A 56,622-nucleotide genomic window follows, 5' to 3' on the forward strand; every position below is an offset into this window, starting at 1 on the left:
TCGGGCCGATGAACCTTTGCTGCCGGCATCGGCTGKCCCGAAAACCGGAAACCACTTTTCGGGCCGATGAACCTTTGCTGCCGGCATCGGCTGGCCCGAAAACCGGAAACCACTTTTCGGGCCGATGAACCTTTGCTGCCGGCATCGGCTGGCCCGAAAACCGGAAACCACTTTTCGGGCCGATGCCTTAGATAAACAGCGGATCGGTCGAGAACGGCGCGGGCGCCGGGCCGAACAGAAAATCATCCTGGTTGAGAAAAACCTCCTGCCCAAAGCTCTCGAAGAGCGTGATCTGCCCGCGCTCCGAGGTGATCGTCGTCTGGAAGTCCTCGTTGACGATCGAGAGGTCGGCGAATTGCAGGCCGCTGCCGCGCAGGTCGAACAGGTCCGAGCCGTCCTGGAAGCCGGAGACCGTGTCGCCGAAGAAACTGCCCTCCGTGCTCCAGCGCCCGGTTCCGCTGTAGACGAAGAGGTCCTGTGCATTGTCGAGATCGAAGCCGAACTCGTCGCKGCCGGCCTCCATCTGGTCGTCGGCCACACCGCTGACCAGCCGATCGGAGCCACCTCCCCCGTTCATGCCCGAGCCGACCGCGCCGGCATGCAGTTCGTCATTGCCGGCATCGCCCTGCAGGCTGTTGTCGAAATTGCTGAAGGAGCTGTCGCTGCCGAAGAGGACGTCGTCGCCCTCGCCGCCCGAGGCGACGCCGCCGCCGTCACTGGTCGCGAGCGTCAACCGGTCGTTGCCCGCCTCGCCGAACAGATTGTCGAAGCCGCCCGGGCCGCCATCGAGGATATCGTCGCCGGCGCCGCCATGGATCTCGTCGCTGCCGCCAAGCCCGGTGACCTGGTCATTGCCGCCAGCGGCGAAGATCCGGTCATCGTCCCGCGTGCCAGTAATGACATCATCGCCATTCGTGCCGGCGATGACGAAGTCGGTGTTGGTGAAATCGCCGGTCGTGAAGCTCTGCAGGCCGGCAAACTCGACCGTGAAATCATCGGCATCGAGCAGGCCGTCATCATTGGTGTCGGCCACCAGGAACGTATTGCCGGCACGCTGGATATAACCCAGCTGCGTCAGCTCATCGCCGCCGCCCGGCAGGGCCGCTCCGATCCGTGGATTGGCCTCGATCTGGCCGACCCAGGCGAAATCGCCGCCGGAGAGCTGGAGCACATCGCCGTCGGCCAGTCCGGCACGCTGGAAATCGGCAACGAAATCGCGCACCGAGAAGCTCGAATCCGGCTGGAAGGCGCCGGCGTTGAAGTTGAACTGGTMGTTGCCGCCGCCGCCCTCGATCCGGTCGGCGCCTTCTTCGCCTTCCAGCTCGTCGGCGCCCGCGCCACCGCTCAACTGATCGCTGCCCCGGCCACCGAACAATTCGTCGGCGCCGGCGTCCCCGAACATCGCATCGGCGCCGTCGCCGCCGAACATGTCGTCGTCGCCGATGCCGCCCGAAAGCGTGTCGGCCCCATCATCGCCGTCGACATTGTCGTCGCCGGCACCGCCGGACACCGTATCGTTGCCGTCGCCACCCGCCAGCCCGCCGTCATCACCCGCGCCGCCATCGATCGTGTCATTGCCGGCATCGCCTGTCAGGAAGTCGCGGCCTTCGCCGCCATTGATCGTGTCGGCGCCATTGCCGCCCTGGATGAAATCGTTGCCGTCCCCGCCCGTCAGCGTGTCAGCGCCGTTGCCACCTTCGATGTTATCGTCGCCGCCGCGGCCATTAATCGTGTCGTTGCCGCCAAGCCCCAGGATCGTGTCGTTCCCCTGGGTGCCGTTCAGCGTATCCGCGCCATTGCCGCCGGCGATCACAAAATGCGTGCTGCCGAAATCCGACTGGACGAGATTGAGCTGGCCGTTGAGGCGGATCGTGAGATCGCCCGCGTCATAGCTGCCATTGTCGTTGCTGTCGGCGAGCACAAAGGTGTTGCCGCCGTTGAACGCATAGGAGATGGCCGCCAGCCCATCGCCGCTGGTCCCGATCGCGCTGCCGAGCGTGGGCATGGCGTTGAGCTGCCCGCCGAAGCTGAAACGCGTCGCGGGGCTGAAGGCGTCGAACTCCAGCGTGTCGCCAATGGCGTTTCCGGCGCCCTGGAAATCGGTGACGATATCGGTCAGGGCCGCGGTCGAGGTTCCGCCGAACGGGTCCCATTCGAACCGGTCATTGCCGCCGCCTCCGGTCAGCATGTCGGCGCCTGCGATCTCGAAATTGGAGTCGCCCGCCAGCGTGTCATTGCCGGCGCCGCCCTGCAGCACGTCGGCGCAGCCTCCGCCGGCCAGCTGATCGTCACCGCCGCCGCCGTCGAGCGTATCATTGCCGCCGAAGCCGAGGATGAAATCGGCGCCCGCCAAACCACGGATGAGGTCGGCGTCTTCCGTTCCGAAGAGCGTGTCGTCTCCCGTTGTGCCGTCGATATTGGCCATGATCCTGCTCCGAATTGGTGGAAATGCCCCTAGGAGCCCACGGACTTTTCTTGGCGGGCGGACGCTGATGCTCGGATCTGGGCGAGTCCGTCCTCCGCCGTCTCGTCACGATCAAGCGGGCGAGGTTCGGCCCCGCTTGGGAGTGGCGCTGTCTATCAGCAGCCCTCGCGCGCGAAGCTGACAGGTCCTGTCAGCGAAATGTCAGTTTGGCGGATGTAGGATGGACCATTGACCGCGAAGAACGGCGGGTATGGCCGAATTGCGACCGGGTTGAGGGTGACGCGATGGTTGAGGGTGGTGAACCGGCCATAAGGCCCTGGCGACATCAGGTCCTGGTCGTTGCCGAGGGTGACGATTTCCTCTGCAGGCTCGAGGAGATGGACGCTTGGCTCGAGCGCTGGAAGATCACGTACCGCGCCGTCTCGGTGAAGCGGGACAAGGGCGCCATACGGGTCTGCTTTCGTGAGGCGAGCCTCGCCCACGCCTTCCATGAGACGCTTGGCGGCGAGCTCGTTCCGCCTGACGCGCTCGCCGCCGCCCTGGCGGCCGATCCCTTCGCCGAGACAGGAAGGCCGCGGCTGATGAGAGCGCCCGAAGCGTGATCAACGTCGCGTCGGGCCTGGGCTCCTCTGCCCGGCTCCGCGCTGCAAATCCGCGCGCCGCATGACTGCGCGGCGCGGAGGGCCGATGTCGGTTCTCGCAATCCTGCCGTCCGTCAGCACCGCGCCGCTCAATAGCCCAGCGCGCGGAGCAGGACGATCCGGAACGGATGCGTGAACGCGTAGAACACGAGAATGATCGCGATCATGGCCCCGATCCAGATATGCCTGCCGGATCGGGGCATCTTATCCAGGACTGTGCCGGCGCTGTCCCGTCACCGGGTCAGCGGCGCCAACACGGCTGCTGCGAGGATCACGACGATCGCTGTCCGGAACAGAACCCAGTGACAACGGGTCATCGTCAGGTCAGATCTTGATTGCGCATTCATGGGCAAACTCCCTCACGCACTCAACGACGGGGCGGAGGCTCGCGCCGTTGCCGGCAAAGGACAAGCAGAAACGCATGAATTCGACCTTTTGAGGCGCAAGTATTCGGCAGCAGTTGCTTAAGCGCCACACCCGAAACGCGGCACCGAAATGCAATCGTAGGTCGATTTCTTGACGCTCCCTACCCCGAATGCCAGCGCGCGCCGCGAATACTGGAATGACAGCCAGACGGCTGGCGGCGGGCTTCAGGGAAGCCGGGTCAGAACCGGTGTCACGACCCAACGGTCCCTGGGCAGCCTCGGGGCGACCTCCCCTGGGCCCTTCCAACGCAAACTGGCCCCGCCCGCCAAGGGCCACCAGTAGCCGCAACGATCAGGAGACGACCTTATCCGCCAGATGCGATCCCACCCCCGCGCTCACACCCATAAAGGTCGAAAACTGTAAAGTATCACCCCAAGATTCGACATGGAACATAATGAGATACGGCAAGGCCAAAGCCATCATAAATGCGGAACCAAACAGCACCCTGAAACTCTTCTCATGAGCTATGGCAAGTTCTCTAAACCTGCTCCCATAAGCCAGGACAAGCGCTCGTAACTTAGCAAAATTCACGATGCCCCCATTTCCTGTCCGCAGAACGCTCCGAGCGCTCCATTGGTGATATCGAGGGGTTGCATCTGATCTGTCGCATCGCGCGACTTGGCGGGCCCGGCTGATCAGCCGGACGATTTCGCCGGGCATTACGGAGATGGCCTTGGCGGCATCCGCGGATCGGCTCACCCCGCATGACCCGGCGCAGTCTTCTGCGCCCCTTGCCTGCCATGACCCGAGCCTCCTGCCCGCATAATGCTTCGGCCTGGACGCTGAATCGCAAGCTGCAGCTCATTCCTGCAGAATGCGCCCATGGGTTGCAATATCGACCAAAGGCGAGCCGCGCGCCTTTCCGACGAGGGGGTTGATGCGGCGGGGTTTGCGGCCACCTGTGCTAGGATCGGCATCGCCAGGGGCCGTGGTTTCCCCGGGGGCGATACCGACGAGCACGAGGGCCATCATGTCCGGGCTTGATCCGTCGCATATCATGCAGGTCGGGATGGGGTTCTTTGCCTCGAAGACGCTGCTTTCCGCCGTCGAGCTGGGGCTTTTCACGACGCTCGCCAAACAGCCGATGACGGCTGGCGAGATCGCCGCTTCCTTGCAGCTCAGTCCGCGCGCCATCCCGGATTTTCCCGATGCGCTGGTCGCGCTCCGATTTCTCGACCGTGACGGCGACGGCCCCGGGGCGCGCTATGCGAATACGCCCGACAGCGCCTTCTTCCTGGACCGGAACAGCCCGGCCTATATCGGCGGCATCCTGGAAATGGCGAATGCGCGCCTCTTCCGCTTCTGGGGAGACCTCACCGAGGCTCTGAAAACCGGCAAGCCGCAGAACGAGACCAGGCATTCCGGAGAATCCGTCTTCGCCACGCTCTATGCCGACCCGGCGCGGCTCGAGCAGTTCATGAACGCGATGTCCGGGATCTCGGCCGGCAATTTCAAACTGTTTGCGGAGGCTTTCGACTTCTCAAGATTCAGCAGCCTTTGCGATGTCGGCGGCGCGACCGGGCAGCTCTCCTGCATGGTCGCGGCCGCGCATCCGCATATGCGCTGCACCAGCTTCGATCTCCCGAAGGTCGTGCCGATCGCCCTGCGCCGGATCGAACAGGCGGGCCTGAGCGACCGGGTCGCGGCGGTGGGGGGCGACTTCTTCGCCGATGCTCTGCCCAGGGCCGATGTCATCACCATGGGGATGATCCTGCATGACTGGAACCTGGAGAAGAAGAAGGCGCTGATCCGCAAAGCCTATGACGCCCTGCCGCCGGGCGGCGCCTTCGTGGTGATCGAGGCCCTCATCGACAATGCGAGGCGCGAAAATGCCTTCGGCCTGACGATGTCCCTCAACATGCTGATCGAGTTCGGCGATGCCTTCGACTATTCCGCTGCCGACTTCGAGGGCTGGTGCCGCGAGGTCGGTTTCCGGAGGTTCGAGACCATGGCGCTGGCCGGCCCGTCGAGCGCCGCGATCGCCTATAAATAGCGGGATTGCCGATCGCGCTCGTCGCGAGGTGCCGTCTGCAGGGAGGACGCCCCAGCTCCGCCGGATCGGGTGACCCGGCGGGACCGGTCAGGGCGCGGGATCGGCTACGCTGCCTTGCGGTTGATCCCGGATTCGGCGAGCTTGCTGAGCTTCTTGTCGGCCGCGAATTCCTCGTCGAGATTCTGCTGCAGCAGGGTGGCGCAGTCGTTGCGGCCAAGCTGCTTGGCCCAGGCCGTCAAGGTGCCGTAGCGCGTGATCTCGTAGTGTTCGACGGCTTGCGCGCAGGCGATGATCGCGGCATCGACCACCTGCTTGTCGGCGACCTCACCCAGAACCTCGTCGGCTTCCTCGAGGATGCCGTCGATCGCCGGGCAATCCACGCCCTTCGCCTCCGCGCCATGTTGCTTGAAGACCTGTTCCAGCCGCTTGATATGACCTTCGGTTTCGCCGCGATGCGCGGTCAGCCCCTGCTTCAGCTGCGGGTCCGTGGCCTTGTCGATCATCTTCGGCAGCGACTTGTGGATCTGCTTCTCCGCGTAATAGATATCTTGAAGCGTGTGGACAAAGAGATCGTCCATCGTCTTGATGTCCTTGGAAAAAAGTCCCATTCCGTCCTCCTAGTTCTGATCCCCGCCGACGCCGGTTGATCGGGCGCGCTTGCTGCCTGACCAACGTATTGGCCGCCGGCCTGTTCCACGCCGCCGGGGCTTTTGGCCATGGCGAAGGAACCCGGCTGTCAGGGTCTTGGCTGAGCTGCTCGCCAGCCATGCCGCTTCGACAGGTTGTCAGCGATTGGGGGGAAGCCGTCCTGCGACGGGACGTTGTGGCCGCTCCGCCGCTGCGGAGCAGCGCCTCGCCGCGTCGCGAAAACCTCGTTCATTCATGGAGAAGGCAACAAAAAAGGAGCGTCGCCGCTCCTTGCCATTCCAACGCTATAGCGTGCCTGGGGGCTTGCGGCAAGACGCCGGTCACCCCCTATGAACGCTGCCCTCGACCTGAACCATGGGGAAAGGGAATAGCGAAATGCGTATCCTATTATCGACTTACGGGTCGCGCGGCGACGTTGAACCGATCGTGGCCCTGGCGGTGGAGTTGCGGGCACTCGGCCTCGAGGTGCGGTTATGCGCGCCGCCGGACGCGGAGTTCGCAACGCTGCTGGCCCGTGCCGGCATCCCGTTGGTACCCTTCCGCAAATCGTGGCGCGCATGGGCGGAGCAACCCTCGACCGCGGAGGAGCGGGTCGTGAGCGTCGACGCCTTCGTGGCCGGGTTCATCGCAGCGACCTATGACACCCTCGCCGAGGCAGCCGAGGGCTGTGACATGCTCGTCGCGAGCGGCATGTTGCATTTCGTCGCGCGGTCGGTGTCCGAGACGGTCGCCGTCCCTCACCGGTTCGCGATCTTCTGTCCGAGTTTGCTGGACGCCCAGGGCTGGCACGCGCAGGTCGGCGCGCCGATCAACGCCCATCGGGCGTCGATCGGCCTGCCGCCGGTGGAGGACCTCCCGGCCTTCCTGTTCACCGGTCGGCCCTTGGTGGCAGCGGACCCGACCCTGTGTCCCGAAGTGACGCCCGGAGCGCTTCCTGTCATCCGAACCGCGGCATGGATATTGCCGGACGAAAGACCACTCCCGGCGAATCTGGTGGCGTTCCTGGATGCCGGCGCAGCGCCCGTCTATGTCGGCTTTGGCAGCATGCGCGTCCCCAACGACAGCGCCCGTGTCGCCATAGAGGCGATCCGCGCGCAGGGCCGCCGTGCTCTCGTCGCCCGGGGCTGGGCCGACCTGGGCTTGATCGACGACGGCGCCGACTGCCTTGCCATCGGCGAGGTGAACCAGCAGGCCCTGTTCGGTCGCGTGGCCGCCATTGTCCATCATGGCGGGGCGGGTACGACGACGACGGCGTCCCGGGCCGGCACGCCTCAGGTCGTTGTCCCCCAAGCGGTGGACCAGTTTCACTGGGCTGCCAGGGTGACCGAACTCGGCATCGGAGCTGCGCACGATGGCCCGACTCCGACCTTCGCGTCGCTGTCGGCGGGGCTCGGTACAGCCCTGAGGCCTGAAACCGGTGCCAGAGCAGCCACCCTGGCGGGCGCGATCCGCACCGACGGGGCGGCGTCAGCCGCGAGGCTGCTGGTCGATGCGACATTCGACGGCTGGTGAAGCAGGCCGCCAGGGACAGGGCGCGCGTGCTTCTGGGAGGTGCCGGCCATTCGCTCATCTGAATGATGACCGGACCGCCGTTGTCGTGGAACCTCGCTTAGGGCCCGACGTTTCCTGCGCAGCCGGGCCCGACAACACGGAGGCCACCATGCGAGACGGTTACGGACGGAAGATCCCCACGACGGATGCGGCAGCCATCCTCCCCCACGGACGGGGCGAGCAGGGCAAGAACCAGGACAACCGGGGCGAGCGCATGCGCGATCGCGCCCCCTCCGGGCAGAGCCCCGAGAAGGCAGCCGAGCGCCCTCCTCCCGGCATTTGCGAAACCTGAGGTGATGACGATGACAGCCGAGAAGCATACCGACGCGCCGGTGCCCTATCGGACGGCGCAACGGCCGGGACAATCGGGCGCACCGGAACAGCGTCGCCCGGGCCCGAGCCCCTTGTCGAAGCATCAGACCGGGCCGCATGCCCCGTTCGAGGCCGATGAGCACGACAGCGCCGCCACGATCAGACATGGGGGCCAGCCTGAGCCGAAGAAGCCGGGCTGAGGCCTGGCCTGGGCCATGGCGGGGCTGGGCCCAGGGCTCAGTCCCGATAGATGCGTGGCGCGTCCTGGACGCTGGGCACGGTTCGGAACATCCTGACCCCGAAGCCGGCCACAAGCGCCAGTACGGTGAGCCAGATCAGGATGTCGAGAAAGCGCGAGCGCATGACAGGTTTCGCCCGGCATCGATGAGGACTGCAACTGCAACCCGGGCCGGCGCCATCCGGTTCCGCGCGACGTTGCAGAAAAGGTGATACGATCGTGTCCTCGACAGGCATACCCGGTGAGGTGTTGCTGAAGCTCGGATTTCCCGAAAACCGACTCCCTGAAGCATCGGCTTTTCGGGCCGATGCTAGTAGCCGCCGATGATCGGGAGGATCTCCCCGGTGATGTAGCTGGAGCAGTGCGGCGAGGCGAGGAAGACATAGGCCGGGGCGATTTCCTCCGGCTGGGCCGGGCGCTTCATCGGTGTCTGCGCCCCGAATGTCGCGACATCCTCGGCCGTCTTGTCGGATGGATTGAGCGGCGTCCAGACGGGACCGGGCGCGACCGCATTGACCCTGATCCCGCGCGGCACGAGATGGGCGGCGAGCGAGCGGGTAAAAGCATGGATGCCGCCCTTCGTCATGGAATAGTCGATCAGCGCCTCACTGCCCATCAGCCCGGTGACGGAGCCGGAATTCACGATGGCGCCGCCGACTTTCATATGGTCGAGGGCCGCCTGCGACATGTGGAAATAGCCGTAGAGATTGGTCTTCAGCGTCGTGTCGAAATGCTCTTCGCTCAGATCCTCGAAACGTGGGGAATGGACCTGGAAGGCGGCGTTGTTGACGAGCACATCGAGCTTGCCGAAGGTCTTGACGACCTTGGCCACCGCCTTCCGGCAGAAGCCTGAATCCCGGACATCGCCGGGGATGACGAGGCAGCGCCGCCCCTCGGCCTCGATCGCCTGCCCGGTCACCTTCGCGTCCCCGGCCTCGCCGAGATGCAGGATCGCGACATCGGCACCCTCGCGCGCGAAGAGCACGGCGACCGAGCGTCCGATCCCGGAATCGCCGCCCGTGATGATGGCGACCTTGCCCTCGAGTTTGCCCGAGCCCTTGTAATAGGGCGCATCATACATCGGGGCCGGATCGAGCACGGCCTCCGAACCCGGCTTGGCCTGATGCTGCTTCCTGAAGGGCGGCTCGGGATAACGTCGCGCCCCAGCCTGCATCGCGCCGGATTTCGCCTCTGCCGGCTTCGCATCCGACCGCGCCACCTGCCTCTGGATCCGGCGCTGCTGCTGGATCGCGGAATTTGTCGCGCTGTTCGGCTTTGCCGGGCTCCTGGGTTCCGCTTGTGGCTTGGTCTTGGTCTGAACCTTGCTGGATTTCGCCATCACGGCCTCCGTGCAATCGCATTCCGGAGTTGAACGGGCGCCGCGGGCCCGGGTTCCATTGCCGGTGCGGGATCGGCGCGCTCTGTTCGGGCGTCCGTCCTGATCGCCCTGCTCGCCACCGAGCTGCACGGTGACGCGTTCTCCCCCTGTCCTCCGAACACGCAGCCGCCTCAGCCTCTCCGTGAACTGCCCCTCATCCCTGTCAGCCCCTGTCTGTCGGTAGCGGCTCCTCTTCGTCCTGCCGTGCGACGAAACGGCCATTCGCGAGGCCAGGCGCGGAGCGCAGCAGTGCCAGCAAATGGAGCGTGGCGGGGCTGAGATAGCCGCCTCGGCGCAGGACCGCATAAATCGGATTGGCGACGTGCAGGTCCGCGACCGGAATCGTCGCGAGCGAGCCAAGCCGCCGCTCCTCGTCGATCGCGCTTTCTGGCAGCAACGCGATGCCGAGACCGGCCTCGACCAGCCGCTTCATCGCGTTCAGGCTGTCGATCGATGTCCAGCGGACCTCGCCGATGCCACGCGCCTGAAACTGCGCGAAGATGTTGTCCGCGAAGGTCTCGCGCTGATCATAGGCATTGCGGAACGCAAACCAGGGTTCATGGCACAGCGCCGCGAGCGATCCGAGCCGTTTGCCCGCGAAACGATGCTGGGCGGAACAGGCCACGACCATTGTCTCGGAGGCGATGTGCTCGCAGACGAGATCTGGTGCGATGTCGAGGAGATAGCGCAGCCCGATCATCGCTTCGCCGCGCCGGACCCGGTCGCTCACCTCAGCGCTGGTCGCGGTGCTGATCGAGAGATCGACCTTGGGATGATCGGCAGCGAAGCGCTTGAGAACCGCGGTGAGGTTCGTCCCGGCTAGCGTGCCCACTGCCACGATCGCGACACGGCCGGCGACCTCCGTGCGCAGCGCCTTGATCGCGCTTTCCGCGTCGCGCAGCGCCGCAAGCACGCGTTCGGCGTGCGGCAGCAGCGCGCGGCCGGCTTCGCTGAGCACCACGCCCCCGGACGCGCGCTCGAAGACCGGCACGCCGAGTTCGTCCTCGAGCAAGGCGATGCGCCGGCTGATCGCCGGCTGCGAACGGCCGAGTACCTCCGCGGCGCTGGAAAAACCATTGGCCTGATGGATGGTGACGAAAGTCAGAAGCGCTTCGTTGTCCAGGCCCATGAAAGACACGCCCATGCAAAAAACTGATCGGCCTTAGAGAAACTATGATTTCGACGGATGCCTGGGCAAGCGCTATCGAAGAGGAAGCAAAGATGGCGCCGCGGCGCGAACCGGACGGAGCAGCACCATGACGGCGAGGATTTCGGCGCCTGCAGCCCCTGCTCCCGCGTTATCTCAGTACCACTCCCCGGCCCATGTTCGCGCTGCGCCATCGCATCCCGATCCATACCCCTATTACGGCCGGCTCGCCCGCGAACGTCCCTTCTCCCGGGACGAGGCCAATGGCTGGTGGGTGGCGGCGAGCGCTGCCGCGGTCACCGAAGTCCTGACCAGCGCGATCTGTCTGACCCGCCCCTTGAGCGAGCCCATCCCTGCGGCGCTGCAGGGCGGCGCAGCAGCGGAGATCTTTGGCCGGCTCGTGCGCCTGCGGGATGACGAGGCGCGGGGCAGGCTGAAGGAGGCGGTCACGAACGCCGTGCGCGGCCTCGATCTCGGCGAGGTCGCGGCCCTGGCACACAGGCGTGCGGCCGAGCTCGACGACGAACTCGGGCCGAGGCTCGATGAAGCGACCACGACGCAGTTCATGTTCGCACTGCCCGTGCAGGTCATCGCGCTGCTGCTCGGCATTCCCCGCGAACGCTTCGGCGACGTCATGGGGTGGCTTGGCGCCTATGGGACCGCAGCCGCAGCTGCTGGAACCGGAATTCCCGCGCTGACGCCCGACTTGCTGACATCAGGACATCAAGGCGCGCAGGCGCTGTTTGACCTCGCCAGTGCCGTCGGGAAGGCCGACGCGCAGCGGGGCCCGTTATTCCAGGCGCTGCTGCGCGAAGCGACGCGTTTCGGCTGCGACGACGAAAGGGATGTGATCGCCAACGCCCTTGGCTACATGGTCCAGGGTTTCGCCGGAATGGCCTCGCTGATCGGGTTGACGCTGCTCGCACTGGCCCGGCGGCCGGAACTCCTCCGGCAGGTCGAGGCCGATCGGACATGCCTGCGGCCGCTCATCCAGGAGGTGGCGCGCTGCGATACCGTCACCAGCAGCACCTTCCGTTTCATGGCGCGCGACGGCAGGATTGCCGGACATAAGCTTCGTCAGGGCGATCTGATCATCGTGCTTCTGGCGGCCGCGAACCGCGATCCCGCGCTCAATCCCGAGCCGGATCGCTTCGATATCGCGCGCAGGGACCGCAGATCCCTGGAGTTCGGCGCCGGTCGCCATGTCTGCCCCGCGGACAAGGTCGCAGCTCTGATCGTCGAGATCGCGGTCGGGCATCTGCTGACGCGCGGCGTGCCGCTGGAGCGCCTGGAGGCCGGCCTGTCCTATGCCGCCTCGGGGCATGTCCGCACGCCCTTGTTCAAGCGCTGAGTGGCTGTCCGCGAAACGGAACCCCTGAAAGCCGATAGTCCATGCTGCGCCCATGCCAGGCGTCCAGCGGCGGCAACGCGGCACGCACAACATCTCTCGCCGGATCACGCCCTGACGTAACGGCGCTCTTGCCGGCTCGCATGAAGCTGCTAGCATCCGCGTAAGCTCTTCCTGCGCCTACCTTCCCCCGACATTCCAGTGAATCCGACGTTTCTGCGTTCCCTGAGCGAGATGCGGCCTAATGGACAAGAAGCTTACGCCACCTTCGCTCAAGGAAATCGTATCGCAATTGCGATATGACTGGTTCGGCAAGGATGTGCAGCAGACTCCGACCGTCAGCTATGTTTGGACCGCCGATCAATTCGGTCATTTCGGCCTCGGCTTCCAGATCACCTTCCTGTTCAGCTGGATACTCGCCGCCCTCTTCACCGATCTTCCGGCCTGGAAGACTGCGATCATCGCTGCCCTGCTCAATATGCTGCTCTGGATCGTCAAGGAGGTGCTCGACATCGTCCGCGAGCGCCGGCGCCAGGGCCCGCTCTTTCCGTTCAACCGCCGCGAGCTCTGGTGGAATGTCGCGACCGCGCTGTTCTTCATCGGCGCGGGCGCGATCGTCGCCGGCGCCTCGGGGCTCGGCGGCGTCCAGGCCATCGTCGCGCTGCTGGTCATGCTCGTGCCCGCCACGCTGCTGGTGCTCTGGTGGGTGAAGCGCAAGATGACCTTCCAGCAGGTCGGCCTGCCCTTCCTGTTCCGCCTGACCAATCTCTGCTCGACCATAGAAAGGCCGGATCCCGGCTACCGCGACGCGCTGATCGCCCTGTCGGAGCCGCCGACGAAGGGCGCGAACGCGCCGCGTTTTCCGCATGTGCTGCTCACCGGCACGGTCGGCTCGGGCAAGACCTGCCTCGCCTGCGGCATCGGCACCGAATACGCCTTCCGGCTCGGGATTGCGCGCTACACCACCCTGGTGAAGCTGTTCGAGGCCGCGGTCGAGCGCAAGGAAGACGCCGATTCCGGCCACCCGCCGCTCGAGGAACAGGATGGCCGCATCCTCTGGCCCTGGCGCAATGTCGACCTGCTCATCGTCGACGATGTCGATGCGCTCCTGGTCGAGCCGCCGCTGCCGAAGCCGACCACGGCKACTGCGGCCGAAGCCACGGCAAAGCGCCCGGTCGACCAGAGCGCGCTGCGCAGGATCGTCTTCAACCAGCTCGCGATCGTCGGCATCCAACGCTTCCGGACGCGGCGCACGGTCTGGGTCGTCAGCGATCCCAGCGAGGCGGAGGAGTGGCGCAACACCATTGCCGAGGCGCTCGGCCTGCCCGTGGGCGACGACACCGCCCTGCCCGTCATCCGCCTGCTCAGGGACGAAAAGGCGCTCGCCGCGATGGCCAAGACGCGGGCTTAGGCAAGACGAGGGCCTGGGCAAGAGGCGGGGCTGGGCAAGACCGGGGTCGGAGGGAGGCCGGAGCGAGTGGATTGAATCGGACGTCTGGCTCCCGCACGGGCGTCCTACTGGCAGGGAAGACCGACGCGGTCCAACCGGTTAGCGGGCTGCCGGAATGCCGCAGGAGGGTGGCTTCCGGACGTCGAGCGCATCGGCACGGCCGGGCCGGATCGCGCCAGAGGAGACGTTCGGTCTCCTTTGCATATTCCGAGCTTTCGAGCTTACGTTCAGTGGCTGTGTCAATGCAGGCTGGTTCAATGCACGAGAACGACCAGAATGCCGGTGGGCTCCGCTTTGACGTCGTCGCGGGGCTTACGGCGGCTGCCGTCGTGCTGCCCAAGGCCATGGCATACGCTACTGTGGCGGGCCTGCCGGTGCAGGTTGGCCTCTACACATCCCTTGTGCCAATGGCCGTCTACGGATGGCTCGGCTCCTCCCGCGTGCTCAGCGTCAGTTCCACCACCACGCTCGCGATCCTGACTGGCGCCCAGCTCGGTGCAGTCGTCCCGGACGGCGACCCGGCCAAGCTGCTCACCGCGACGGCGACGCTGACCGCCCTGGTTGGCGCCTTGTTGCTGCTCGCCAGGCTCGTGCGCCTGGGCTTCCTCGCCAATTTCATCTCGGCACCGGTCCTCACCGGCTTCAAGGCCGGCATCGGCCTCGTCATCCTGCTGGACCAGGCCCCCAAGCTCTTCGGAGTGCACATCACCAAGCAGTCCTTCTTTGCCGACATTCTAAGCGTCGTGCGCGCGCTTCCGGAGACGTCGCTGCTCACTGCCGCAGTGGCGGCGGCGACCGCGATCGTTMTGATCGGGATGGAGCGTCTGAAGCCGCATTCACCCGCCCCACTCATCGCAGTGGCCACCGCCATCGCAGCGTCATGGATCTTTCACCTGGGCGCTCAGGGTGTCTCGACCGTAGGGCATATCCCGCAGGGCCTTCCCTCAGTGACGCTCCCCGATCTTGCGTTGGTGCAGCAACTGCTGCCGGGAGCGCTCGGGATTGCCCTGATGAGTTTCACCGAAACCATTGCTGCAGGCCGGGCTTTCGTTCGACCTCGCGATCCTCCGATCAATGCCAATCGCGAGCTGGTGGCGACAGGCGCAGCCAACATTGCCGGCTCCTTGCTCGGCGCGATGCCGGGCGGCGGCGGCACATCGCAAACKGGCGTTGTTCGCGCGGCGGGCGGGCGAACCCAGGCTGCCTCGCTGGTGACAGCGGCGGCGGCCCTTGCAACCATGCTCCTGTTCGCACCTTTGCTCGGGCTCCTTCCGAATGCCACGCTGGCAGCCATCGTCATCGTCTACTCAATTCCGCTTATCCAGCCGGCGGAGTTCAACGCCATTCGCAAGGTGCGCAGGATGGAGTTCGGCTGGGCGATCGTCGCAACCATTGGCGTCCTGATCTTTGGAACCCTTCAGGGTATCGTCATCGCGGTCATCCTTTCGCTGATCGGCCTGGCCAGCCAGACATTCCATCCCCGGATTACGGTCATCGGCCGCAAGCGCGGAGCCGACGTGCTCCGCCCTCTCGATCCTGAAAACCCTGATGACGAAACCTTCGAGGGGTTGTTGATCCTGCGGCCGGAAGGGCGGCTCTTCTTCATCAATGCCCAGGATGTGGCTGACCAAATCACCGCTCTTGTTGGTCAGCATAAGCCGCGGGTCCTCGCGCTCGACTTCAGCCGCGTTCCTGACATCGAGTACTCGGCCCTCCAGATGCTGCAGGAAGGCGAGAAGGGCATGACGGAACGGGGTGTCATCGTCTGGTTCGTGGGCCTCAATCCTGGCGCGCTTGAGGTCATTCGCCGTGCAGGTTTGGACACGCTGCTCGGCCCGGACCGGTTGCTCTTCAACGCACGCGCCGCCATCGAACGCTACACGGCGTTGAACGCGCTATCGGCAAACGCTGCCGGATTGGTTCCTGACCCAAAAGCGTGAGAGGCCGATGTCCAATCGGCTTTGTCGACATACGATCCCGAGCCTGCATCTGCTCCAGCGATGCAATCCATCGGGCCACGAGCATACTGAGGAAGGCGCATTCAACGGCCCGCAATCGGAGAATTTCGAATGACCAGTTCCAACGATGTGCAGAGGACAATCATCCGCAACAAGCTCCTCGGCAGGTGGGCCGCCGAGAAATTGGCACTCACGGGCCGGGACGCCGATGCCTATTCGGATGACCTCGCCAGAAGCACGGTCGATCCCGAGCGCAGTGACGTGTTCAGCAAGATCCGCAAGGACTTTGACGCCGCAGGCGTGGCCCAATCGGACGAGCAGATTCTACGCGTCATGACCGAATTCATGCTCAAAGCAGGGAGCCTCATGCCGACAACGCGGGGTGGTTCCCGCGATGCTGCAGCGGTGATGCTCGCACGCAATCTCCAGTCGGGCTGAGGCCGGCTGTAGATTGGCTGGCGGCGGCGGTTCCGGCCTGGGCGCGGGTGCGCGGATCAGGCCTCCCGGACCAGGAGCACGTCCGCATCGACGCCCCGGAGCACGCCTTCGGCATGGCTGCCGATCGCATCCTGCACCAGCCCCCGACTGCGATGCGCGCCGACKACGACGAGACTGACGCCGGTCTCCTGCACCTGCCGCTTGATCACATTGACCACGGCCCCATCGTCCAGGACCAGCTCGATGCGATCCCGCACGGCCTGCGGAAGCTCTGCCGCCGCCAGGAACTCCGCCATGTCCTCGGCAGCCTCGGAGTGCAGATGTTCCGCCGCACCTTCGACCTTGTAGCGACCGGTCGTCGCCTGCGGGTTGACGTGGAGCAGCACGAGACGTGCCGTCGGAAAGAGCGCGGCGGCGGTCAGCAAGGCCGCGCGCGAGCACTCGGAGAAATCGGTGGCGACGAGGATGCGGTCATAGGGGCGCTCCGCCCGCTTGCGGACGACCAGCACCGGCACGGAGGCATGGCGCACGATATGGTCGACCGCCGTCCCGGTGACATAGTCGCCGAGGCTGTTGAAGCGCGCGACACCGGTGATGATGACGCCGCTGCCGCGCTCCACCGCCAGATTTGCCAGCACGCTCGGAGCCGAGCCGACCCGGACGACGAACTCAGCCTGCGCCGCCGTCGGCGGCAGCTCGGCGCGCAGCCGCGCCGTCGTTTCCGCCAGGTTCGGAACCGCGTCCTCGAGGACATGGGCGATGGCGAGCCTCGCCCGCCATGCCTCGGCAAGGCGCAAGGCGCGTTCGAGCGGGCGATCGGCCCTGGCCGAAAAATCGCTGGCGAACAGGACTTCAACGGGAGGCGCTTTGCTCGTCTCAGCCATGTGAACACCTCACTCCGGAATCGCGATGATCTCTTTGGCGCCTTGGATAGCATGCCGGTCTGCCGCGATCATCCGGTCGCCCCAGCCGGCGCAGGTTTGTCTCCTCCGTTGCGCCGAGTGGCGTGACAGCCGAGAGGGACTGCCAGGCGCCCGACCGGAGCCCGCTATCCCCTCGCCGCGGCCTTTCAGTTGCCCCAGTCGACAATAGTGAGATCAAGCGGAAGCGCGCGCCGGATCGCCAGAGGGGGCACGAGCGGCGTCAGGCTGACAGGCGAGCCGGTTTCCGCCGCCCGGTCGAAATCCGCAGTGCCCGCCAGATCGACCGCCTTCACCGTGGCGGCCTCGAAGACATAGGGCAGGCCATTGGCGAGAAGTGGCGAGGGCCCGTCCATGACATGCAGGTGCAGATGCGGCTCCGAACTGTTGCCGGTATTGCCGACTGCGCCGATGACATCGCCGCGGCGCACCCTGTCGCCGGTCCTGACGCGGACGCTGCCGGGTTGCATATGGGCGTATAGCACGAAGGCGCCACCGCCGATATCCAGCACTGCGAAATTGCCGTCGGCCTCGCCGATCGGCAGCCCGTCGGGAAGCGCTCCGGGGACCTGATCGGCAAGATCGGCACGCATATCGACGATGGTGCCGTCGCTCACCGCCAGGATAGGCTGGCCATAGATGTGATAGCTCGCGACCTGCTTCCTATCGCCCGCGAAGAGTCGGCCATCCCCGCCAAGCTTCTCCCAATCGATGGCAAAGCGCTGGGCGAGACGAAAGGCGCCGTTCAGCGGCAAAAGGGCCCGGACATGCCGGGTGGAATCGCAGCAGCCGTCGCCCGCGATATAGTTTTCGCCCCGAAGCGGCGGCCCCAGAACCGGGGGCGCCGCTGTCGTGACTGCGGTCGCGCCAAGCTGGATCGCGGCATCCGCCTTGAACTGATCGAACCAGGCATCGACCTTATGCGTCAGCCGCTGCGGTGCCGCGCGCCCCTGCGGCAGCGCGATGTGGAGAAAGGCGACCCCGTATTGATAGCCGCCCAGCTCCGCCGACTCATTGCCGCGCCGGCCACCGGGGGAGAAACGCCGCGCGATCTCGGCCTCGTCTAGCGTCGAGAGCGGCTCCTTGTCGTCGTCGCCATAGAGCGTGAACCGCTTCATCACGACGCGCTCGCCGGTCACATTCGAGAGCTGCAACTCGTAGACGATATGCTGACGACCATCGGAGCCGAGCACGGGCTGCGGCGCGAACAGGACCTTGCCGATGAGCCCCGTCAACGTCACGCCCTGCTGCGGGGGGGCCGCGGATTGCGCCCGGGCCGTGCCCGACAAGGACAGCGGGACCACGGCAGCGATTGCCGCAAGACGCATCATTCCGGTCAATGGGTACATGGCAGCGTCCTGTTGCGGATTTCGGGGGCTCAGGCGGGCGCCAACCGGTCGAGCGTCAGCTCGATATCGGTGAAATCCCTGGGGGCGGCTTCGCAAAGCGCGGAGGTCGAATGCATGCCGAGCGCGGTGAGGATGCTCGCCGCGAGGTCCCGCCTGGCGGCATCGGCGCGGTAACCCAGGCCGGCCAGCTCCTGCTCGATTCCGTCCGCGTCCGCATCGAGATAGCCCATGCGCGCGGCCAGATCTTCGATGCTGCGGCCATGCGCCCGCACGAACAGGATGCGGCAGGCGACAGCGCGGGCATTGGGATCATGGACTGCCGCGCCGCTGAGAATGCCGCCGATCAGATTGGCGGGCGGAGTGGGCACGTTCAGCGCCAGGAAAAACAGGCGGTGCGTATAGGAACATGTCAGGGCGCTTTGCGCGGTTCGCCCGTCGCTGAGCAGCTGCCCCTCCATCGCGACCGGGCGGTTGAACAGGCTTTCGCAGTAGCTGATCTGCAATTGCTGCATCGCATCGGCGTAGACCCGCATCGCGCCGATGATCAGCCGGCCCGCCTCGACACGCGACCAGGCCGGCGAAATCGCGAGATAGGTTCCGGCCAGCCAATGCTCGCCGGGCTGTCGTGCCCCCGCCCGGGTGGGAGATGGGGTGACCGGGCCCGGCGCCGGCACCGGCCGCAGACCGGCCTCGCCCCGGAGCGTCGCAAGCACGGTTTCCGGCACGCCGAAGCGGGCGCAGATCGCGTGCTGGAACTCCTCGAACGAGGACGAGGCCAGGAAGGGCGCCGTCAGCGCACCGCCGAGCACCCTCGCCCAATCCTCATAGACGCTGGAGGTGCGCGGCATCGCCTTGCCCGAGAGCCATTTGTAGGCGTTCTGGGTGACGAACAGGGTGGCCGGATTGACCGCCGCAAAGCGCGCGCAGAGTTCCTTGTTGGTTGGGCAACCCAGGGCGAGCGCGGTGAGTTTCAGCTTCAACGCGAGGTTGAACCAGGATTTTTCGAGGGGCTGCTGGCCGATCTCCACGCCAAAATGGTTCACGGCCGCCCCCAGGGATTGCCCCGCCCTCGCGGAGTGATCCCGGCCGATGCTAGTGGACCGCCGGGCGCGACACCAGCACGGCAGGCGGAGTTGGTTTAAATTGCGCTGCGGTCCCCGACCTGTCTCCGGCTTCCCGGATCGTTCAAGGCCGGGACGTCGCTGTTCAGTGCTGTGCAGCGCCCTGGAGAGCCTGCCGGCGCGCCGCGATCATCCACTGCCCCGAGCTTGCCGGGGACGAGCCTGTCATTCCAGCGGCTGCCCCCGTTCAAGAGACGGCTCCCCGGCCGCGCAGATGTTCCGTCCGGCTTCCTGAAGAGGCCKAACGGAACGCCTGAGGCTGCTTACTCCGCGTAGGATTGCGTCGCCCAGGCGGCCTTGAGCTTCGGTGAGACCTGGGCGCCGAAGGGGCCGAACCACTTGTTGAACAGGGTTTCGGCCTCGCCCGACTTGAACATCTTCGCCATGGCGTGATTGACGATCCAGAGAACCGTCGGGTTGAGCTTGGGCACCATGAAGCCCTGCGGCGCATAGCCGTATTCGGTACCGACGATGGTCAGGGCGTCCGGGTTCTTCGACTGCCGGATCAAGCTGTAGAAGGCGCCGTTGTCACTGAAATAGGCGTCGGCACGCCGCGTCTCGACAGAGATCAGCGCGGCAGCGTGGTCGTCGACATTCTGGATGCGGATGTTGAGGCCCTTCTCGGCGATGAGCTTCTTCAGGTCAGGCTCGCTGCTGCCGCCGGTGGCGACTGCGACGATCTTGCCGTTCAGATCCTCGTATTTGGTGATGCCCGAATTCTTCAGGACGAGCAGCTGGCTCGACGAGACATAGGAGACCGAGGAGAAATCAACCTGCTTGTTGCGGCCGAAGGTGTTGACCGTACCGCCGCATTCGAGATCGACCGTGCCGTTGGCGACGAGCGCCTGGCGGTTCTGGATGCTGACCGGCACGTATTTGACCTTGAGGTCGGGCAGCTTCAGCTCCGCCTTGATGTCCTCGATGATGCGCTGGCAGAACTCGACGGAGTAGCCGGACGGCTTCTTGTCGTTGTCGAGGAAGCCATAGGGGTAGAGCGTTTCGCGAATCCCCATGGTGATGGTGTTGGTGTCGCGCAATTTCTTGACGATCGCGTCCACCTCCTGGGCCTGGGCCGTGGCGGCCAGGCCGAAGGCCAAGAGGCCGCCGATCGCAGCGACAAGGTTCCGTCTCATGTTCTTCTCCCCTTTGTAGCGATTGCCCGAGCACCGGCCGGTGCTCGGGAGTTCTAGAATCCAGTGCGGGCCCGTTCCCGCAGCTGTGCGCTGCTCATCTGCTCGAAGCCGAGCGCGGGCAGCAGGTCGTTATCCCCGACAAAGTCGCGACCATAGGCGGCAGACAGCATGGTCAGTCCAGCCTCGTGCAGCGTCGCGGGCTGCCCGGCGAGYCGCCCGAGCAGGACCGTCGGCAGCAGGCCGAAGGGCGCGTCCTCGAGCACATAGCGACTGGTCAAGGTCGCCGGGCCGAAGCCGCCATTGCCGCGCTGGTGCAGCTCCGCATTCATCTCGGCGATGCTTGCGACCGGCAGCTGGTAGGAAAAGGCGTAGTGCTCCTTGATCGTCCGCACCGAGACGTCAAAAGCCTGCGCGATCGCCAGGCGCTCCGCGTCGAGCAGCTCCATGACACGCCCAACCGCCGGCGTGACGTTCTCCGCCTGCCCCCAACGCTCGCCGCGCTCCATCCGCGTGAGGTTGAACAACGCGATCGCAAGATGGTTCTGCGGGTTGAGATTGCTGAGCGCGATCGCGAGCAGCCCGTCGCGCTTGACGAAGCGATCGCCGAACAGGGCGGTACAGAGCGCGTGGCCCTCGTCGAGCCCGGTTTCCGGCACGGTCGCGATGTCGATCTTCGAGCGCAGCGAATTGACCGCGGCCTCGGTCGGCGAGGCCTTGCGCCCGGTCGTCAGCGTCGTGCCCCAGGCGATGATCGGCGCGCGGATGCCGCGCGCGGCCAGGAGCCGCGAGAGATAGAGCGCCCCGAAGGAGGCGTGCGAGCTGATGATGACCGGCTGCCCCTCGCGCAGATGCTCGGCGGTCGCCTCCAGCGCCATCTTGTGCGCGTTGCCCGGCATGGCCAGCATCACCACGTCGGAACCGGTCACGGCCTCCTTCGCGCCATGGGCGATGCGGGGATGGAAACTCGCCTCGATCGCGCCGCTGGCCCGCAAGGGGGCCCCCGCCGCCAGCTCGGTCGTGCCCTGGCCGGAGGGCGACCAGAGCATGGGATCATGCCCACTGACCGAAAGCTGGGCGGCAGCGCCATAGGCGGCGGCGCCTGCTCCAAGGATACTCACGCGCATGGGATTTGGGCCTTTGGATCGGGGGACGATAAGGGGCGGCGGCGAGCCGGCGCGGGAGCCGGGACCTGCGGGGGTCCAGGCCTCACGGCGGCCCGGTTGAATCCACTATAACGGAACACGCTCAAGTAGAACCTCGCTCCTGCCGGACCTTCTGGTAGAGCAGAACCATCAGGCCGCGGGCCGGCTGATCAAGCTCGTTGCAGATCGAGTGGGGCACATCCACGGGATAGCGCGCCGTCTCGCCGGCCTTGACCGGATAGCGCGAGGACCCGCTCGCAATGACGAACTGGCCCGACAGGACCGTGAAATGCTCGACCGCGCCCGGCGCATGCGCGGCGCTGTCGAGCCGGCCATGGCCGGCGATCTCGACATCATACCATTCGACCGTGCCGGCCAGGCTCGGCGGGCTGAGGATGCGCAGCTGGCAGGAACCGTCGGCACTGCGGATCTCCGGCGTATGCTCCGGCGGGACGATCTCGATCGCGCTGCCGCCGGGCGAGGATTCGCTGCCTTGGAGGAGTGCGGAAATCTCGATCTGCAGCCCACGCGTCAGGCTCCAGAGCACCGCGAAGGTTGGATTGGCCTCGCCCCGCTCGATCTGCGACAGCATCGATTTCGACACGCCGGAGACGGCTGCGAGCTGCTGCAACGTCAACCCCCGCGCCTTGCGCTGGCGCTGGAGGATCGGTCCGATCTGGGGGGCGCTCAGCTCTGTCATGCCGGCGGCCTAGTGTGTCAGGACCTTGGTCAGGAACTGCTTGGCGCGCTCTGTCGCAGGGGCGGTGAAGAACTGCGCCTTGGGCGTGTCCTCGAGGATCTCGCCGCCATCCATGAACAGCACCCGGTCGGCCACGCGCTGCGCGAAGCCCATCTCATGCGTCACGACCATCATGGTCATGCCTTCTAGCGCCAGTTCCTGCATCACCTCCAGCACCTCGTTGATCATTTCGGGATCGAGCGCCGAGGTCGGCTCGTCGAACAGCATGGCGGCCGGGTCCATGGCGAGCGCGCGTGCGATGCCGACGCGCTGCTGCTGGCCTCCGGAGAGCTGGCTCGGTMGGCTCGTCAGCTTGTTGCCGAGCCCGACCCGCATCAGGATCTTCTCCGAGCGCTCATCGGCTTCGGCCCGGGAGCGCTTCAGGACATGGATCTGCGCCAGGCTGACATTCTCCAGCGCGGTCATGTGCGGATAGAGCTCGAAGCTCTGGAAGACCATGCCGATGCGCGAGCGCAGGGCCGGCAGGTCGGTCCTGGGATCGGACACCGAGACGCCGTTGACGGTGATCGTGCCGCGCTCGAACGGCACGAGGCCATTGACGCATTTGATCAGCGTGCTCTTGCCCGAGCCCGACGGGCCGCAGATCACCACGACCTCGCCCTGGCGAACGGTTGCCGAGCAGCCGCGCAGGATCTGCAGCTTGCCATAGGATTTGTGCACGTCCTCGACGGCGATCATGTCGTGCGGCCCTTCCTGTAGAACTCGACCGCCTTCGTCGCCGACAGGCAGATGATGAGATAGACGACGGCGACCAGCGTATACATTTCGGTCGGCCGCCCATCGCGCGAGGCGACGATGCTGGCTGTCGTCAGGAAATCATGCAGCGCCACGACATAGACCAGGGACGTGTCCTGGAAGACGATGACGATCTGGTTCAGGACCAGCGGCATCATCGCCCGCAGCGCCTGCGGCATGACGATATGGCGCATCACCTGGCTGCGACGCAGGCCGGTGGCGAGGCCGGCTTCAGCCTGCCCCTTGCGGACATTGGCGATGCCCGCGCGGATGATCTCGCAGTAGAAGGCGGCCTCGAACATCACGAAGGCGATCAGCGCCGACATCAGCGAGCCGATCGGCCGTCCGATCGCCAGCGGGATCAGGAAATAGAACCAGAACAGCACCAGCACGAGCGGCAGGGAGCGCATGACGGTGACATAGGCCGCAGCCGGCACCGCGATGAAGCGATGGGTCGACAGCCGCATCAGGGCGAGGCCGAAGCCGAGCACCAGCCCGCCCACGGTCGCGACCAGCACGAGCAGCGCGCTCAGCGCCATGCCCTCGGCGAGAAAGCTCCAGGAGCGGGCGATGACGCCCCAGTCGAAATCGTTCATGTCGCGGCCTTCCGCAGGGCCGAGCCGCCGATGCGGTCGTCGATGAGGCGCATCAGCGCCGTCACGCACAAGCCGATGACGAGATAGCCGACAGTGGCGAAGGTGAAGGCCTCGAGCCCCTGGAAGGTATAGTTCTCGACATGGCGGCTCTGCGCCGTCAGTTCGAGGACACCGATCGTCAGGCTCAGCGATGACAGCTTGATCGTGATCAGGAATTCGGAGGTCAGCGGCCCGACGATGGCGCGAAGACCGAGCGGCAGCACGACCAGCCGGAAGGCCTGGACAGGACGAAGCCCCGTTGCCAGCGCGGCCGGCAGCAGCGGATTTCCGACCGCCTCGATCCCGGCCCGGACCTGCTCGGCGACGCGCGATCCGGCGAACAGGGCGATCGCGACGACCGCCGTGACGAACTCAGGGTAAGGCAGATCGCGCTTCAGCCAGAGCCCGATGGTTTCGGGCACGATCTCGGGCAGAACGAAGAACCAGAGGAAGAGCTGGACCAGCGGCGGGATATTGCGGAAGACATCGATATAGATGCCCGCGACCAGGCGAGCGCCACGAGCCGGCAGGCTGCGCGCAATGCCAACGCCAAGACCGATCGTCAGCGCCAGGACCCAGCTGACCAAGCTGATGGCCAGCGTCCATTGCACGCCGCTCCACAGCCACTCCCAATAGGGCTCCTGCAGGAGGATGGACCAGTTCCAGCGGTAATTCATGCCGCGGATGCACGGCTAAGCCGTGATCCAGGGACCGCTGCCATCCACCGAGTCCCCATCGAATCCCTCCCAAGATTCCACTATACCGGAATGATGAGATCGGCCGTCGGGGATTGTCAACAGGCCGTCATGATATTGAGCCATGCGAAGCGCAACTGGCCATGGCAATGACCGGCCGGCTGCCATGCAAAATCCGTGGGGCGCGGACATAGCGTCCTTCCAGTGGTCGGAGTGCCCTCCTGGACCGGCAGTTCACTGACCTCTCCCCTCATTGCACGGCGGAGGAGCCCTGTGCTGAAACCGACCGGTTCGCGATCATCGGCCTCGGACGCTTCGGGATGCGGCGCATGGCCCAGGCCGTCGGCGATCCCAGCGAGGCGCGGGACTGGCGCGACACCATCCTACCCCGGATCGACCGTCTTCACGCCGCGCGGACGGAAACCACAGCCTCCGCGTCCGAACCGGGTCACGCTGAAAACTGGCGCGCGAGGCCGCTGGTGGCAGCCGCGCGCGCCTTCTGGATGGCCCCGGAACGATCGGGGCATGATCAAATCGAAATTGGAAATGAATGATCGATATCGGGCGACGAAATACACTCTACTGAATCACGTTGAATATCAACAATATGATAATATAATCACAATAGTTTATGTTTCTATCAATATAGGCTGTAAGTAATATGTACTATATGAAGATCTATTCTTTCTGCCCCCGTTTTGCCCCCCCCATTTGAAATTGCCGCCCAGCACCATTGTCGAACTGTCCGAGCTCGTATGTGATGAAGATCACATACGAGCTCGGGTTTTTCAGGTGACACGGACGGGTGAKACTGAGCGGCTGAGCCTGCCTGGAATCCTGGCTACATCCTCGAGCGGGAGAGATTGCAATGTCAGGCCGGTCGCTCCAAAGGCCTCTGCTCTTGCCCTTGTTCTCGTTTGCATGCGTCGCCTTGGTGGCGGCGACCTCTGCGATCGCGGCGGACGCCCCGCAGCACAGGACATTTCAATCGCGGACCTGCCCGGTCTGGGACAAGGACCTGCATCATCTGCTCGACTGGAGCGAGGCGTTCAGCATCCACACGCCTGAACTGCGCCTGAGCATTCGCGCAGAAGCCCTCAAGCTTCGCGAGAGATGCCTGCGCGATCTCAGCATGGCCTCGCTCAATCGCTACGTCATGCTGATGAAGCTGCTTTACGATGACGAAGCGGACGAGGTGGAATCCTACAATTGAGACGCTAAGGACGCTGGAGGCGAAATACCTCCCTGGGCGCGCGCGGCATGTCCCTGGCGCGAATCGCTCGAGACGTCGCCGCCGGGGCGCCGACCGAAGGCGAGAAGGACCGCGCGGCGGGAGATTGACCTACATCACACTGTCATATGTGGGGAGCGTCGATCCCTGGCCAACAGGGACCACAACCATGCGCCATATAGCATTCGCTCTTCTGACAGCCGCCACGCTGGCTTTCTCTCCCGCCCATGCCGAGGATGCGAAACCCTTCGCGACCGGCAAGACGATCGACCTCACAGCCGTCCTGAAGCCGCCCCCGGCGCCGGACTCCGTCCAGACGAAGGCCGAGATCGGCGAGGTCCTCACCATTCAGGTTACGCGCACGCCGCAGATGGAAGCGCTGGCCCAGGCCGATGCCGTCGAGGATGTCTGGCGCTTCGCCGACGTGATGGGCCCGGCCTTCAAGACTGAGGCGCTGCCCGTCTTTTCGGCCTTCTTCGATCGGATCGTCGCGACCGAGGGCGCGGTGGTCGATCCGGCCAAGGACAGCTGGAAGCGGCCGCGGCCGCATCAGGCGAGCCCGCTGGTCAAGCCTGTGGTGAAGGTCTCGAATTCCGGCGCCTATCCCTCCGGCCACACCACCGTCGGGACCTTGATGGGCATCGTGCTGTCGAACATGGTTCCGGAAAAGCGCACCGAGATCATGGCCAGGGCCTGGATCTATGGCTGGAACCGCGTGATCGGCGGAATCCATTATCGCTCCGATATCGACGCCGGCCGCATCGCAGGCTCGGTTATCGCTGCGCGCATCATGGAGCAGCAGGACTTCCAGACCGAGTTCGCCGCCGCCAAGGCGGAGCTGCGCAAGGTGCTCGGCCTCTGAGCGATCAGCGAGAGACGGGTTCGGCGGCGGGTCTCTCCCCTTCCGAACCCGCGCCAGCCGATCGGCCAGCAGACGAAGCCGTCACAGCGCCATCCAAGAAGAGCGCCAGCAGCGCGGCATCAAGCTGCCTTACGATGCCGAAGCGGACGATGTGGGATTCAACGATTGAGACGGCGCCGATCTGGCTCCGTCCTGGCGACCGGCATCGCTGCGTGCCGCGTCCCGCTCGGCCGGCACGACGACTCACTCCAGTGGATCATGCTCCATCGCGCGCACGACGATCGACCAGGCAGCGCTGTTCCATCCAGCTCCCCTCCTCGTCGTTCTGGCCAACTCGGCGCCCACGAGCATCGGGTTGACGACCGGCCCTTCAAGCAGTCGCCAGACCTCGTACATCTCGCGCCACAGCGTTTGAGAACTGCTCTCGGGACCTGGTACGCTGCGACGGATCAGCTTGACCACCAGCGACCATAGTTCGTTGATCACGACGAGGGTGTAGATGCCCAACAGCCATATGCCGGTTGTTGTCCAATCAAAGTGGAAGGCCGCCCCTATCCCCAACAGAGGCACAACGATAAAAAAGGCGGCAGACGCCAATTGCAGCTGGAAGTCGGCCTTCCATTCGAGCTTCCGGAGCTTCTCGAGGTTGCCGCGGGCCCTCAAATAGCGACCCCGGCGCCATGGATCCCCCGGTTCTTCTGCTTTCTTCACCGCTTCCCCGAACCTAGACAGTTCGTGCGTCACCATCGCATCGACGAGCATCCAATCGAGGACAGGGTGCCGCATCCACGGTTGCGCCAGATAGTCTGCGACGCAGCTGTTGAACTGGTCCTCGCGGAGCCAGGTCTGATAGCGGCTTTCGTAGCCCTCCACGTATCCGCGGCCCGGATCGCGCCGCTGCCACATCACACGCTCGGCAGCCTTCCGGGCCTGGTCTTCAGCCGGGCTGCCCCACCACTGATGTTTGCCGTCGCTCAGCGCCGCCTGCGCCCTCCTGGGGACTGTGTATGACTGATGGAGACGGTCCGAGTATGCCGAGCCGTCGCCGCCTGTCTTGATCGTTTCGGCAAGCGCCGGATGGCGAGCTGTGTCATGAGCCAGCGCATCTGATGCGCGTCGAAGTCCTCCCCGGGCGAAAGGCGGATGTCGATCCATCGCGTTGTGTAGGCGATTGCCTCCGGCACCGACAGCGCTTCGCCCCGGCCGGACGGGATCGGCACGGGCCTATATTGCGGCAGGATGTCAGCGCTCAAGTCGTTGCACCAAATCCGGGGCGACGCCGACCGTGGTCGGCGGCAGCATGTTGACGCCGCGCTCGCGGGCGACTGATCTCAACTCGCGCGGCGCCATGCCGAAACGCTCCTTGAAGGTGCGGCTGAACTGCGCCTCGCTGCGGAAGCCGAAGGAAAATGCGATGGCGCCCAGCGTCTCGCCGGCGCGATCGTCGCCGTTKATCGCCTCGTAGCAACGCTGCAGCCGGCGTACCGCTTCCGCACCCGCAAGCATCTCCTCGCTCTGCGCGACGAACGCGGCCGCCTCATCGACAGTCATCAGCCGCCCTTGCCCGCTTTTTGCGTCGCCGGATCTGCTTCGCCGCACGCAGTATCAAGAGATTGCAGACGCGGCGTCAAGTACACCGAAATGTCCCACATTGGACTTCGTCAGCTTTGCTACGACGGTCCTCGGCGCGGCGAAACTGCCGGGGTTTCATGCGCGACCATCTGCACCATGCCTTGCGCCGGATGACGGCCCGGATCGAGCACGCACTCGAACGGCGCCGGGCTTGAGGCCGGGCTCGGCGTGGTGATGGCGATTGCGATTGTCCCGCCCGGGCGCAGCGGGAGGGACGATCGCGGATCTGGGTCAACACCGCCGGGGCGGCTCAAGCCCCCCACGAAGCCCCCGTCAGGACGGCTGGCCAGCAGGCGTTCCCTGGTGAAAGACCATCTGCCAGCGGCCGTCGATGAACCGCCAGATCGAGCTTCGCAGCGTGTGCCGCTCTTCCCGGCCATGGGCGACACGAAAGCTCAGATAGGTCAGCAGGACCACGTCGTCGGCCAGGGATCGGAGAACGAAATCCCTGGCTGCCGGCACCTCGACCGTCTGGGCATTGCCCTCGGCAAGACTTCGGATCACCTCGGTCTTGTCATGGACGCCGCCGGAGCGGCAGAATTCGACAAAACCATCCGCCAGAAGCCGATCAAGGGCTTCCGGAGAGGTTCGAACCGACGGCTTGAACAGCTCTTCCTCCAGCCCCCTGATCAGGTCGAGATCCTGTTTCACCGTGCCCTCCCCGCGCCGCCCTGCCCGACCGATGTCGCATTCACGAATGCCGAGATCTGTCCGGCGTCGCGGAGATAGACCACCGGGACATTGGCGGCCGTCGCGACCCGCTCGCGCTCGATATGCGGTCGCTTATCCCTATCGAAGGCCCAGACATATCGGAGGAAGCCGAGGAATTCCGCATCCAGCTTTTCGGTGCAGCCATCGGGGAGATCCGGCCGCGGCCGGTTCAGGATGCAGCGCCAGAGGACGCGGGCCAGGCAGGTCGTCCGCGGGGTGTCGAGCCAGATGACGATATCGGCGCGCGGCAGCCTCAGTTCGAAGGTCTGGCGGGAGTAGTTGCCCTCGCAGATCCAGGCATCGCCGGACACGGCGTCCCGCACGCGATCCCGAAAGAGCCCGGGCTCGGCCTTTGTCCAGCCGGCTTCCCAGAACAGGCGGTCGAGATGCACGACCGGCAGCGCAAGGCGCTTGCCCAGTGCTCGCGCGAGCGTCGACTTGCCGCTGCCGGCATTCCCCAGGATCACGATCCGTCGCATCGGCGCAGGCCATTCCTCTCGTTTCGACCTGCTCATACACCAGCGCGTGGACTCATCAGCGCGCAGGCGCGAAGGCTGCGAATGGTCGTGGCCGTATCCACGGCTCGCATCACCTCCCCCATCACTGCAACGCCCACAGCACCAGCCTCGATGCAGAGTGGCGCGCGGTCGCAGGTGATGCCGCCAAGGGCCACGACCGGCAGCCCGATCGCTGCCCAGCGCCGCAGCACGGTCAGGCCCAGGGCCGGGCCATAGCCGGGCTTGCTCGCCGTCGTGAAGATCGGGCTTACCGTGACATAATCGGCGCCTGCCGCTGCTGCCGCCCGGACATCGGCCTCGTCATGCGCGGAAACGCCGATCAGCGCGGAGACGCCGAGCACGGCGCGGGCCGCGGAGATCGCCCCAGCCGATTGCAGATGGACGCCCCGTGCCCCGACCCGGGCGGCGAGATCAACATCACCGCCGATCGTCAGAACCGCATCCGCCATGCTCACGAGCTCATGCAGCTGCTGCGCCAGGCTGCGGCGTTCCGGCTGATCGAGATCGCGATCGCGCAGCCAGATCCAGCGTGCCCCGCCGGCGAGCGCCGCAGAGACAAGCTGCGGCAAAGGCTTCACGGCCTGATGCCGGTCGGTGACGACGAGCAGCCGGTCGGGCAGCCTGTTCACGACCCCACAAGCCCGAGCTGCGGGCTGGACGGCTGAGCCCGCCCACGCCGCGGAATGCGCCCCGCCAAGCGGGCGTTCCAGCCGGCCTCGACGGCGTGACGCATGGCGAGTGCCATTCGCACCGGATCATCGGCCTTGGCGACGGCGGTGTTGAGCAGAACCCCGCTCGCGCCGCATTCCATGGCGATCACCGCGTCGGAGGCCGTGCCGATGCCGGCATCAACGATCACGGGCACGGGCGAGCGGGCACAGATCAGCTCGAGATTGGCCGGATTGGCGACGCCCATGCCCGAGCCGATCAGCGACCCCATCGGCATCACGGCGGCGGCCCCGAGATCAGCCAGGCGAGCGCAAATCACCGGATCGTCGTTGCAATAGGGCAGGACGACGAAGCCCTTGTCGACGAGCTGGCGCGTCGCCTCCAGCAGCTCACCGACATCGGGATAGAGCGTCTCGCGATCGCCGATCACCTCGAGCTTGATCCAGTTGGTGCCAAGCGCCTCGCGTGCAAGCTCGGCGGTGAGGATGGCGTCGCGCGCGGTTTCGCAGCCTGCCGTGTTGGGCAGGAAGCGGCGGCCGGCAAGCAGGCGCACCGTGTCGGAGCCATGGCCCTGCAGCGAAATGCGACGCAGGGAGAGCGTGACAAGATCCGAACCGCTGGCCTCGATGGCATCGACCATGATGCGCTGGCTCGGATAGCCGGCCGTGCCAATGAGGAGCCGCGACGACAATGCCGTGCCCGCCATGGTGAGGGCCTCGATCGGAGTGCTCATGTCAGCCCCCTGCGAAGGCACGGATGATTTCGACGCGGTCGTTGCGCGACAGAGGCGTCTGCGCCCAGTCGACCTGCCGGACCACGGTGCCATTGAGCGCGATCGCGAAGCCCTGCGGACCCGGCAAGTCCATCTCGGCCGTCTCCTCCTGCCAAAGCGCCGCCAGATTCTCCGCTGCGCTATCGCGGTCCTTGCCATTGATGATGAGTTTCATGAGGTTGCCTCCAGACAGGGGGTGAAGCGCGCCTGGCCGAATGACGCGGCCGGACCCGTGATGCGATTCTCGACGAGGAGTTGCTCGATCGCGGCTGCCGTGACGGGGGCGAGCAGATAGCCGTTGCGGTGATGGCCGGTCGCAACGAGCAGGCCCGCTATCCCCGTCTCACCAAGGATCGGCGCATCGTCGATCGAGGTCGGGCGGAAGCCGGACCAGATCGCCTCGACCGGCATCTCCTCGATCGAGGGCAGTGCGCGCCGGGCGCCGTCGAGCAGGGCATAGACGCCGCCAGCGGTCACGCTGTCGTCGAAGCCGCGTTCTTCCATGGTGGCGCCGACGAGGAGAGTGCCGTCGCTCTTGGGAGCGAGATGCACCTGCTCGGTCCAGACGACACGCGCGAGCGTGCCGGTCTCGGGCGTGCTGCGCAGGGCGAGTGACTGACCCTTGAGCGGGCGGACGGGGATGTCGAGCCCCTGAAATCGGGTCCAGGCGCCGGCGGCCGCAATCACGATCGGGGCCTTGCAGAGCCCGCGCGGCGTCGAGACGCCGAGAGCGCGGCCGCCGGCCAGCTCCGGCTCGGCCTCGCAGGCTTCGACCAGGTGCCCTCCGGCCGCGAGACAGGAGCGTCGTAGCGCCGCCATGACGCGCGGCGGATCGACCTGATGGTCGGCCGGGCAGAGAATGCCGGCAACGACCGAGGGCCTCAGCCCGGGCTCGCGTTCGCGGCATTGCGCCCCGCTAAGCCATGCAGCCTCGACCTCGGCGCGCCGCTGCATGTCATGGCGGAAACGCAGGCGCTCGACCTCCTCACGCCCCAGCGCGACCAGCAGGACACCGTCCCGGCGATAGTCGACGCCGAGCCCGCTCTCGGCTTCGAGCTCGCGCGCAAAACCCGGCCAGAGCCTTTGGCTTTCGAGCGCCAGTGGCAGCTGCTCCTCGCCGCCCGGCTCCAGCTCGGCGGCCGCGGCCAGCATGCCGGTCGCGGCAAGGCTTGCCCCTTGCCCGATCGTGCCACGCTCGAAAACGGTCACATCGAGCCCGCGCCGGGCCAGCCGCCAGCCGATGGACAAACCGATCAGGCCGCCGCCAATGATGGCGATATCGGTGGCGGCCGGCGCCTCGCAGGCGACGGGCCCGGAAGCGTCGCCAGATCGGCGAAGGGTGGTGTGTGGCGGGCCTCGCATAGGCAAACTCCTCGCCCGCTCGGGGAAGGAGATCTGGCAGCCCTTCGGCTGCCGGCAAGTGCCGCGACGCTCCATCCCTCCGCCGGTATGAGCCGGATCAGGTTCGAAGGATTTCCGCGCGCCTCTCCGGGGAACACCCGGTCTGCTAGCGGTTTCTCAGCCCCTTGCCGGGGATCTCCTTGGATCCGCGCAGTCTGGAGCCGGGGCGGCAGCGAGGTCAAGGCCAATCAGACACGAACGCCGGGAGGACCCCGGCTGGCGGGCCAGGGGCCGGGAATCTTCGCCGGTCCAAGGCGCTGCTGAGGCACCTCGCCTGCCGCCATTCACCCGCGCTCCGCTTCCGCTGCCGGCACGCGCGGCCAGGCGGGCAGCTTCACGAGGGAGCGCTCCGCCGGCCATGCCAACAGCCTGCATTGTCCGTAGCGCCCAAAGCAGGCGCGACGGCGGAACGTTCCGGTCCATGAGCCGTTGGACCTCTACCGCCGCGACAAGAAGGCGGTTCAGGAGAAGCCCAGTGCCTACAGACGCGGAAAAGCCGGTTGTTCTCGTTGTCGACGACGAGCCGATCATCAGGATGTATGCGGCCTTGCTCGTCGAGGAGGCCGGTTACCTCGCCGTCGAGGCAGCGACCGCCGACGAGGCCCTGGCCATTCTCGAGCAACGCGACGATGTCCGCATCCTCTTCACCGATGTCGAGATGCCGGGCTCGCTGAACGGCCTGCAGCTGGTCGAGGTCGTGCGCGAGAAATGGCCGCCGATCGGGCTGATGGTGACCTCGGGCCATGTCCGGGTCGACCCTCAGAAATTGCCTGAGCGGGCCCGGTTCTTTCGAAAACCCTATACCGAGAGCGAGATCATCAGGACGCTGAAATCCTTGCCGGCCAGCGCCTAGGCGCGCCTGACCGAATGGGCGCGAAGGAAACGGCCGATCCCCGCGCCGGGGCGGGATCGGGGCAGAGCCCAGGAAACGGGCTTGAAACGGGCTTTCCGTGCCCGACGGAGGGCTTGCATCCTTCGTGATGGCGCCGACCGGATATCCCGAGATCTGCAACTCGCCCGCGCGCAAACCGGTGAGGCACTGCGCGCAACTCGTAAACCAGCTGGAGAACTGGTAGGATCGCAGGTGGGCGACGCTTTCCGATTGCTGGGCGGACACAGCCATGCGGAAGTTCGATTACTACGACACCGTGCTGGTACCGTGGTATTCGGAAGATGACTTTCCTGCCTTGCTGGACATGGTCGGCAAGGACCCCAGGATCCCCCGCTCCTATCCCGAATGGAAGCGCCAGTTCGCTGCCGCGACGGAGCTGCTTCTGGCCAAGGGCAAGACCGTCCAGATCATCACCGTTCGCCTCGCCGAGTATCTTGAGTGGCTGCAAAACACCCATCGCAGCAACACGGTGGCGGCACGCCTGCGCTATCTGAAATGGCTGGCCACGCAAAACGGCCAGAGGGCGACCGTCCTCCCMGTGCCGGCAAGGGTGCTGTCCGACGCAGGTGGCGAGGGCTAGCCGCACAGGGTTCGCCCCTGCCAGGTCCAAGGGGCCTGTCTCCGTCATGCGGTCGCGCCTGGCAGCGAGCGCCTTTGGCGCCCCCATAGGAAACAGGCAATGGCGGCTGCTTGCACCACGGCAGCGACCGCAAACAGCGCTGCCCCATCGAAGCTCGACAGTCCGGTTGGCGACAGCGTCCGCAGAGCGCCGAACACGGCCGGCGCAAAGGAATAACTTGCCTGTCCGATGGCAACGATCAGTGGAACGACGCGGGCAACGTCTGCCTTGCCGAATTCGACCTGTGCGATGAGCGGTGGCAGGGATGTGGCATTGCCAATCCCCGCACCGAACAGAATGACGCCCATGATCATCAGCGTTGCGTTGGCATCGCCCGCGATCAGGAAGGTCAATGACCCGCCGATCTGGACCGCATAGCTCGCGCAGGCGACGAGGCGGCGGTCCGCCGAGGCAGGCATGACGAGGCCGACCACCGTCCTGCCTGCGATCGCGGCGATCGTTGCGCCGCCCATGGCCAGCCCGGCATTTTGAGGCCCGATCGCCGGGACGAGCAGGGAGAACAGATGGGCGAGAAGGCCGATCTGGGCGAACAGACCCAACGCCATCCCTGCCGCCAGCGTCAGGAAACGACGGTCCCGCCACAGCGATCCCTTTGGCATGGCCGCCGCAGCCGAAGCGCTGACCGCAGCCGGACCTGCGTCTGGCCGAATGCCGTCAGGAAACTGGCTCAGTCGCTCGGGAGTCTTTGAAAACACAAAAATCGACAGGGAGAGAATAGCGGCGATCATCGTCACGCCGACCACGATCGCCGCCTTGAGAAAACCGATGGCGAGGATGAGAGCGACCCATAGAGGTGAGAAAATCACGCCGCCGATACTGGCTCCGTTATAGGCCATCGAGAGAGCCGCAGGGCGAGAACTCACGAACCAGGGGGAGATGATCGCATTGACGGCTGCGGCGCCCATCGCAACCCAGCCCACGCCGCTCAACAGAGCTGCGCAGAAGAGTTGCCACGGCTCGCTGGCCATCGCCCAGCCGACGACCCCGGCAGCAAGCAAGGCCGCCCCGAGAGCCGTCACCACGGGAACACTCAGGCTTCGATAGAGGCGCGGCAGATTGGCGATGACGACCGCTCCGACCAGAAAGTGCAGGGTGACAGCCGCTGAGACCAAGGCCACCGACCAGCCGGTCCGTTMGACGACGGTTTGCAGGTAGATCGGCGGCCCGTAGAAACCGACGCCCCACCCGAATGCCGCCAGAACAAAGGTCGCAGCGACGATATGCCAGCCGAAGAACGGTGGCTTCGCTGAAAGAGAGGACATGATGAAGCTCCTGACGCGGCTCAGGCGCTTATGGCAGCATCGGGCGGATAAATGCTTCGGTCCCGACCGTAGCATTCCCAAAAAAGCTTCGGCGATGATCCCGCCTGCAACACTGAGGCCGGACCATTCGACAGCCCTGGCGCTGATCCGGGAAACGGGTGAAGCCGTGGCAGCGCCCCTGCCCCGCGCGGAAAACCCGGCCTCGATCCGGCTCAGGTCTTGCCTTCGACCCAGCGTCCGATCATCTGGTACTGGACTTTCGCCTGCTGGTACTCGCGGTAGAAGTTGAGCAGGTCGCGCAAGGGACTGGAAAGGCGCTCCAGGCCCGAGATGAAGGCGACGACGGTGCCGATCGTCGTCTGCCCCTGGATCACCATCCAGCCCCCGACGATGAGAACCATCAGCGGACCGATGGCATTCGCGACGTTCAGCAAGGTCTTCAGCCCGTATTTGAGGACATAGAACCGGATTCGGTTGCGGAAGATCGCATGGATCGTGGCGGACTCCGTCGGAGTCGGCTTGGATTCTGGACCGCTCCGGGCCCCGCTCCCGCTCTGGGCGACGGTTTCGTCGCCGAGCTTGCGCACCAGCCCGACCTGCCGCTCGACGAGCGTGTTGAGGTCGGCCTGCATGTAAAGTGCGAGGAAGACCTGCGGCAACAGGAAGACCATGCTGATCAGCGCGATCAGCGGCTGGATGTACAGMATGTAGCCGAGGATCACGCAAAGGAAGGTCAGGTTGACGACGAATTCCGAGATGCCGACCCCGACGAAGCCGCCGACACCGTCGATTTCCCGGCCGATGACATTGACCGTCTGCCCGCTCGTGTTCCCGTCGGACGATGCCCTCTCGGTGGCAACGACCGTCAAGTGGTCGCGCGACTTTTTCACGACGCTTTCGCTGACCCAGCCCTGATAGACCAGAAGCGCATATTTCAACGCCGCCTGGAGCAGGACGATGGCGAGATAGAGCGCCCCCAGGAAAAGCAAGGTCCGGACGTCCCGGTTGGCGATCGCCACATCCACGATCCGCCGTTGGAGATCGATCGGCGCGAAGTTGAGCAGCGCCACCGCCATCGCGATCAGGCCGACATAGAACTGATGGGCGCCGCTGGCGCGCCAGACAAAACTGCTCAGCGTCTGGTCGGACGCGATCGCCGGGGCCGACGTCTCGCTTGGCCTGATCCGCCTGAGAAGCGGGAGGAAGATGCTGCTCACGGAAGGGACCTTGTCGACGCCTGGACGGGGGGCAACGAACGGCCCGGCAGACAAGTTCCCCGCTTCAGGGATTTGTCACATCATGCGCTTGCCTGAACGAGGACATTCCAGGCCAGGCGGCTGCCTTGCATCACCCGCAACCCTCCGTTTGACACTGAAGAAGATCATGGCGATCGAGAGCGACTTCACCCCTTACATTCGTCGTTGGGCGCTGGCTGAAGACGGCGAGCCGATCCTGACACGGACCAGCCGCCTCCTCCCGGTTCGTTGGAACGGCGAGCCGGCCCATGCTGAAGATCGCGACGGTGCCTGAGGAAAAGCGGGGTGCGGGCCTCCTGATCTGGTGGAATGGGATCGGGGCTGCTCGCGTCATTGAACACCACGATGATGCGATCCTGCTCGAACGCGCGACCGGCAACCGCTCGCTCGCTGCGATGGCGGAGCATGGAAGGGATGATGAAGCGAGCGTCGTGCTCTGCAGGGCCGTTGCCGAGCTTCACAAGCCGCGTGCAGCGCCTCCATCGAATCTTGTCCCGCTCTCCGACTGGTTTCGGGCGCTCCATGCTGCACCTCAGGGCGGGATCTTCGTCCGATGCGCCGAGGCCGCACGCATGCTTCTGGCCGATCCGCGCGATGTCGTCCCGCTGCATGGCGACATTCATCACGCGAACATCCTTGATTTCGCAGAACGAGGCTGGCTCGCAATCGATCCCAAGGGCCTGCGAGGCGAACGCGGCTTCGATTACGCCAATCTCTTCTGCAATCCGGATCATCCGGTCGCCACGGCGCGTGGTCGCCTCGCCCGACAGGTGGACGTCGTCGCTCATGCCGCACAGCTGGAACGCGGCCGCTTGCTTCGCTGGATTCTCGCCTGGGCGGGGCTTTCGGCGGTCTGGCTCATCGAGGATGGGGAAACCGAACATATCGCGCCCACCCTTCGCGTCGCGGAGATCGCCGCGGCGGAAATCGACAAGGGTTGATTTTCCAACTCGGTGCCGCTCAGGCGGGTCGGCAAGCGGGTTGGCGGAAACCACCTTTCGTGCAGCCATCGGCACGGGCCACTGGCCGCTGATGATCAGTGCCATTCAGCGATCAAACTGACACGCGAGCCAATCGGCAACGATCGGGCAATCCAAGTGTTCTGATCAATGGGACTGGCCCGCCGCAGGGGCGATGGACGGACCAGTCCCTCTCGCGCGTCAAAACGGGCCGCGCGATACCCTATTCCCGCCCCTCGCCTCCTCGGCGGAGAAGGATTGTTTTTCCGTACGAACGTTCGTATATAAATATCACAATGAGGCCGGGCGGTTTCCCGCCTTGGCCAGGAAATCGATATGGGCAGACACAGAAAGCACGATCCAGAAGAGGTCCTGAACGCGGCGGAGCGGGTCGTGCTCAGCCGCGGCGCGGCTGGCCTCTCGATCGATGCCGTCGCCAAGGAGGCTGGGATCGCAAAATCCAGCGTCCTCTATGACTACAAGTCCAAAGGCGCCGTGCTCGAGGCCCTCATCGGGCGGATCATCAAGGCCGACGACAAGAAGGTGGCCGCCGCCGTAGCGGCAGCCGTCGCGACCCCTAATCCCGAACTTTTCGGCAGGATCGAGGCCACCGCCGCGGGGCAGCCCTCCGAGGACGAACGCGCCATTGCGATGGCGGTCAGCGCGGCGGCGTCCCACCAAGATGCCTTTCAGCGCAGCATGCGCGATTGGCTCTCCCGCGACCTCGATGCGATCCAGGCCGGGACCGACAAGCCCTTCGCGTCCCTGATGGCCTATCTCGCCCTCTTTGGGCTTTCCTCCATCGAATATCAGGGGTTCCGCGAGTTCGATCCGTCCGAACGCGCCGCCATCCTGAACGGCATCAAAAGCATTTTTGAACTCATCCCAGAAACTCCGGCTTCCCCATGAATTCCCAATCTGTTTTGCGTCCTTCCCGCCTGTCGAAGGTCGGGGAGCAATCCCTATTGCGCCGGTTTGGCGCCGTCGCGGTCATCCTGTCCATGACGGTGGCGGCAGCGAACGCCCAGGACCCGTCCCAGATGCCGCCGCCTGCCGTTGCCGTCCTTCAGGTCGAGCCGCGCGCGGTTCCGGTCGTCCGCGACCTGCCCGGCCGCATCGCCGCGACGCGCGTCGCCGAGGTCCGCGCCCGGGTCTCGGGCATTCTGCTGGAGCGCGTCTTCCAGCAGGGCACCCTCGTCAGGCAGGGGGACGTGCTCTACCGGATCGATCCCAAGCTCTTCGAGGTCAGGGTCGCGAGCGCGCAGGCCGCCCTTCAGAAGGCCAAGGCCCTCAAGGCCAATTCCGAGCAGCAGCTCGCGCGCCAGAAGACGCTGCGCGAGCGCGAAGTGGCGAGCGGGATCAATTTCGAGAACGCGGAACTGGCGCTCGCCCAGGCCAACGCGGATGTCGGGCTGGCCGAAGCCGCGCTGGCCGAGGCGAAGATCAACCTGGATTACACCCAGGTCCGGGCCCCCATCACCGGCATCATCGGGGCAGCCCTGGTCACCGAGGGCGCGCTCGTCACCGCCGACGCCACCCAACACCTGGCCTTGATCCAGCAGATCGACMCTGTCTACGCGGATTTCACGCAGTCGGCCCAGGAACTCCTGGCGCTGAAGCGATCGGTCGACGCGGGCAAGCTCGCCAGCCCGGAGCCGGGCAAAGCCCGCGTCGAGCTGGTATTCGACGATGGCGCGACCTATGCGCAGGCCGGTTCCCTGCTGTTCGCCAGTGCCAGCGTCGACGCGACGACCGGCCAGGTGACGCTGCGTGCCGAGTTCCCGAACGCGAAGGGCGATCTGCTGCCCGGCATGTATGTCCGCGTCCGTCTCGAGCAGGCGGTCCGGGAGGGCGCGATCACCGTGCCGCAGCGCGCCGTCGTCCGCACGCAGGAGGGGCGAGCCCAAGTCTACGTGATCACGCCTGAGAATACCGCCGAGGCGCGCGACGTCGAGCTCGGGGAGGCGATCGACTCCGACTGGCTCGTCCTGTCCGGCCTCAAGGCCGGCGATAAGGTCGCCGTCGACGGCGTCCAGAAACTCCAGCCCGGCGCGAAGCTGGCGCCGGAGCCCTGGTCGTCTGCGACCGATGCCGATGGCTCGAAGAGCCGATAGGTCCTGACATGGCACAGTTCTTCATTCGGCGGCCGATCCTCGCCTGGGTCTTCGCGCTGTTCATCTGCATCGCCGGCGCGCTGGCCCTGCCCTTCCTGCCGATCGCGCAGTACCCCAAGGTCGCGCCGCCGCAGCTGACGATCTCGACCGCCTATCCCGGCGCCTCGCCCCAGGAGATCTACCAGGGCGTGACCCGCCTGATCGAGGAGGAGCTGAACGGCGTCGCCGGTCTGATCTATTTCGAGTCGACCTCGGATACCTCCGGTTCGGTCTCGATCAACGCGACCTTCCAGCCCGGCACCGATATCGATCAGGCTTCGGTCAAGGTCCAGAACGCGATCAAGCGGGTCGAGTCCCGGCTTCCGCGGGCGGTCACCACGCAGGGCGTTTCCGTCGAGGAGGCATCCGCGGGCTTCCTGATGATCGTCTCGCTGACCTCGCTGGACGGACAAATGGACGAGGTCGCGCTCGGCGACTACCTCAACCGCAATGTGCTCGGCGAGCTTCGGCGCATCGAGGGTGTCGGCCGGGCGCAGCTCTTCGCAGCCCAGCGCGCCATGCGCGTCTGGATCGACCCGGTGAAGATGGTCGGCCTGAAGCTGACCGCCGACGACATCACGGCCGCGATCAGCGCGCAGAACGCCCAGGTGGCGGCCGGCCAGATCGGCGCCGCGCCGAACCCGGTCGGTCAGGACCTGACCGCGACGGTGCTCGTCAAGGGTCAGCTCGCAAACACGGCCGAGTTCGGCGAGATCGTACTGCGCGCCAATGCCGACGGCAGCACCGTTCGGCTGCGCGACGTCGCGCGCATCGAGCTCGGCGCGGAGAACTACAATTTCAGCAGCCGTCTCAACGGCAAGCCGAGCGCGGCGGTCGGCATCCAGCTCTCGTCCACCGGCAACGCGGTCGCGACCTCGCAGGCGATCCGCGACAAGCTCGCCGAGCTTTCGCGGTTCTTCCCCAAGGGCGTCGAGCAGTCGATTCCCTACGATACCAGTCCCTTCGTCTCGGCCTCGATCAAGAAGGTGCTCTTCACGCTGCTGGAAGCAGTCGGGCTCGTCTTCATCGTGATGCTGATCTTCCTTCAGAACATCCGCTACACCGTGATCCCGACACTGGTCGTGCCGGTCGCGCTGCTGGGCACCTGCGCGGTCATGTTCGCGACCGGGTTCTCGATCAACGTGCTGACGATGTTTGCGATGGTGCTCGCCATCGGTATCCTCGTCGACGACGCCATCGTCGTCGTCGAGAATGTCGAGCGCATCATGGCCGAGGAAGGCCTGTCCCCGCGCGCGGCGACGCAGAAGGCCATGGGCCAGATCACCGGCGCGATCCTCGGCATCACGCTCGTGCTCGCCAGCGTCTTCATCCCGATGGCCTTCTTCCCCGGATCGACCGGCATCATCTACCGCCAGTTCAGCCTGACCATGGTCGTCTCGATCCTGTTCTCGGCCTTCCTCGCCTTGTCGCTGACGCCGGCTTTGTGCGCGACGTTCCTGAAGCCGATCGCCAAGGGACATCACGAGAAGAAGGGGCTCGGCGGCTGGTTCGACCGCTGCTTCGACCGGGTGACCGCGGGATATTCCCGCAGCGTCGTTAGCCTGGCGAAGCGGGCCGGTCGGGTCATGGTGGTCTATCTCGCGCTGGTCGTCGGGCTCGGCTACCTGTTCGTCAAGCTGCCGAGCGCCTTCGTGCCGAACGAGGACCAGGGCTATGTCATCGTCGATATCCAGGGCCCGCCGGAAGCCAGCGCCAACCGCACGCTCGCCTCGATCAAGCAGATCGAAGGCATCTTCCAGGCCGACCCCGCCGTCGCAAATGTCGTGGCGATCCAGGGCTTCAGCTTCTCCGGCAACGGGGCGAACGCCGCGCTTGCCTTCGTGACGCTGAAGGACTGGAGCGAGCGTGGCGCCGACAGCACGGCCCAGGCCGTGGCGGACCGCGCCAATGCCCAGCTGTTTGGCCTGAAGGACGCGACGACCTTTGCCCTGTCGCCGCCGCCGATCGAGGGTTTTGGCACGACGAACGGCTTTGCCTTCCGCCTCCAGGACCGCGCCGGCGCCGGCCAGCGGGCGCTCGCCACAGCGGCCGCGGACCTGCTGGCCCGCGCCGCCAAGAGCAACGTGGTCACGGGCCTGCGGATCGAGGGCATGCCGGACGCCGCGCAGCTTCTGCTCGTCATCGACCGCGAGAAGGCCAACACGTTCGGCGTCACCTTCACCGACATCAACACCACGATCACCGCCAATCTCGGCTCGTCCTATGTCAATGACCACCCCAACGCCGGACGCATGCAGCGGGTGATCGTCCAGGGGCGCGACCGCGACCGTCTCCAGGCTGAGGACCTGCTCAAGCTCAACGTTCGCAACGCGCAAGGCGGGATGGTTCCGCTGTCGTCCTTCGCGATCGCGCAGTGGCAGAAGGGCGCTCCGCAGATCGTGGGCTATAATGGCTATCCCACCGTCCGGATCACCGGCGAGCCGGCTCCCGGCCAGTCCTCGGGCGCGGCCATCGCCGAGATGGAGCGGCTCGTTGCCGAAGTGCCGGGCGGGTTCGGGTTCGAATGGACCGGGCAATCGCTGGAGGAGATCAAGTCCGGCTCGCAAGCGCCCATGCTGTTTGCGCTCAGCATCCTCTTCGTGTTCCTGCTGCTCGCCGGTCTCTACGAAAGCTGGTCGATCCCGCTCTCGGTGATGCTGGTCGTGCCGCTGGGCATCATTGGTTGCGTGCTCGCCGTCATGCTGAGGGGGATGCCCAACGACATCTACTTCAAGGTCGGGCTGATCGCGATCATCGGCCTCTCCGCCAAGAACGCGATCCTGATCGTCGAGTTCGCCAAGGACTACTATGCCGAGGGCCGGTCGCTGCTGGATTCGGCGGCGGATGCGGCGAAAGTGCGCTTCAGGCCGATCATCATGACCTCGCTTGCCTTCGCCCTCGGTGTCGTGCCGCTGGCGATCGCGACCGGCCCGAGCGCCGCCAGCCAGAACGCGCTCGGCACCGGCGTGCTGGGCGGCATGATCTCGGCGACCGTGCTCGCGATATTCTTCGTACCGGTCTTCTTCGTGTTCGTGCTCAGGCTGCTCAGGACCAGGCGGCCKGGCGACCAGCAGGAGGACGGCKACGCAGAGGCTCCCGCAACAGAGACGCCGGCCCGGTCCCAGGAGCCAGCCGGCGGGGCCGCGGTCACACCGGCACGTTCCTCTGCCTGACCTCCGAGCGAGGTCGCGCCCGGCTTCGGAGAGCCACGCCTGACGCCCGGGGACTGCAATGAGGACGAGGCGGTTTCGTTCGCCGCCTCGTCCTCGATCGTCAACCTCGGATGAATGCGAGGATGTCCTTGTTGACAATATCGGCGTGGGTGGTCGCCATGCCGTGCGGCAACTTGTTGTAGATATTCAACGTCGCCCGCTTCAGCAGCTTGGCCGAAAGCGGTGCGCTGGCGCCGATCGGGACGACCTGATCGTCATCGCCATGCATGACAAGAGCCGGCGCCTCGATCACCTTGAGGTCCTCGGTGAAATCGGTTTCGGAAAAGGCCTTGATGCCGTCATGCTGCGCCTTGGCAGCGCCCATCATGCCCTGGCGCCACCAGTTCTGGACGAGGCTGGGATCCGCCTCGACCCCGGCCCGATTGAAGCCGTAGAACGGACCCGCCGCGAGATCGGTGTAGAACGCGCTGCGATTGGCGGCGAGGCTCCGCCGAAAGCCGTCGAAGACCTCGAGCGGCAGGCCGCCGGGATTGCGGTCCGTCTTGACCATGATCGGCGGGACCGCGCCGATGAGGACGAGCTTTGCGGTGCGGCTCCGGCCATGGCGCGCGACATAGCGCGTCGCCTCGCCCCCACCCGTGGAGTGGCCGATATGAACGGCGTTGCGCAGGTCGAGATGCTCGATGACGGCCGCGGCGTCGGCGGCGTAATGGTCCATGTCATGGCCCTCGCTGACCTGGCTGGAGCGGCCATGTCCACGCCGGTCGTGAGCGACGACCCGGAAGCCCTGCGCCAGGAAGAAGAGCATCTGGGCGTCCCAGTCGTCCGAACTGAGCGGCCAGCCATGGTGAAAGACAAGCGGCTGGGCCGATTTCGGGCCCCAGTCCTTGTAGAAGATCTCGACGCCATCCTTGGTCGTCACGTAGTTCATGCGTTGGCTCCTTCTGCTGTTGTGAGGGGGCGCGATGGCGGGTTGTGCGAAAGCAGGGAACGGAAGCGCTCCGGCCGCCGCCATGCCGGCCGTGCCGCGCAGGAGATCCCGCCGAGTGAGGTCGGGCGGGCAGGAAAAGGCTTTGTTCGGCATCGACGCCTCCAAGGCTAAAATATTCAGCGACGGCCTGAAGACTTCAGGAAGACGAATTCATCGCAGACGCCCCGAACCGTCGACCCCGAAACCGCAGAAACACTCACGCAACAAGCGGTTTTCGAGGCAATTCGATCCTGAAATTATTGTCGTTTTCGATCAATACGCCCCAGGTCGATCCACTCTATACAGAGGTATAGGATATAATACCTTTCGCATGATTTGATTTCAGCGCAGACCGGCCCAGCTTCGGATCATCCAAATGGAGGTCCACATGGGAAAACTGTCGAGCAAGATCGCCGTGATCACCGGCGGCAATAGCGGCATCGGCTTCGCGACAGCGCGTCTCTTCGCAGCCGAAGGCGCGAAGGTCGTGATCGTCGGACGGCGCGAAACCGCAGTCAACGAAGCGGTCACGGCACTGGGGCGTCAGGTCATCGGCCTTGCCGATGTCGTCACGCATGAGCGTGTCGCCGCGCTGGTCGCGGAGCGGTTCGGAAAGGCCGATATCTATGTGGCGAATGCGGGCGGCATCCGCATTCAGCCCAGTTCCGCCGTGACGATGGCTGACTATGACGCGCAATTCTTCACCAACGCGCGCGGCACCTTCTTCGGTGTGCAGACGATGGCCCCCTTGCTGCGTGATGGCGGCGCGATCCTGCTGACGAGCTCGGTCGCGAGCCGCAAGGTGCTGGAGGGCCACGCGGTTTACGCTGGCAGCAAGGCCGCGATCGAGGCGTTCGCCCGCAACTGGGCGCTGGAGTTCAAGGATCGGCGCATCCGCGTGAATGTGCTCAGCCCCGGCCCGACCGACACACCGATCCTCGCAAAGCTCGGCGTCGCTCCCCAAGCGCAGCCGCAGGTCGAAGCGCAGGCCGCACGGATGATCCCATTCGGCCGGATGGGCAAGGCCGAAGAACTCGCGCAGGCAGCCCTCTTTCTCTGCTCCGCCGAGGGCGCATTCGTCACGGGCGTCAACCTCGCCGTCGATGGCGGCATCTCGCTGACCTGATCGCCGCAGAGGCCCTACGCCCTCCCCCGCGCCGAAAATCCCGAGGATCGCGGCGCGGCGGCGGGATTGCCGCGCCCTCGCCTTCGTCAAGGCTGGAGCATCCCCGCCTTTCCCCCGGGAGCGGCGCTCCAACTCCGCGTCACCTAGGCCGCCTGCGCCTCGCGCAGTCCGACGGGCAAGGCCTCCCAGGCCCGGATCAGTTCGCCGATGGAGGCGACCTCCATCTTCCGCATCAGGTTGCCCCTGTGCAGCTTGACCGTTACCTCGCTGATGCCGAGGTCGAAGGCGATCTGCTTGTTGAGACGGCCGCGCGCGACCTCCTGAATGATCTCGCGCTCCCGCGGCGTCAGGGTCCGCAGGCGCTCGGCATGGCCCTTGACCCTCGCCGCTTCCGCCCGTCGCGCCGCATCCAGCGCAATCGCGGCGCTGACGGCGTCCAGTAGCGTCTGGTCGCGGACMGGCTTCGTCAGGAAGTCGACCGCGCCGGCCTTCATGGCCTGAACGGTCATGGGGATGTCGCCATGCGCGGTCAGGAAGATGATCGGCTTGGGATGTCCATTCGCTGTCAGCTGGCGCTGGAGGTCGAGCCCGCTGGAGCCGGGCATGCGCACGTCGAGGATCAGGCACCCCGGCTTGTCGAGTGCGCCGGTCTCCAGCAAGGCCTGTGTCGATCCAAACGACACCGCCTGGAAGCCGGCCGACAGCATCAGCTCGGACAACGCTTCTCGCACCGAAGCGTCGTCATCGACGATGATGACGAGGGGCTGCTCCGCCTCGGCCTGGCGCTGGGCCGAGCGCGGCACGGAATTTCGGGCAAGCGAGCGGTCAACGATCATGTCCACCTTCCACCTCTCTATTGACGCAAGGCTCTGGCGATCGCCGTGAGCAGGGCCTGGCCGTCGAAGGGCTTGCAGAAGAAGCTCTCCACGGCGCGCGCCCTGATCTGCCCGGCAATCTCGTGGCGCCCGGTGATGAGAAAGACCGGCAGGTTCGGGCGTTCCCGGTTTACGAGGTCACGCAGCTCGAAGCCGTCCATCCCCGGCATTCCGATATCCGTGATGAGGAGATCCAACCCGGAGAGGCCCGCCCCGATCAGCCCTGCCGCGGAGGGGAAGCTGCGAACCGCATAGCCGGCCGACTCGAGCAGGTCCTCGAGCGACTCGAGCAATCTCGGATCGTCATCGACCACGGCCACGACATGTCTCTGCTTGCTCACGCTCAGGCTCCTCCCATCCGGCGCGAATGCTGGATCGGGATTTCCAACCGCTMCGCAATTCGCACCAGGTCGGCGAGCGATGACGCCGACATTTTCTGCATGACGTTCCTTCTGTGGATCTGAAGGGTGACTTCGCTGATGCCGAGCGCGGCCGCCGCCTGCTTGTTGAGGAGCCCGCTCACCACGAGAGGCAGGACTTCGCGCTCCCGAGGGGAGAGCTCGCGATAGCGCTGCCTCAGCAGTGCGAGTTCGCCGCGCTTCGCCCTGGTTTCCAGATCCTGCGCGATCGCCGCGCGGATCGCGCTCATGAGCGCCACATCGCTGAAGGGCTTGGTCAGGAAATCGACGGCGCCATGCTTGATGGCGGCGACCGAGGACGGAATGTCGCCATGCCCCGTGATGAACACGATCGGCGGATGATTTCCCTGTGCGATCTGCCTTTGCAGCGCGAGCCCGTTGATATCGGGAAGCTCGACGTCGAGGATCAGGCAGGCCGGGAGATCAGGCTTGTCCGCACCGATATAGTCGCCAGCCGTCTCGAACGGGATGGACGGGACGCCGTTTGCCGCCAGCAGCTCGCCCAGCGCCTCCCGGAGAGCGGCGTCGTCGTCGACGATGAACACGATTATATCGTCAGCGGTCATGATCCGCCTTCGTTTCAACGGGCAGCGTGAAGATGAACGTCGCCCCGCCGGGCTGATTGTTCTCGGCCCAGAGACGTCCGCCATGGGTTTCGATGATTGTTCTAGAGATGGCCAAGCCCATGCCCATTCCATTGGGTTTCGTTGAGAAGAACGGCTCGAACACCTTTTCAGGCGCTCCGATGCCCTCGCCCGTGTCCCGGACTTCGGTGCGGATGAGATCGTCGGCGCGCAGGCAGCGGATGCGAAGCACCCCGCGCTGCGCTGGCTCCATCGCCTCCAGGCCGTTGCGGATCAGGTTGACGAGAACCTGCTGGATCTGGACCCGGTCCAGGTCCAGCGGCGGAAGCCCGGCCTCGACGTCGATCTCGATGCGGATGCGGCGCCGGGCCGCCTCTTCCGTCATCAAACCCCGGGCCTCTTCGAGAATGGTGCCGAGCTGGCAGGGGTTTCGCGCCTCGCCCGTCTGCCTGAACAGGGCGCGGACCCGACCGACGACGTCGGACGCGGAATTCGCATCGCGGATGATGCGCTCGACGGTCTTCTGCGCCCGCTCCAGATTGGGCGGGTCCGAGGTGAGCCAGCGCTGGCAGGCATGGGAATTGGCGACCACGGCGGCGAGCGGCTGGTTGACCTCATGGGCAATCGAGGCGGAGAGCTCCGCAAGGCTTGCGGCCTGGGCTGCGCGCGCCAGGCGTTCCTGCGTGAATGTCAGCGCTTCCTGTGCGCGCACCTGATCTTCGATCTCGAAGCAGATGCMGTTCCACTGGACGATCTCCCCCTCGACATTTCGCATCGCCGCGGTTCGCGTCTCGACCCAGCGATACGCGCCATCAGCCCGGCGGAGGCGGTGTTTCATCGCATAGGAGGAGCCCGTCGCCAGCGAGAACCCATATTTCTCTTTGACGTCGGGGAGGTCGTCGGGATGGATGATCGTCTCCAGGGTACCGGCCAGTCGTGTCTTGCCCTCCTCATCCTTGTCCCCGAGCCCGAAGCCGAGAAACTCGCGCAGCTTCTCGCTTCGATAGATCGGCTCGCCGTTCGGTGCGGCGCAGTAGATGAGGGCCGGCAGCGTCTCGACCAACTGACGCAGCGAACGTTCGCTCTCCCTGAGCGCCTCCTCCACCCGAAGCTGATCGTCGATGTCGTGGGACAGGCCGTGCCACTGGATGATGCTGCCGCCTTCATCGCACAGCGGCTCCGCGCGTCCGTCCATCCAGCGATAGACGCCGTCATGGCGGCGCAGGCGGTAGCGCATCGAGAAAGGTTGGCCGCAGAGCAGGCATTGCTTCAGTTCGGCCCATAGACGCTCGGCGTCGTCGTGATGGATGGCGGCCTTCAGGGCTGCCGCGTAAGGCTCCGTCTGGGGCGGTTCAAGACCGCCTTCGTCAAGACCCAGGAAATCGAGGAAGCGGCGGTTGAAGAAATTCGGCTCCCCGGCGGGCGTCAACCGCCAGAGGAAGCTCGGCACCAGATCGACCAGCCGCGTCAGTTCCTGCTTCCGGAGGTGCAGCTCCGTCTGCGTGGTGATCAGGTCATGGATATCGACGGATACGCCGTACCAGCGGACGATCTTGCCTGCGTCGTCACGCAGGGCTTCCGCACGCGTTTCAGTCCATCGATAGCTGCCGTCGGCTCGATGCTGAAGGTATTTGATATTGTAGGGCGTCGCCGTCGTGACGGATTTGATGAAGGTCTGTTCTGCCAGTTCCAGAAAATTGGGGTGGATCATCTTCCTCAACGAGAGGGCCCCATCCGGCGCCGTGACCGTCTCGAGCGTGGCGCCAGTCACCTCCATCATCCGCTTGTTGAGATAGGCGGGMCGGCCTTCCGCCGTCATGCTCCAGATCATGGCCGGGACCGTGTCGATCAACTGCGCGAGATGCTGCTCCCTCTCGCGCAGGGCGGCCTCGGTCTTCTTGTAGACGTCGATGTCGATCGAGGTGCCGAACCAGCCCGTGATGCGCCCCTCGCCATCCCGCGTCGGCCGCGCCGAGATGCGGTGCCAGACATAATGTCCGGTCGCGCGCAGCATCCGGTACTCGATGTTCCACGGCTCTCCCGTCTTCAGACAATGGCGCAGGGTCGAGGCGGCCCTGTCGACATCCTCGGGATGGACACCGCGCATCCAGCCAGCCTCGCCGCCATCGATGAATTCGCGCTCGCCGAGGCGGCGGTTGAGATCCTCCAGGGCCATGTCGATGGCGATCTGGGCGGCGGGGGTCACATAGGTGAACTTGCCCATCGCGTCGAAAGCCCAGGCCTTGCCGTGCAGGCTCTCGATCACCTTGGCTGCGCTGACCGCGTCCACGGTCTCGCCGAGKGATTGCGCGATGGTCCAGCGGTCGCCCGGCCTGGAGACCATGGCGTCGACATTCACGCTGACGCCATAGCCCGGCTCGGCACGGAGCTCAGTCCAGCGATAGCTGCCGTCCAGCTGGCGCAGCCGATAGCTCGTCACCTGGGGCACGCCGGTCCAGAATGCGTAGGCCGCCGCCTGTGCGATCGCAGCCCTGTCCTCCGGGTGGACGGCGCTCTCGATCGCCTCGCCCGGAGCGGTTCCGATCCCGTCCGGACGGCCAGGCGCCTGCCGCGGTGCTGTCCCGATCCGAGCGCTGCGGCTGGTGGGCTCGGGGAAGACGAGGGCGGCGATGCAAGCGGCAACCAGKAGGAATGCCCCGAGCGACAGCGCGGCCTCCCGTATGGCGCCCGGGTATAGCAGGGCGGCGACGGTCGCACCGGCAAAGGCGGTGAGCAGCGCGGCCCAGAGCGCCACAAGCAGATAGCCGCGCGCATGGAGAAAGACTGCACCGAGCGGAGCCAGGAGGCCGAAAGGAGTGCCGGTCAGCCAGCATGCTAACAGACCCAGAGCCAGCGTCCCGACGATCAGGGCCGACGGCGTTCGATGAAGCGCTGCGATCATGGTCGGCTGCTCCCTCCGGAGACGGAATGCCTGGAAACCGTCACAGCTTCACTAGCACCAGTCCTCGAAGACACGGCTGGCAAACTCAGCGAAACCTAACGCTGGGACGGCTGCGCCGCACTTATGGAAATCCATGACTTGCACGTCGCCGTGCAAGCGGCCGGTCGCAGCGGGTAGCCGCCTCTCCTGCCGTTGCAACGCCACCGGGGCGTGCCGGTCCAGGCAGGGGTCCGGGACCGGGCGGGGATGAGCGCGCGCCAGCACCCGGCGCAGGATACCCGCCGCCGCTTTCCGCCTGGGCCCGTTGTGGCCTAGGCGGGCATGGCCAGCGAAAGACCGCTTGCACCGCATTGGTCATGGATCAGGTCGATGATCTCGTTCCTGGCGGATATCCCCATGGCGAGGCTCGCGACACGGAACTGCAACTCCACCTCGATTGCAGCCGCATCGATGGCCTTCAGGACAACGGCCGGCGCCGGGTCCTTGACGATCCGGGTGCTGGTTTCGAGCACGGAGCGCATGACGTCCTCGACGACGCGTGGCCTTTGCCCCGCGGCAAAGCGCAGGCTCAAGGTGATGAGATGCGACTCGTCAGGGCGGCTCAAGCTGGTCAGGCTCTGTTTGGCGAGCACGCTGTTCGGCAGCACGACGACATTGTTCACCCCGGTCAGCAGGTTGGTGGAGCGCCAGTTGGTTTCGGTGACACGGCCCGCAGTGCCGTCGCTCAACTGGACCCAGTCGCCGATCGCATAGGCCTTGCCGAGCGTCAGGGCGATGCCGGAAAAGACATCCCCGAGCGTGTTCTGCAACGCCAGGCCCAGGATGACGGCGACGACACCCGAGGTTGTCGCCAGGGTGGCGATCGGCATGCCGAAGACGAAACCCATGACCGACAGCGCCACGCCGAGATAGATGACGGCAATGGCCATGTCCAAGATGAGGTGGGCTTCCCGCGGCTTGCGATTGAGCCTGACATAGATGTGGATGAAGCCGATGATCGTCCAAGCGAGATGGGTCCACCAGAGGATCAGCGCCGATTTGGCGAGCAACGCGGCAAAACCCTCGGTGTAGATGCGATCGGGCTGATGTGGAGCGATGCCTCCAATGCCGAGCATCAGGCTCATGCCGGTGAAGAACAGGATCTGGACGATCAGGCGACCGGTCGGTCGGTTGCAGCCCTGAACGTGCCACACGACGATGCCGGCAGCACCGAGCACGTTGATCAGGACAAGCGACAGGAAGTGGTCATCACCGAACATGGGGGATTCACCGATAGCGGTTGGTCATGTCGAAGGACGGCCAGGCACCGGATCGGGCGCCCGGATCGTGCAACCGGATCGGGAAACCGGATCGTCCACCTGGCCTGTCCCTCTATTTCTTGAGCGGGAATGTCAGCTCCTGCTGGGCGGTATCGACCACGAAGACCGCGAGGAGCTTTGCGGGTTGCGTCTTGCTGGCATTCTCGCTGACGCCGTGGCGGTCTCCCGGCAGCTCCGAAAAGCTTTCGCCGGCCCGATAGTCTTTGACGGGGCCATCATTGACCTGACTGCGGATCACCCCTTCGAGGACGGTCGCGTAGATGAAGGCGGAGGTCGGATGGGTGTGGCCCTCCGAAAAGCCGCCCGGAGCGTATTCCACGAGAACGCCCCTCATGCTCTTGCCGGGCACGTTCGGCAGGACGTGGTCATAGACCAACGTGACCTTTGCGCCCTTTCCGCCACCGGGCGTGTCATGCGCAAGGGCCGGCCCCGACAGGAGGGCCGTCAACACGACCGCAGACCCTAACAGCTTGATCATATCCAGAGTCCTTTCATGGTTCAGGCACCGGGCCGTCTCAGATGCGGCCCATGCACAGGTGGTTACTTTCGCGGCGCTGTCGCGAACCAGCGATCGAACTCGATGCGGCCGAGGCGGGGCTTATCGTCGGAGACGAGTGAGCCGTCCTCCAATCTGGTCCCGAAATACTGGGCTTCCGGATCTGCAACGACGGCGCGGCTGTCTCCGATCGCCTTGAGGTAGCGCGCGACGAAATCGCAAAGCCGCGCGCGCTCCGGGCCGGCGATTTCGATGATGCCATTGGCTGGGGCGGCCAGAGCGGCCTCCGCCACGAAATCGGCGACATCGTCGGACGCGATCGGCTGCAGATTGCCCGTCGACAGACGGGTCGTGTCGCCGACCGTGCCGGCCTGGGCGATGCCGCCGAGGAATTCCAGGAACTGCGTGGACCGCAGGATCGTGTAGGGAATGCCGGATTCCCTGACGATCTTTTCCTGCGCGACCTTGGCGCGGAGATAGCCGCTATCGGGCAGCCGGTCGGCGCCGACGATGGAAAGCGCGACATGGTGCTTCACGCCGGCTTGCCTTGCCGCAGCCATCAGGTTCCGGCCCGAAACCTGGAAGAATTCGAGCACGGCCTTGTCCTCGAAGGACGGTGAGTTCGCGAGGTCGATCACGACCTCGGCCGCCTTGAGGGCCTCTGCCAGACCTTCCCCGGTGATCGTATTGACGCCGGTATTGGGGGCAGCCGCAATGACCTCATGCCCCTGCTTGCGCAGGCGCTCCGCGGTCTTCGATCCGATCAGTCCGGTGCCACCGATAATGATGATTTTCATGAGATGTCTCCTTTCGCGGCCGTCCATGCGGCACGCCGTTCGATAGACCCTGAGTGCGAACGGCCTCATCGAGGCCGGGCTCGTCGGCCAAACCGGGCATGGGCTTGAAGGCTGCACACCCTGGTTCGGCCCCACCCCAAAAGGTGGTCAGTAGTCCCAGAAGACCGGGACGAAGCGGAAGGCATCGCCCTCGACCGCCACGCGGCCGACAGAGGGGAACGGCAGGTGAGTGGCCACCAGCTGCTCGCCGGTCGCGGCGAGCTCCGTCAAAAGGCGGACACGAACGCGGGCCGCCTCCTCGGGGTCGTGTTCGAAACCGTTGTGCCAGTCGGGGTGGTCGAACCCGACCGCGAAAACGGCATCTCCGGCGAATGTCAGGCGATCTGCGCCGGATGCCAGGCGGACGACGCTGTGCCCGGGCGTGTGGCCGCCGGTGCGATGGACGACTACGCCTGGCGCCACCTCGTGCTTCTCATCGAACGGCCGCAACTGCTCACGGTAATCTTCCGCGAACCGCTTGGCGGCCGACCGAAGCGCATCCGGGAAACCCGCCGGCATGTTGACGTGTGTGAAGTCGGGCGCCTCCCAAAACTTCACCTCGGCGGCCGCCACATGGATCCGCAGGTCCGGACGCAGCCGGTCCTTCACCCCGTCGACGAGGAGCCCGCCGATATGGTCCATGTGCATATGGGTCAGCACCACGTCGGTGACCGACGCGAGATCGATGCCGGCCGCCTCCAGTCGCCTGACCAGCTGCCCGGCCCGCGGCAGGTTCAGGTTCGGGTCCAGGCCCAGCCCGGCGTCGATGAGGATAGTCTGGCTGCCACTGCGGACCACGACCACGTTCAGCGACCAGTCGAAAGCGTCGGGCGGCAGGAACATGTCGTTCAGCCAGGCTGCCCGCGCGGCCGGCTCGGCGTTGTGTCCCAGCATCTTGGTGGGAAGCGGCAGCACCCCGTCGCTGACCACCAGCACGTCAATCTCGCCGATCCGTACGGCGTAGCGCGACGGCACCAACTCTTCGGGCCCCGGCTTGGCGGGGCGTGAGGCGATGTCCAGGCTCATGTCTGTCTCCTACTGACCACCGTTCCATTCACGGTATCGACGACGCTAGGTTGAGCTGTCCAAGCGGTCGATTGGGTCTGAGGATAGGGTGAACCATACCATGTTATAGGTCCGCACCAGCTGACGGGGTGTCGAATACTGGGCGAATTCTGCGACACGGCGGCGGACCATCGGTCGCGAATGGCGATCGCCGGAACGCAAGCCGGAGCGTTAGACGCGGCGTCGACCCCTGGCTTCCGGGAGCGCGCCGCCAACCTTGGCTCGGCCCGGGTGATGGAGAAGGCAGGGCTCAAGCGCGAAGCCCTTCTCCGACTTTGGACCGTTCATCCGAACATCAGCGACGAGCCACGGGACTGTTTCAGTTACGCCAGGATCAGATGAGCAGCGTCCTCAGGCAAAGCTTCGCGGCAGAATTCCGATCTGAAACCGTMGCTCACCCCTGCATCATGCGCTGCCGCCTCGGATCGGCAACACGGCGTCGGGCTTCACATCGGCCACCAACGCGTCAGTATGGATCTCCCTGACGCCCGGCAAAAGGCAGGATCACCCACTCCAGACAACCCTGAAATAGCGCTAGGCTTCAGCCTCATGGACCTGCCCGATCTTCCGCCTGACTACGCCTTTCCGCGCCTGCCCCGGACCCAGGAGGCCAGCGACTTCGCCTTCGAGGCCAAGCGCGAAGCGATGGGGCCTCATATCCGTCGCCGCTGGCCCTGGGACGAGGCATTCCAACGGGGCCTTCACCAGCGCCGCGTCGAGGACAAGCCGTTCTTCCTGATCACGCGCGCCGGCCAGTCGATCGGGACGCTATCCCTGATGGTGATGCCGGACCATGTCCGGTTCGGCGAATTCTATCTCCTGCCGGCCCTCCACGGACAGGGCTCGGGCACGGCCATTCTGCGTCATTGCCTTGCGCTCGCGGACGCGCTTGCCCTGCCCGTCCTTCTCTCAACCACCCTCTGACACGTCTCGACAGTGTCACGAATCATGGATGTAGTGCAGAGCAAGTCCGCTAACGACGACATCAGCGCTGCGATCGGGAAGCTCGACATCCTCGATCCGGCGTATCTCATAATACGCACGAGCGTCGCCACCGAGCTTGATCGCCTCTCGGATCATCTGCTCCGAAGCGTCGAAGGCCTTCACCGAACGCACGTCTTGTTCGAGAGCCAATCGTGCCAAGCCGCCGGTACCGCAACCCAGGTCAACGACATCCTTTCCTTGAAGCGGAGGCATCAGCGATAGGAGCGCGGGCTGCTCGATAACCTCATTGGGACKCCCTGGTCGGGATCGCAGTTTGCCATAGGCAACGCTGACCAGAGGATCATCGTAGAGCGCTCGATCGACCATGTTCAGTGCTGCTCCCGTTGTCGGAGCGCATGATGAAGGCGACGAGCCAGGCCCGCAACGGGCGATCCTGCCTCTTCGATTCCGGTTCGCAAGCTGACGTCTCATCAGGCGCCAGCCTGTGATTGCCCGCCCCTGGCAGATCGGGGATCAGGTCGAACCGCGTCGCCAGAATTCCGATCCGAAATCGTCGCTCCGCCCTGCGCCATGCGCTGCCGCCTCGGATCGGCAGCAGGGCATCAGGCTTCACATCGGCCACCGATGGGTAGGTATGGGTTTCCGCGACGCCCCAACCCGGTCAGCCTTGGTAAAGCCGGTCGGACCCGACGTCCTTCACAGGCGGAATCGGCTGGCCGGGATGCTCGACGCAGCAACCAGCTTCTGCGCGGCGATGAGCGCCTCCAGGCGATTATGGGCGTTCAGCTTGGCCATCAGCGTGGTCATGTGGCTCTTTACGGTCTTGTTGCTGAGCGAAAGCTCGCGCGCGATCTCGCTGTTCATCATCCCGCAAAGCAGGAGCCTGACGATCTGCTCCTCGCGGACGCTGAGCCTGTTGCAGGCCGGCTTCTGTCGTTCGAGCGCCTTGTCCTTCAAGGCGCAGATCAGCTTGGTCGCGAACGAGGGACTGACATAGACATCGTTCCGCTGCGCGCATTGAAGGGCCTGAATGAGGTCGTCTCCCGGGCCGCCTTTCAGGACATAGCCCTTCGCCCCGGCATCAAGGGCCCCGATCGCATCATCCGTGCTGGCCGAGGCCGTGAACACGATGATCTTCGTCTTGGGGGAGATCCTGGATGCCTCCGCAATCGCCTTGAAAACATCCCCTGCCATGCCCAGATCGACGATCATATCATCGGGCTGATGGGTGCAGGTGATAGAGACGATATCGTCCGCAGCATTCCCGGTCGCGGCGAGCGCGAAACCGCCCCGTTGCTTCAGAAACGCAGCGATCCCCTCCATCAACATCGGGTGATCATCGACTATAGCGATCGATCGGTCCGCCATGACCATGCCCCCATAGATTTATTACCCCGAAGCAATATTGTCTATTACTGATGTGCAATTTCATTTTAATATCATAATATAGCGAATTTTACTTATAAATTCATCTCGCAAGATTGCCATATATACCAAAATTCCAAGGAATACCTCCTCAAGCGTGAAAATGCTTTTGGTCAGAGTGTGGCTGAAGTTCTGATTGCCGGCGAACGCCGCTAGAATACAAACTGCGGCTTGATCAGAATGACTTCAGTACGCACGCGACACAGGCACCTGGCTATGAATTGCAGGCTAGCGAACGCGAAATGACGCATCGATGACGCCCAGTTAACAGAACTGTCATTTTCGCGAGGACCGAAGAGGAGGCTTTATTCTGCCCCAGAACTGCGCTTTCAAGCCGCGCAGTGCGGCCCTGAGGCAAGCGCATGGTTTTCGCAGGCGAACGACGAGACTAACCACTCCCAAAGTTCGTAAAGCGCGCGGTTCATTTTGTGCTACAGTGGCGGAGCATTTCGCAATGGGCCGCGGCAGCGTCTTCGCCAGCCTTCAGGAGTGCACAGGAGGGCTGCGCACAGTTGAAACTCCTGATCGTCGAAGATGACGTCCGCACCGCGGCGATCCTGCGCAAGGCMTTCATCGAGGAAGGCTTTGTCGCCGACATGGTGCATGACGGCCTGGACGCCGTCACGGAAGCCCCGGGTGGACGCTACGATATCGTCATCCTCGACGTGAACCTGCCCGGCATGGATGGCTGGCAGGTGCTGCAGGTGTTGAAGCAGGCCGACCAGCGAATGCCGATCCTGATGCTGACGGCGCAGGATGCGATCGAGAAGCGCGTCAAGGGTCTGACTCTGGGCGCTGACGATTACCTGACAAAGCCATTCGCCTTCGCGGAACTCCTTGCACGCGTCCGGACCGTCTTGCGCCGGGCCAGTTCCGTTCCTGCCGAGATCCTGCAATTCGATGATCTGAAGGTCGATCCCCAGCGCCACAAGGTCACTCGCGGCGGCACGCCGATCCCGGTTTCGCCCAAGGAAATCCTGCTGCTCGAACTGCTCCTGCGCCATCGCGGCGATGTGCTGTCTCGAACCTTCATTGCCGACAAGGTCTGGGACATGATGTTCGACTGCGACAGCAATGTCGTGGACG

56 protein-coding genes, 1 pseudogene and 1 riboswitch (1 of these 58 only partly in view) are annotated in these 56,622 nt (G+C 65.2%); of the genes and pseudogenes, 21 read left to right on the forward strand and 36 right to left on the reverse strand.

Annotation, left to right across the window (positions count from 1 at the left end):
- Positions 1–187: 187 nt before the first annotated feature.
- Positions 188–2,425 carry a calcium-binding protein gene (locus tag AC1DIO_RS28455; protein ID WP_476854429.1) on the reverse strand — a complete coding sequence of 746 codons (2,238 nt, stop codon included), beginning with the start codon at positions 2,423–2,425 and terminating at the stop codon, positions 188–190.
- 284 nt (positions 2,426–2,709) lie between these two features.
- Here AC1DIO_RS28455 and AC1DIO_RS28460 point away from each other — a divergent pair, with 284 nt between their 5' ends.
- Positions 2,710–3,027, forward strand: coding sequence for a hypothetical protein (locus tag AC1DIO_RS28460; RefSeq protein ID WP_441506891.1), 318 nt, complete (start codon positions 2,710–2,712; stop codon positions 3,025–3,027).
- 756 nt (positions 3,028–3,783) lie between these two features.
- Here the strand turns inward: AC1DIO_RS28460 and AC1DIO_RS28465 are convergent.
- Complete coding sequence (locus AC1DIO_RS28465) at positions 3,784–4,023, reverse strand: hypothetical protein (RefSeq protein WP_441506892.1); 240 nt, start codon at positions 4,021–4,023, stop codon at positions 3,784–3,786.
- A gap of 439 nt (positions 4,024–4,462) precedes the next feature.
- Between AC1DIO_RS28465 and AC1DIO_RS28470 the strand changes: the two genes are divergently transcribed.
- Positions 4,463–5,485 (forward strand): methyltransferase, encoded by a 1,023-nt coding sequence (locus tag AC1DIO_RS28470; protein WP_476832859.1) that lies wholly within the window; start codon positions 4,463–4,465, stop codon positions 5,483–5,485.
- A 104-nt stretch (positions 5,486–5,589) separates the two neighbouring features.
- On the opposite strand, the gene AC1DIO_RS28475 is transcribed toward AC1DIO_RS28470, so the two are convergent.
- Entirely contained in the window at positions 5,590–6,093 is a 504-nt protein-coding gene (locus tag AC1DIO_RS28475) for a YciE/YciF ferroxidase family protein (RefSeq protein WP_441492931.1), read from the reverse strand.
- A gap of 415 nt (positions 6,094–6,508) precedes the next feature.
- Between AC1DIO_RS28475 and AC1DIO_RS28480 the strand changes: the two genes are divergently transcribed.
- From AC1DIO_RS28480 to AC1DIO_RS28490, 3 genes are all read left to right on the forward strand, one after another.
- Positions 6,509–7,645, forward strand: coding sequence for a glycosyltransferase (locus AC1DIO_RS28480; protein ID WP_441506895.1), 1,137 nt, complete (start codon positions 6,509–6,511; stop codon positions 7,643–7,645).
- A gap of 148 nt (positions 7,646–7,793) precedes the next feature.
- Positions 7,794–7,976, forward strand: a complete 183-nt coding sequence (locus tag AC1DIO_RS28485; protein WP_441506896.1) for a hypothetical protein — start codon at positions 7,794–7,796, stop codon at positions 7,974–7,976.
- Positions 7,977–7,986: 10 nt separating this feature from the next.
- Positions 7,987–8,196, forward strand: a complete 210-nt coding sequence (locus tag AC1DIO_RS28490; protein ID WP_441492929.1) for a hypothetical protein — start codon at positions 7,987–7,989, stop codon at positions 8,194–8,196.
- Between the two features lie 37 nt (positions 8,197–8,233).
- On the opposite strand, the gene AC1DIO_RS28495 is transcribed toward AC1DIO_RS28490, so the two are convergent.
- The 3 genes from AC1DIO_RS28495 to AC1DIO_RS28505 all read right to left on the reverse strand — a co-directional run bounded on the left by AC1DIO_RS28495 (position 8,234) and on the right by AC1DIO_RS28505 (position 10,741).
- On the reverse strand, positions 8,234–8,359 hold the full coding sequence (locus tag AC1DIO_RS28495) for a hypothetical protein (RefSeq protein ID WP_441492928.1): 126 nt from the start codon (positions 8,357–8,359) through the stop codon (positions 8,234–8,236).
- 185 nt (positions 8,360–8,544) lie between these two features.
- Positions 8,545–9,573 (reverse strand): SDR family oxidoreductase, encoded by a 1,029-nt coding sequence (locus AC1DIO_RS28500; protein WP_476770418.1) that lies wholly within the window; start codon positions 9,571–9,573, stop codon positions 8,545–8,547.
- Between the two features lie 202 nt (positions 9,574–9,775).
- On the reverse strand, positions 9,776–10,741 hold the full coding sequence (locus tag AC1DIO_RS28505) for a LysR family transcriptional regulator (RefSeq protein WP_476777295.1): 966 nt from the start codon (positions 10,739–10,741) through the stop codon (positions 9,776–9,778).
- Positions 10,742–10,868: 127 nt separating this feature from the next.
- Here AC1DIO_RS28505 and AC1DIO_RS28510 point away from each other — a divergent pair, with 127 nt between their 5' ends.
- From AC1DIO_RS28510 to AC1DIO_RS28525, 4 genes are all read left to right on the forward strand, one after another.
- Positions 10,869–12,110, forward strand: coding sequence for a cytochrome P450 (locus AC1DIO_RS28510; protein WP_476832860.1), 1,242 nt, complete (start codon positions 10,869–10,871; stop codon positions 12,108–12,110).
- A 241-nt stretch (positions 12,111–12,351) separates the two neighbouring features.
- Positions 12,352–13,518 (forward strand): hypothetical protein, encoded by a 1,167-nt coding sequence (locus AC1DIO_RS28515; RefSeq protein WP_441506900.1) that lies wholly within the window; start codon positions 12,352–12,354, stop codon positions 13,516–13,518.
- Positions 13,519–13,814: 296 nt separating this feature from the next.
- Positions 13,815–15,497, forward strand: coding sequence for a SulP family inorganic anion transporter (locus AC1DIO_RS28520; RefSeq protein WP_476854430.1), 1,683 nt, complete (start codon positions 13,815–13,817; stop codon positions 15,495–15,497).
- Between the two features lie 129 nt (positions 15,498–15,626).
- Positions 15,627–15,953 (forward strand): ATPase inhibitor subunit zeta, encoded by a 327-nt coding sequence (locus AC1DIO_RS28525; RefSeq protein WP_441506902.1) that lies wholly within the window; start codon positions 15,627–15,629, stop codon positions 15,951–15,953.
- Positions 15,954–16,009: 56 nt separating this feature from the next.
- Here the strand turns inward: AC1DIO_RS28525 and AC1DIO_RS28530 are convergent, their stop codons facing one another.
- The 9 genes from AC1DIO_RS28530 to AC1DIO_RS28570 form a co-directional block, all read right to left on the reverse strand.
- A complete protein-coding gene (locus AC1DIO_RS28530; RefSeq protein WP_441506903.1) occupies positions 16,010–16,837 on the reverse strand; it encodes a universal stress protein in 828 nt (275 codons plus the stop codon).
- A gap of 185 nt (positions 16,838–17,022) precedes the next feature.
- Entirely contained in the window at positions 17,023–18,222 is a 1,200-nt protein-coding gene (locus AC1DIO_RS28535) for a M23 family metallopeptidase (protein ID WP_476832861.1), read from the reverse strand.
- Between the two features lie 29 nt (positions 18,223–18,251).
- Positions 18,252–19,265, reverse strand: coding sequence for a hypothetical protein (locus AC1DIO_RS28540; RefSeq protein WP_441506905.1), 1,014 nt, complete (start codon positions 19,263–19,265; stop codon positions 18,252–18,254).
- 341 nt (positions 19,266–19,606) lie between these two features.
- The gene (locus tag AC1DIO_RS28545; protein ID WP_441492918.1) at positions 19,607–20,476 is read right to left on the reverse strand and encodes an amino acid ABC transporter substrate-binding protein; all 870 of its coding nucleotides are present in this window, start codon (positions 20,474–20,476) and stop codon (positions 19,607–19,609) included.
- Between the two features lie 53 nt (positions 20,477–20,529).
- Positions 20,530–21,600 (reverse strand): NAD/NADP octopine/nopaline dehydrogenase family protein, encoded by a 1,071-nt coding sequence (locus AC1DIO_RS28550; RefSeq protein ID WP_476832862.1) that lies wholly within the window; start codon positions 21,598–21,600, stop codon positions 20,530–20,532.
- A 121-nt stretch (positions 21,601–21,721) separates the two neighbouring features.
- The gene (locus tag AC1DIO_RS28555; RefSeq protein ID WP_441492916.1) at positions 21,722–22,318 is read right to left on the reverse strand and encodes a helix-turn-helix domain-containing protein; all 597 of its coding nucleotides are present in this window, start codon (positions 22,316–22,318) and stop codon (positions 21,722–21,724) included.
- Between the two features lie 9 nt (positions 22,319–22,327).
- Positions 22,328–23,056: an amino acid ABC transporter ATP-binding protein gene (locus AC1DIO_RS28560; protein WP_476854431.1), complete on the reverse strand. Its 729-nt coding sequence runs from the start codon at positions 23,054–23,056 to the stop codon at positions 22,328–22,330.
- Positions 23,053–23,709: an amino acid ABC transporter permease gene (locus AC1DIO_RS28565; protein ID WP_441492914.1), complete on the reverse strand. Its 657-nt coding sequence runs from the start codon at positions 23,707–23,709 to the stop codon at positions 23,053–23,055. The genes AC1DIO_RS28560 and AC1DIO_RS28565 overlap by 4 nt, the downstream gene beginning before the upstream one ends.
- Complete coding sequence (locus tag AC1DIO_RS28570; RefSeq protein ID WP_476770816.1) at positions 23,706–24,425, reverse strand: amino acid ABC transporter permease; 720 nt, start codon at positions 24,423–24,425, stop codon at positions 23,706–23,708. Before AC1DIO_RS28570 ends, AC1DIO_RS28565 begins: the two co-directional genes overlap by 4 nt.
- Before the next feature lie 347 nt (positions 24,426–24,772).
- On the opposite strand from AC1DIO_RS28570, the gene AC1DIO_RS28575 reads away from it, so the two are divergent.
- From AC1DIO_RS28575 to AC1DIO_RS28585, 3 genes are all read left to right on the forward strand, one after another.
- Positions 24,773–24,997: a hypothetical protein gene (locus tag AC1DIO_RS28575; RefSeq protein WP_441506910.1), complete on the forward strand. Its 225-nt coding sequence runs from the start codon at positions 24,773–24,775 to the stop codon at positions 24,995–24,997.
- A 380-nt stretch (positions 24,998–25,377) separates the two neighbouring features.
- Positions 25,378–25,656, forward strand: a complete 279-nt coding sequence (locus AC1DIO_RS28580) for a hypothetical protein (protein ID WP_441492911.1) — start codon at positions 25,378–25,380, stop codon at positions 25,654–25,656.
- A 187-nt stretch (positions 25,657–25,843) separates the two neighbouring features.
- Positions 25,844–26,536 (forward strand): acid phosphatase, encoded by a 693-nt coding sequence (locus AC1DIO_RS28585; RefSeq protein ID WP_476832864.1) that lies wholly within the window; start codon positions 25,844–25,846, stop codon positions 26,534–26,536.
- 243 nt (positions 26,537–26,779) lie between these two features.
- Here AC1DIO_RS28585 and AC1DIO_RS28590 read toward each other — a convergent pair whose 3' ends face one another.
- The 8 genes from AC1DIO_RS28590 to thiO form a co-directional block, all read right to left on the reverse strand.
- On the reverse strand, positions 26,780–27,691 hold the full coding sequence (locus tag AC1DIO_RS28590; RefSeq protein ID WP_476854432.1) for a hypothetical protein: 912 nt from the start codon (positions 27,689–27,691) through the stop codon (positions 26,780–26,782).
- Between the two features lie 87 nt (positions 27,692–27,778).
- The gene (locus AC1DIO_RS28595; protein WP_441506913.1) at positions 27,779–28,087 is read right to left on the reverse strand and encodes a helix-turn-helix domain-containing protein; all 309 of its coding nucleotides are present in this window, start codon (positions 28,085–28,087) and stop codon (positions 27,779–27,781) included.
- A gap of 354 nt (positions 28,088–28,441) precedes the next feature.
- Positions 28,442–28,819 carry a nuclear transport factor 2 family protein gene (locus tag AC1DIO_RS28600; protein ID WP_441492907.1) on the reverse strand — a complete coding sequence of 126 codons (378 nt, stop codon included), beginning with the start codon at positions 28,817–28,819 and terminating at the stop codon, positions 28,442–28,444.
- Complete coding sequence (locus AC1DIO_RS28605) at positions 28,816–29,358, reverse strand: P-loop NTPase family protein (protein ID WP_441506914.1); 543 nt, start codon at positions 29,356–29,358, stop codon at positions 28,816–28,818. Before AC1DIO_RS28605 ends, AC1DIO_RS28600 begins: the two co-directional genes overlap by 4 nt.
- A 32-nt stretch (positions 29,359–29,390) precedes the next feature.
- Entirely contained in the window at positions 29,391–30,026 is a 636-nt protein-coding gene (locus tag AC1DIO_RS28610; RefSeq protein ID WP_476854433.1) for a thiamine phosphate synthase, read from the reverse strand.
- On the reverse strand, positions 30,023–30,799 hold the full coding sequence (gene thiG, locus AC1DIO_RS28615; RefSeq protein WP_441506916.1) for a thiazole synthase: 777 nt from the start codon (positions 30,797–30,799) through the stop codon (positions 30,023–30,025). Before thiG ends, AC1DIO_RS28610 begins: the two co-directional genes overlap by 4 nt.
- Before the next feature lies 1 nt (position 30,800).
- Entirely contained in the window at positions 30,801–31,013 is a 213-nt protein-coding gene (gene thiS / locus AC1DIO_RS28620) for a sulfur carrier protein ThiS (protein WP_441492903.1), read from the reverse strand.
- On the reverse strand, positions 31,010–32,200 hold the full coding sequence (gene thiO, locus AC1DIO_RS28625) for a glycine oxidase ThiO (protein WP_476769704.1): 1,191 nt from the start codon (positions 32,198–32,200) through the stop codon (positions 31,010–31,012). Before thiO ends, thiS begins: the two co-directional genes overlap by 4 nt.
- 57 nt (positions 32,201–32,257) lie before the next feature.
- Positions 32,258–32,390, reverse strand: a riboswitch (TPP riboswitch).
- A 324-nt stretch (positions 32,391–32,714) separates the two neighbouring features.
- On the opposite strand from thiO, the gene AC1DIO_RS28630 reads away from it, so the two are divergent.
- Entirely contained in the window at positions 32,715–33,092 is a 378-nt protein-coding gene (locus AC1DIO_RS28630; RefSeq protein WP_476769705.1) for a response regulator, read from the forward strand.
- 268 nt (positions 33,093–33,360) lie between these two features.
- Positions 33,361–33,711, forward strand: a complete 351-nt coding sequence (locus tag AC1DIO_RS28635) for a hypothetical protein (protein WP_441506919.1) — start codon at positions 33,361–33,363, stop codon at positions 33,709–33,711.
- A gap of 44 nt (positions 33,712–33,755) precedes the next feature.
- On the opposite strand, the gene AC1DIO_RS28640 is transcribed toward AC1DIO_RS28635, so the two are convergent.
- Together AC1DIO_RS28640 and AC1DIO_RS28645 are read right to left on the reverse strand one after the other, a co-directional pair.
- Positions 33,756–35,033, reverse strand: a complete 1,278-nt coding sequence (locus tag AC1DIO_RS28640) for an MFS transporter (protein ID WP_476854434.1) — start codon at positions 35,031–35,033, stop codon at positions 33,756–33,758.
- A 212-nt stretch (positions 35,034–35,245) separates the two neighbouring features.
- Positions 35,246–36,250: an ABC transporter transmembrane domain-containing protein gene (locus AC1DIO_RS28645; protein WP_476854435.1), complete on the reverse strand. Its 1,005-nt coding sequence runs from the start codon at positions 36,248–36,250 to the stop codon at positions 35,246–35,248.
- A gap of 166 nt (positions 36,251–36,416) precedes the next feature.
- On the opposite strand from AC1DIO_RS28645, the pseudogene AC1DIO_RS28650 reads away from it, so the two are divergent.
- The 4 genes and pseudogenes from AC1DIO_RS28650 to AC1DIO_RS28665 all read left to right on the forward strand — a co-directional run bounded on the left by AC1DIO_RS28650 (position 36,417) and on the right by AC1DIO_RS28665 (position 42,574).
- Positions 36,417–37,230, forward strand: a pseudogene (locus AC1DIO_RS28650) (aminoglycoside phosphotransferase family protein).
- 354 nt (positions 37,231–37,584) lie between these two features.
- Positions 37,585–38,157 carry a TetR/AcrR family transcriptional regulator gene (locus tag AC1DIO_RS28655; RefSeq protein ID WP_476769707.1) on the forward strand — a complete coding sequence of 191 codons (573 nt, stop codon included), beginning with the start codon at positions 37,585–37,587 and terminating at the stop codon, positions 38,155–38,157.
- A gap of 92 nt (positions 38,158–38,249) precedes the next feature.
- A complete protein-coding gene (locus AC1DIO_RS28660; RefSeq protein ID WP_476854441.1) occupies positions 38,250–39,362 on the forward strand; it encodes an efflux RND transporter periplasmic adaptor subunit in 1,113 nt (370 codons plus the stop codon).
- A gap of 8 nt (positions 39,363–39,370) precedes the next feature.
- A complete protein-coding gene (locus AC1DIO_RS28665) occupies positions 39,371–42,574 on the forward strand; it encodes a multidrug efflux RND transporter permease subunit (protein WP_476854436.1) in 3,204 nt (1,067 codons plus the stop codon).
- 100 nt (positions 42,575–42,674) lie between these two features.
- Here the strand turns inward: AC1DIO_RS28665 and AC1DIO_RS28670 are convergent, their stop codons facing one another.
- Positions 42,675–43,505: an alpha/beta fold hydrolase gene (locus tag AC1DIO_RS28670; protein ID WP_476777185.1), complete on the reverse strand. Its 831-nt coding sequence runs from the start codon at positions 43,503–43,505 to the stop codon at positions 42,675–42,677.
- 427 nt (positions 43,506–43,932) lie between these two features.
- Between AC1DIO_RS28670 and AC1DIO_RS28675 the strand changes: the two genes are divergently transcribed.
- Entirely contained in the window at positions 43,933–44,670 is a 738-nt protein-coding gene (locus tag AC1DIO_RS28675) for an SDR family NAD(P)-dependent oxidoreductase (RefSeq protein ID WP_476832870.1), read from the forward strand.
- Between the two features lie 143 nt (positions 44,671–44,813).
- Here the strand turns inward: AC1DIO_RS28675 and AC1DIO_RS28680 are convergent, their stop codons facing one another.
- The 8 genes from AC1DIO_RS28680 to AC1DIO_RS28715 all read right to left on the reverse strand — a co-directional run bounded on the left by AC1DIO_RS28680 (position 44,814) and on the right by AC1DIO_RS28715 (position 53,127).
- The gene (locus AC1DIO_RS28680; RefSeq protein ID WP_441506926.1) at positions 44,814–45,506 is read right to left on the reverse strand and encodes a response regulator transcription factor; all 693 of its coding nucleotides are present in this window, start codon (positions 45,504–45,506) and stop codon (positions 44,814–44,816) included.
- 17 nt (positions 45,507–45,523) lie between these two features.
- Positions 45,524–45,886: a response regulator gene (locus tag AC1DIO_RS28685; RefSeq protein ID WP_069881415.1), complete on the reverse strand. Its 363-nt coding sequence runs from the start codon at positions 45,884–45,886 to the stop codon at positions 45,524–45,526.
- 2 nt (positions 45,887–45,888) lie between these two features.
- Positions 45,889–46,530, reverse strand: coding sequence for a response regulator transcription factor (locus AC1DIO_RS28690; RefSeq protein ID WP_476854437.1), 642 nt, complete (start codon positions 46,528–46,530; stop codon positions 45,889–45,891).
- The gene (locus AC1DIO_RS28695) at positions 46,520–49,450 is read right to left on the reverse strand and encodes a PAS domain-containing protein (protein ID WP_476854438.1); all 2,931 of its coding nucleotides are present in this window, start codon (positions 49,448–49,450) and stop codon (positions 46,520–46,522) included. Before AC1DIO_RS28695 ends, AC1DIO_RS28690 begins: the two co-directional genes overlap by 11 nt.
- A gap of 311 nt (positions 49,451–49,761) precedes the next feature.
- Entirely contained in the window at positions 49,762–50,709 is a 948-nt protein-coding gene (locus AC1DIO_RS28700; protein WP_441492881.1) for a mechanosensitive ion channel family protein, read from the reverse strand.
- 112 nt (positions 50,710–50,821) lie between these two features.
- Positions 50,822–51,247 (reverse strand): cupin domain-containing protein, encoded by a 426-nt coding sequence (locus AC1DIO_RS28705; RefSeq protein ID WP_441506929.1) that lies wholly within the window; start codon positions 51,245–51,247, stop codon positions 50,822–50,824.
- 62 nt (positions 51,248–51,309) lie between these two features.
- Positions 51,310–52,062, reverse strand: a complete 753-nt coding sequence (locus AC1DIO_RS28710) for an SDR family oxidoreductase (protein WP_476832872.1) — start codon at positions 52,060–52,062, stop codon at positions 51,310–51,312.
- 147 nt (positions 52,063–52,209) lie between these two features.
- Complete coding sequence (locus AC1DIO_RS28715; RefSeq protein WP_441506931.1) at positions 52,210–53,127, reverse strand: MBL fold metallo-hydrolase; 918 nt, start codon at positions 53,125–53,127, stop codon at positions 52,210–52,212.
- A 588-nt stretch (positions 53,128–53,715) separates the two neighbouring features.
- On the opposite strand from AC1DIO_RS28715, the gene AC1DIO_RS28720 reads away from it, so the two are divergent.
- Positions 53,716–54,090 carry a GNAT family N-acetyltransferase gene (locus tag AC1DIO_RS28720; RefSeq protein ID WP_476854439.1) on the forward strand — a complete coding sequence of 125 codons (375 nt, stop codon included), beginning with the start codon at positions 53,716–53,718 and terminating at the stop codon, positions 54,088–54,090.
- 15 nt (positions 54,091–54,105) lie between these two features.
- Here the strand turns inward: AC1DIO_RS28720 and AC1DIO_RS28725 are convergent, their stop codons facing one another.
- Together AC1DIO_RS28725 and AC1DIO_RS28730 are read right to left on the reverse strand one after the other, a co-directional pair.
- Positions 54,106–54,582 (reverse strand): class I SAM-dependent methyltransferase, encoded by a 477-nt coding sequence (locus AC1DIO_RS28725; RefSeq protein ID WP_476854440.1) that lies wholly within the window; start codon positions 54,580–54,582, stop codon positions 54,106–54,108.
- 225 nt (positions 54,583–54,807) lie between these two features.
- Entirely contained in the window at positions 54,808–55,485 is a 678-nt protein-coding gene (locus AC1DIO_RS28730) for a LuxR C-terminal-related transcriptional regulator (RefSeq protein WP_441506934.1), read from the reverse strand.
- Between the two features lie 563 nt (positions 55,486–56,048).
- Between AC1DIO_RS28730 and AC1DIO_RS28735 the strand changes: the two genes are divergently transcribed.
- Positions 56,049–56,622: the 5' portion of a heavy metal response regulator transcription factor gene (locus tag AC1DIO_RS28735; protein ID WP_441492874.1), read on the forward strand. Its footprint extends 92 nt past the window's final position; the window shows 574 of its 666 coding nt (coding positions 1–574); it begins with the start codon at positions 56,049–56,051; its stop codon lies beyond the right edge, outside the window.

The sequence above is a fragment of the Allobosea sp. 05T439 genome (assembly GCF_056396005.1).

Excerpts from the sequence above, each read along its gene's own strand:
- AC1DIO_RS28460 (WP_441506891.1), top strand. The coding sequence starts at position 2,710 with ATGGTTGAGGGTGGTGAACCGGCCATAAGGCCCTGGCGACATCAGGTC.
- AC1DIO_RS28470 (WP_476832859.1), top strand. The coding sequence starts at position 4,463 with ATGTCCGGGCTTGATCCGTCGCATATCATGCAGGTCGGGATGGGGTTC.
- AC1DIO_RS28475 (WP_441492931.1), bottom strand. The coding sequence starts at position 6,093 with ATGGGACTTTTTTCCAAGGACATCAAGACGATGGACGATCTCTTTGTC.
- AC1DIO_RS28480 (WP_441506895.1), top strand. The coding sequence starts at position 6,509 with ATGCGTATCCTATTATCGACTTACGGGTCGCGCGGCGACGTTGAACCG.
- AC1DIO_RS28485 (WP_441506896.1), top strand. The coding sequence starts at position 7,794 with ATGCGAGACGGTTACGGACGGAAGATCCCCACGACGGATGCGGCAGCC.
- AC1DIO_RS28490 (WP_441492929.1), top strand. The coding sequence starts at position 7,987 with ATGACAGCCGAGAAGCATACCGACGCGCCGGTGCCCTATCGGACGGCG.
- AC1DIO_RS28495 (WP_441492928.1), bottom strand. The coding sequence starts at position 8,359 with ATGCGCTCGCGCTTTCTCGACATCCTGATCTGGCTCACCGTACTGGCG.
- AC1DIO_RS28500 (WP_476770418.1), bottom strand. The coding sequence starts at position 9,573 with ATGGCGAAATCCAGCAAGGTTCAGACCAAGACCAAGCCACAAGCGGAA.
- AC1DIO_RS28505 (WP_476777295.1), bottom strand. The coding sequence starts at position 10,741 with ATGGGCCTGGACAACGAAGCGCTTCTGACTTTCGTCACCATCCATCAG.
- AC1DIO_RS28510 (WP_476832860.1), top strand. The coding sequence starts at position 10,869 with ATGACGGCGAGGATTTCGGCGCCTGCAGCCCCTGCTCCCGCGTTATCT.
- AC1DIO_RS28525 (WP_441506902.1), top strand. The coding sequence starts at position 15,627 with ATGACCAGTTCCAACGATGTGCAGAGGACAATCATCCGCAACAAGCTC.
- AC1DIO_RS28535 (WP_476832861.1), bottom strand. The coding sequence starts at position 18,222 with ATGTACCCATTGACCGGAATGATGCGTCTTGCGGCAATCGCTGCCGTG.
- AC1DIO_RS28545 (WP_441492918.1), bottom strand. The coding sequence starts at position 20,476 with ATGAGACGGAACCTTGTCGCTGCGATCGGCGGCCTCTTGGCCTTCGGC.
- AC1DIO_RS28555 (WP_441492916.1), bottom strand. The coding sequence starts at position 22,318 with ATGACAGAGCTGAGCGCCCCCCAGATCGGACCGATCCTCCAGCGCCAG.
- AC1DIO_RS28565 (WP_441492914.1), bottom strand. The coding sequence starts at position 23,709 with ATGAACGATTTCGACTGGGGCGTCATCGCCCGCTCCTGGAGCTTTCTC.
- AC1DIO_RS28570 (WP_476770816.1), bottom strand. The coding sequence starts at position 24,425 with ATGAATTACCGCTGGAACTGGTCCATCCTCCTGCAGGAGCCCTATTGG.
- AC1DIO_RS28575 (WP_441506910.1), top strand. The coding sequence starts at position 24,773 with ATGGCCCAGGCCGTCGGCGATCCCAGCGAGGCGCGGGACTGGCGCGAC.
- AC1DIO_RS28585 (WP_476832864.1), top strand. The coding sequence starts at position 25,844 with ATGCGCCATATAGCATTCGCTCTTCTGACAGCCGCCACGCTGGCTTTC.
- AC1DIO_RS28590 (WP_476854432.1), bottom strand. The coding sequence starts at position 27,691 with ATGGATCGACATCCGCCTTTCGCCCGGGGAGGACTTCGACGCGCATCA.
- AC1DIO_RS28605 (WP_441506914.1), bottom strand. The coding sequence starts at position 29,358 with ATGCGACGGATCGTGATCCTGGGGAATGCCGGCAGCGGCAAGTCGACG.
- thiG (WP_441506916.1), bottom strand. The coding sequence starts at position 30,799 with ATGAGCACTCCGATCGAGGCCCTCACCATGGCGGGCACGGCATTGTCG.
- thiS (WP_441492903.1), bottom strand. The coding sequence starts at position 31,013 with ATGAAACTCATCATCAATGGCAAGGACCGCGATAGCGCAGCGGAGAAT.
- thiO (WP_476769704.1), bottom strand. The coding sequence starts at position 32,200 with ATGCGAGGCCCGCCACACACCACCCTTCGCCGATCTGGCGACGCTTCC.
- AC1DIO_RS28655 (WP_476769707.1), top strand. The coding sequence starts at position 37,585 with ATGGGCAGACACAGAAAGCACGATCCAGAAGAGGTCCTGAACGCGGCG.
- AC1DIO_RS28670 (WP_476777185.1), bottom strand. The coding sequence starts at position 43,505 with ATGAACTACGTGACGACCAAGGATGGCGTCGAGATCTTCTACAAGGAC.
- AC1DIO_RS28675 (WP_476832870.1), top strand. The coding sequence starts at position 43,933 with ATGGGAAAACTGTCGAGCAAGATCGCCGTGATCACCGGCGGCAATAGC.
- AC1DIO_RS28700 (WP_441492881.1), bottom strand. The coding sequence starts at position 50,709 with ATGTTCGGTGATGACCACTTCCTGTCGCTTGTCCTGATCAACGTGCTC.
- AC1DIO_RS28705 (WP_441506929.1), bottom strand. The coding sequence starts at position 51,247 with ATGATCAAGCTGTTAGGGTCTGCGGTCGTGTTGACGGCCCTCCTGTCG.
- AC1DIO_RS28710 (WP_476832872.1), bottom strand. The coding sequence starts at position 52,062 with ATGAAAATCATCATTATCGGTGGCACCGGACTGATCGGATCGAAGACC.
- AC1DIO_RS28715 (WP_441506931.1), bottom strand. The coding sequence starts at position 53,127 with ATGAGCCTGGACATCGCCTCACGCCCCGCCAAGCCGGGGCCCGAAGAG.
- AC1DIO_RS28720 (WP_476854439.1), top strand. The coding sequence starts at position 53,716 with ATGGACCTGCCCGATCTTCCGCCTGACTACGCCTTTCCGCGCCTGCCC.
- AC1DIO_RS28730 (WP_441506934.1), bottom strand. The coding sequence starts at position 55,485 with ATGGTCATGGCGGACCGATCGATCGCTATAGTCGATGATCACCCGATG.